The organism is Brachybacterium sp. FME24 (assembly GCF_014897705.1).
GTDB lineage: Bacteria > Actinomycetota > Actinomycetes > Actinomycetales > Dermabacteraceae > Brachybacterium.
Map to the genome: position 1 here is coordinate 170450 of NZ_JABUXV010000009.1, position 57671 is coordinate 228120.

At 69.5% G+C, this 57671-nt stretch carries 48 protein-coding genes (2 of these 48 running past the window's edge); 23 read left to right on the top strand and 25 right to left on the bottom strand.

Translation table 11 applies throughout. The features are described 5' to 3' along the window. Window positions 1–323, top strand: partial view of a DUF664 domain-containing protein gene (locus tag INT51_RS12130; protein ID WP_193105564.1) — the 3' portion only. The gene continues 274 nt to the left of window position 1, outside the view; the window shows 323 of its 597 coding nt (coding positions 275–597); its start codon lies beyond the left edge, outside the window; the stop codon is at window positions 321–323. 52 nt (window positions 324–375) lie between these two features. After that, a complete protein-coding gene (locus tag INT51_RS12135) occupies window positions 376–999 on the top strand; it encodes a DinB family protein (protein WP_193105565.1) in 624 nt (207 codons plus the stop codon). Between the two features lie 12 nt (window positions 1000–1011). On the opposite strand, the gene INT51_RS12140 is transcribed toward INT51_RS12135, so the two are convergent. The 3 genes from INT51_RS12140 to INT51_RS12150 all read right to left on the bottom strand — a co-directional run bounded on the left by INT51_RS12140 (window position 1012) and on the right by INT51_RS12150 (window position 4856). Then, window positions 1012–2313 carry an MFS transporter gene (locus INT51_RS12140; RefSeq protein ID WP_304502172.1) on the bottom strand — a complete coding sequence of 434 codons (1302 nt, stop codon included), beginning with the start codon at window positions 2311–2313 and terminating at the stop codon, window positions 1012–1014. A 339-nt stretch (window positions 2314–2652) separates the two neighbouring features. After that, the gene (locus tag INT51_RS12145; protein WP_193105566.1) at window positions 2653–3669 is read right to left on the bottom strand and encodes a Gfo/Idh/MocA family protein; all 1017 of its coding nucleotides are present in this window, start codon (window positions 3667–3669) and stop codon (window positions 2653–2655) included. Between the two features lie 224 nt (window positions 3670–3893). Further along, window positions 3894–4856, bottom strand: coding sequence for a Gfo/Idh/MocA family protein (locus INT51_RS12150; RefSeq protein WP_193105567.1), 963 nt, complete (start codon window positions 4854–4856; stop codon window positions 3894–3896). A gap of 295 nt (window positions 4857–5151) precedes the next feature. Between INT51_RS12150 and INT51_RS12155 the strand changes: the two genes are divergently transcribed. Next, on the top strand, window positions 5152–5433 hold the full coding sequence (locus tag INT51_RS12155) for an SHOCT domain-containing protein (protein ID WP_226832287.1): 282 nt from the start codon (window positions 5152–5154) through the stop codon (window positions 5431–5433). Between the two features lie 88 nt (window positions 5434–5521). On the opposite strand, the gene INT51_RS12160 is transcribed toward INT51_RS12155, so the two are convergent. Both INT51_RS12160 and INT51_RS22700 read right to left on the bottom strand, forming a co-directional pair. Then, window positions 5522–6172 carry a response regulator transcription factor gene (locus INT51_RS12160; protein WP_193105568.1) on the bottom strand — a complete coding sequence of 217 codons (651 nt, stop codon included), beginning with the start codon at window positions 6170–6172 and terminating at the stop codon, window positions 5522–5524. Beyond that, window positions 6169–7332, bottom strand: a complete 1164-nt coding sequence (locus INT51_RS22700) for a sensor histidine kinase (RefSeq protein ID WP_193105569.1) — start codon at window positions 7330–7332, stop codon at window positions 6169–6171. Before INT51_RS22700 ends, INT51_RS12160 begins: the two co-directional genes overlap by 4 nt. 246 nt (window positions 7333–7578) lie before the next feature. On the opposite strand from INT51_RS22700, the gene INT51_RS12170 reads away from it, so the two are divergent. Next, window positions 7579–8295: a hypothetical protein gene (locus INT51_RS12170; protein WP_193105570.1), complete on the top strand. Its 717-nt coding sequence runs from the start codon at window positions 7579–7581 to the stop codon at window positions 8293–8295. Here the strand turns inward: INT51_RS12170 and INT51_RS12175 are convergent. Further along, on the bottom strand, window positions 8251–9048 hold the full coding sequence (locus INT51_RS12175) for an IclR family transcriptional regulator (RefSeq protein WP_193105571.1): 798 nt from the start codon (window positions 9046–9048) through the stop codon (window positions 8251–8253). The genes INT51_RS12170 and INT51_RS12175 overlap by 45 nt on opposite strands. Window positions 9049–9298: 250 nt before the next feature. On the opposite strand from INT51_RS12175, the gene INT51_RS12180 reads away from it, so the two are divergent. From INT51_RS12180 to mgtE, 8 genes are all read left to right on the top strand, one after another. Next, window positions 9299–10333: a TRAP transporter substrate-binding protein gene (locus tag INT51_RS12180; protein ID WP_193105572.1), complete on the top strand. Its 1035-nt coding sequence runs from the start codon at window positions 9299–9301 to the stop codon at window positions 10331–10333. Between the two features lie 19 nt (window positions 10334–10352). After that, complete coding sequence (locus INT51_RS12185) at window positions 10353–10856, top strand: TRAP transporter small permease (RefSeq protein WP_193105573.1); 504 nt, start codon at window positions 10353–10355, stop codon at window positions 10854–10856. Between the two features lie 8 nt (window positions 10857–10864). Then, window positions 10865–12166, top strand: a complete 1302-nt coding sequence (locus INT51_RS12190) for a TRAP transporter large permease (protein ID WP_193105574.1) — start codon at window positions 10865–10867, stop codon at window positions 12164–12166. A 13-nt stretch (window positions 12167–12179) separates the two neighbouring features. After that, complete coding sequence (gene kduI / locus INT51_RS12195) at window positions 12180–13016, top strand: 5-dehydro-4-deoxy-D-glucuronate isomerase (protein ID WP_193105575.1); 837 nt, start codon at window positions 12180–12182, stop codon at window positions 13014–13016. Between the two features lie 120 nt (window positions 13017–13136). Continuing rightward, the gene (locus INT51_RS12200) at window positions 13137–14120 is read left to right on the top strand and encodes a C-terminal binding protein (protein ID WP_193105576.1); all 984 of its coding nucleotides are present in this window, start codon (window positions 13137–13139) and stop codon (window positions 14118–14120) included. A 333-nt stretch (window positions 14121–14453) separates the two neighbouring features. After that, complete coding sequence (manD, locus tag INT51_RS12205; protein ID WP_193105577.1) at window positions 14454–15692, top strand: D-mannonate dehydratase ManD; 1239 nt, start codon at window positions 14454–14456, stop codon at window positions 15690–15692. A 48-nt stretch (window positions 15693–15740) separates the two neighbouring features. Next, on the top strand, window positions 15741–17534 hold the full coding sequence (locus INT51_RS12210; protein WP_193105578.1) for an aryl-sulfate sulfotransferase: 1794 nt from the start codon (window positions 15741–15743) through the stop codon (window positions 17532–17534). A gap of 54 nt (window positions 17535–17588) precedes the next feature. Then, window positions 17589–18944, top strand: a complete 1356-nt coding sequence (gene mgtE / locus INT51_RS12215; protein ID WP_193105579.1) for a magnesium transporter — start codon at window positions 17589–17591, stop codon at window positions 18942–18944. Window positions 18945–19207: 263 nt separating this feature from the next. On the opposite strand, the gene INT51_RS12220 is transcribed toward mgtE, so the two are convergent. Both INT51_RS12220 and INT51_RS12225 read right to left on the bottom strand, forming a co-directional pair. Beyond that, window positions 19208–20515 (bottom strand): MFS transporter, encoded by a 1308-nt coding sequence (locus tag INT51_RS12220; RefSeq protein WP_193105580.1) that lies wholly within the window; start codon window positions 20513–20515, stop codon window positions 19208–19210. Window positions 20516–20662: 147 nt separating this feature from the next. Next, on the bottom strand, window positions 20663–21112 hold the full coding sequence (locus tag INT51_RS12225) for a MarR family winged helix-turn-helix transcriptional regulator (RefSeq protein WP_304502173.1): 450 nt from the start codon (window positions 21110–21112) through the stop codon (window positions 20663–20665). A 340-nt stretch (window positions 21113–21452) separates the two neighbouring features. Here INT51_RS12225 and INT51_RS12230 point away from each other — a divergent pair, with 340 nt between their 5' ends. After that, on the top strand, window positions 21453–22535 hold the full coding sequence (locus INT51_RS12230; protein WP_193105581.1) for an alkene reductase: 1083 nt from the start codon (window positions 21453–21455) through the stop codon (window positions 22533–22535). 9 nt (window positions 22536–22544) lie between these two features. On the opposite strand, the gene INT51_RS12235 is transcribed toward INT51_RS12230, so the two are convergent. The 4 genes from INT51_RS12235 to INT51_RS12250 form a co-directional block, all read right to left on the bottom strand. Further along, the gene (locus tag INT51_RS12235) at window positions 22545–23570 is read right to left on the bottom strand and encodes a sugar kinase (RefSeq protein WP_193105582.1); all 1026 of its coding nucleotides are present in this window, start codon (window positions 23568–23570) and stop codon (window positions 22545–22547) included. Continuing rightward, on the bottom strand, window positions 23567–24220 hold the full coding sequence (locus tag INT51_RS12240; protein WP_193105583.1) for a bifunctional 4-hydroxy-2-oxoglutarate aldolase/2-dehydro-3-deoxy-phosphogluconate aldolase: 654 nt from the start codon (window positions 24218–24220) through the stop codon (window positions 23567–23569). The genes INT51_RS12235 and INT51_RS12240 overlap by 4 nt, the downstream gene beginning before the upstream one ends. Window positions 24221–24301: 81 nt before the next feature. Then, a complete protein-coding gene (locus INT51_RS12245; protein ID WP_193105584.1) occupies window positions 24302–25306 on the bottom strand; it encodes an L-idonate 5-dehydrogenase in 1005 nt (334 codons plus the stop codon). Further along, the gene (locus INT51_RS12250; RefSeq protein WP_304502174.1) at window positions 25306–26820 is read right to left on the bottom strand and encodes a mannitol dehydrogenase family protein; all 1515 of its coding nucleotides are present in this window, start codon (window positions 26818–26820) and stop codon (window positions 25306–25308) included. The genes INT51_RS12245 and INT51_RS12250 overlap by 1 nt, the downstream gene beginning before the upstream one ends. A 386-nt stretch (window positions 26821–27206) precedes the next feature. Between INT51_RS12250 and INT51_RS12255 the strand changes: the two genes are divergently transcribed. Next, on the top strand, window positions 27207–27713 hold the full coding sequence (locus tag INT51_RS12255; protein WP_193105585.1) for an SRPBCC domain-containing protein: 507 nt from the start codon (window positions 27207–27209) through the stop codon (window positions 27711–27713). A 262-nt stretch (window positions 27714–27975) separates the two neighbouring features. On the opposite strand, the gene INT51_RS12260 is transcribed toward INT51_RS12255, so the two are convergent. The 5 genes from INT51_RS12260 to INT51_RS12280 form a co-directional block, all read right to left on the bottom strand. Continuing rightward, on the bottom strand, window positions 27976–28797 hold the full coding sequence (locus tag INT51_RS12260; RefSeq protein WP_193105586.1) for a carbohydrate ABC transporter permease: 822 nt from the start codon (window positions 28795–28797) through the stop codon (window positions 27976–27978). Window position 28798: 1 nt separating this feature from the next. After that, window positions 28799–29758, bottom strand: a complete 960-nt coding sequence (locus INT51_RS12265; RefSeq protein ID WP_193105587.1) for a carbohydrate ABC transporter permease — start codon at window positions 29756–29758, stop codon at window positions 28799–28801. Continuing rightward, a complete protein-coding gene (locus INT51_RS12270; protein ID WP_193105588.1) occupies window positions 29755–31071 on the bottom strand; it encodes an extracellular solute-binding protein in 1317 nt (438 codons plus the stop codon). The genes INT51_RS12265 and INT51_RS12270 overlap by 4 nt, the downstream gene beginning before the upstream one ends. Window positions 31072–31352: 281 nt before the next feature. Next, window positions 31353–32441 carry a Gfo/Idh/MocA family protein gene (locus INT51_RS12275; RefSeq protein WP_193105589.1) on the bottom strand — a complete coding sequence of 363 codons (1089 nt, stop codon included), beginning with the start codon at window positions 32439–32441 and terminating at the stop codon, window positions 31353–31355. 83 nt (window positions 32442–32524) lie between these two features. Then, window positions 32525–33709 carry a Gfo/Idh/MocA family protein gene (locus INT51_RS12280; RefSeq protein ID WP_193105590.1) on the bottom strand — a complete coding sequence of 395 codons (1185 nt, stop codon included), beginning with the start codon at window positions 33707–33709 and terminating at the stop codon, window positions 32525–32527. A gap of 241 nt (window positions 33710–33950) precedes the next feature. On the opposite strand from INT51_RS12280, the gene INT51_RS12285 reads away from it, so the two are divergent. From INT51_RS12285 to INT51_RS12295, 3 genes are all read left to right on the top strand, one after another. Then, window positions 33951–35765, top strand: coding sequence for a hypothetical protein (locus tag INT51_RS12285; RefSeq protein ID WP_193105591.1), 1815 nt, complete (start codon window positions 33951–33953; stop codon window positions 35763–35765). 44 nt (window positions 35766–35809) lie between these two features. Continuing rightward, window positions 35810–36532, top strand: coding sequence for a maleylpyruvate isomerase N-terminal domain-containing protein (locus tag INT51_RS12290; protein WP_193105592.1), 723 nt, complete (start codon window positions 35810–35812; stop codon window positions 36530–36532). Between the two features lie 166 nt (window positions 36533–36698). Beyond that, window positions 36699–38270 (top strand): aspartate:alanine exchanger family transporter, encoded by a 1572-nt coding sequence (locus INT51_RS12295; protein WP_193105593.1) that lies wholly within the window; start codon window positions 36699–36701, stop codon window positions 38268–38270. Between the two features lie 45 nt (window positions 38271–38315). Here INT51_RS12295 and INT51_RS12300 read toward each other — a convergent pair whose 3' ends face one another. The 3 genes from INT51_RS12300 to INT51_RS12310 are packed head-to-tail and all read right to left on the bottom strand — an operon-like array spanning window position 38316 to window position 41346. Continuing rightward, window positions 38316–39395, bottom strand: a complete 1080-nt coding sequence (locus INT51_RS12300) for a Gfo/Idh/MocA family protein (protein ID WP_193105625.1) — start codon at window positions 39393–39395, stop codon at window positions 38316–38318. Between the two features lie 17 nt (window positions 39396–39412). Next, window positions 39413–40168: a ThuA domain-containing protein gene (locus INT51_RS12305; RefSeq protein WP_193105594.1), complete on the bottom strand. Its 756-nt coding sequence runs from the start codon at window positions 40166–40168 to the stop codon at window positions 39413–39415. After that, the gene (locus tag INT51_RS12310) at window positions 40165–41346 is read right to left on the bottom strand and encodes a Gfo/Idh/MocA family protein (RefSeq protein WP_193105626.1); all 1182 of its coding nucleotides are present in this window, start codon (window positions 41344–41346) and stop codon (window positions 40165–40167) included. Before INT51_RS12310 ends, INT51_RS12305 begins: the two co-directional genes overlap by 4 nt. Window positions 41347–42168: 822 nt before the next feature. Between INT51_RS12310 and INT51_RS12315 the strand changes: the two genes are divergently transcribed. After that, window positions 42169–43560, top strand: a complete 1392-nt coding sequence (locus INT51_RS12315) for a hypothetical protein (RefSeq protein WP_193105595.1) — start codon at window positions 42169–42171, stop codon at window positions 43558–43560. A gap of 198 nt (window positions 43561–43758) precedes the next feature. Continuing rightward, the gene (locus tag INT51_RS12320; RefSeq protein ID WP_193105596.1) at window positions 43759–45270 is read left to right on the top strand and encodes a PepSY domain-containing protein; all 1512 of its coding nucleotides are present in this window, start codon (window positions 43759–43761) and stop codon (window positions 45268–45270) included. Window positions 45271–45346: 76 nt separating this feature from the next. On the opposite strand, the gene INT51_RS12325 is transcribed toward INT51_RS12320, so the two are convergent. The 4 genes from INT51_RS12325 to INT51_RS12340 all read right to left on the bottom strand — a co-directional run bounded on the left by INT51_RS12325 (window position 45347) and on the right by INT51_RS12340 (window position 49979). Then, window positions 45347–46159, bottom strand: coding sequence for a carbohydrate ABC transporter permease (locus INT51_RS12325; RefSeq protein WP_193105597.1), 813 nt, complete (start codon window positions 46157–46159; stop codon window positions 45347–45349). Between the two features lies 1 nt (window position 46160). Then, the gene (locus INT51_RS12330) at window positions 46161–47048 is read right to left on the bottom strand and encodes a carbohydrate ABC transporter permease (protein ID WP_193105627.1); all 888 of its coding nucleotides are present in this window, start codon (window positions 47046–47048) and stop codon (window positions 46161–46163) included. A 92-nt stretch (window positions 47049–47140) separates the two neighbouring features. Next, window positions 47141–48472 (bottom strand): ABC transporter substrate-binding protein, encoded by a 1332-nt coding sequence (locus INT51_RS12335; RefSeq protein WP_193105598.1) that lies wholly within the window; start codon window positions 48470–48472, stop codon window positions 47141–47143. A gap of 331 nt (window positions 48473–48803) precedes the next feature. Next, the gene (locus INT51_RS12340) at window positions 48804–49979 is read right to left on the bottom strand and encodes an ROK family transcriptional regulator (protein ID WP_193105599.1); all 1176 of its coding nucleotides are present in this window, start codon (window positions 49977–49979) and stop codon (window positions 48804–48806) included. A 199-nt stretch (window positions 49980–50178) separates the two neighbouring features. Between INT51_RS12340 and xylA the strand changes: the two genes are divergently transcribed. The 4 genes from xylA to INT51_RS12360 all read left to right on the top strand — a co-directional run bounded on the left by xylA (window position 50179) and on the right by INT51_RS12360 (window position 57131). After that, window positions 50179–51372, top strand: a complete 1194-nt coding sequence (xylA, locus tag INT51_RS12345) for a xylose isomerase (protein ID WP_193105600.1) — start codon at window positions 50179–50181, stop codon at window positions 51370–51372. A gap of 422 nt (window positions 51373–51794) precedes the next feature. Next, on the top strand, window positions 51795–53192 hold the full coding sequence (gene xylB / locus INT51_RS12350) for a xylulokinase (RefSeq protein WP_193105601.1): 1398 nt from the start codon (window positions 51795–51797) through the stop codon (window positions 53190–53192). 301 nt (window positions 53193–53493) lie between these two features. After that, the gene (locus INT51_RS12355; protein ID WP_193105602.1) at window positions 53494–55881 is read left to right on the top strand and encodes a beta-glucosidase; all 2388 of its coding nucleotides are present in this window, start codon (window positions 53494–53496) and stop codon (window positions 55879–55881) included. Further along, window positions 55878–57131 (top strand): endo-1,4-beta-xylanase, encoded by a 1254-nt coding sequence (locus INT51_RS12360; protein WP_193105603.1) that lies wholly within the window; start codon window positions 55878–55880, stop codon window positions 57129–57131. The genes INT51_RS12355 and INT51_RS12360 overlap by 4 nt, the downstream gene beginning before the upstream one ends. Here INT51_RS12360 and INT51_RS12365 read toward each other — a convergent pair. Beyond that, window positions 57097–57671, bottom strand: partial view of a hypothetical protein gene (locus tag INT51_RS12365; protein WP_193105604.1) — the 3' portion only. 121 nt of this gene lie beyond the right edge of the window; 575 of the gene's 696 nt are visible here — the last part of the coding sequence; the start codon falls outside the window, past its right edge; its stop codon occupies window positions 57097–57099. The two genes, INT51_RS12360 and INT51_RS12365, sit on opposite strands and share 35 nt — an antisense overlap.

The window sequence follows — 57671 nt, forward strand, 5'->3', positions numbered from 1 at the left end:
CAGCCCTCCGGGGCGACGACGAGGCCGGCATGCGGGCCTCGGATACCGCCCAGACACTGATCGACGACCTCGAAGCCGCTGGTGCGCGGCTCGCGACCGCCCTCGAGAACGCGGACCTCGACACTCCGGTCCCGACCCCGGCGGCACCGTGGTTCAGCGGCGAGGAACGATGGACCGTGCGCTGGATCGCACTGCACAGCATCGAGGAGGTCGCCCGCCACGCCGGACACGCGGACATCATCCGGGAGAGCGTCGACGCCAAGATCGCGTACGAGCTCAACGCGCTCGCCGACGGGGAGCCGTGGCCGCCGCCCGGCTGGTGAGCACGCTCCGACACTGACCGCAGATCTTTCGACCGCACGACAGGAGAACCCCATGACCAGCGACGATCTCACCCCCGGCGCCGCCGACGCGCCGCAGGGCAAGGACGGCGACCTGAGCACGGTCCTCATCGACCAGATCGAACTCCACGTGCGCGAGTTCCTGCGCCCGCGCCTCGAAGGGCTCACCGACGAGGAGTACTTCTTCGACCCCACGACGGAGGGCGCCAGCTGGACCGTTCACCCTCGCGTGCACGAGGGACAGACCCCGCCCACCTCGATCCAGGGAGGCGCCGGGGACATGGTCATCGACTTCGAGTTCCCCGAACCCGATCCGACCCCGCTGACCACCATCGCCTGGCGACTCGGACACCTCATCGTCGGAGTGCTCGCAGTACGCAGCCACTCCCACCTCGGCGGCCCGCCTGCGGACTACATGTCCTGGTCCTACGCGGCCACGGCGCAGGAGGCGCTGGCCCAGTTCGACGAAGAGTTCGAGCGATGGATCTCCGGTGTCCGCTCCTGGGATGAAGACGATCTGCAGGTAGCAGTGGGCGAGGCGGAGGGGCCCTGGGCCGAGAACTCGCGCGCCACGCTCGTCGCCCATATCAACCGCGAACTGATCCACCATCTCGCCGAGATCGCCCTGCTGCGCGACCTCTGGGCACACCGAGGCTGAGGGCCGAAGGAGTCAGGTCGGCAGTGACGTCGCCGCCGGGGCAGTCCGCTTCCTGTCGGGCCACCGGGCCACGAGCAGATGCAACGGGATGGTGAGGGCCAGGACAGCAGCGGCGATGAACGGGAGATGCCCCGGGGCCAGTCCGGTGGTCAGAGCGAGACCGCCCACACCACCGCCGAGCGCCCCGCCGAGGGAGATGGCGCTCGCGTTCAGCGCCATCAGGACGGCGACGGAGGCCGGCGCCATGGTGGCCAATCGAGCCTGCTGCGGGACAGCATGACCACCGTTGCCGATGCCGGCGAGCACGAACCACACCAGGCTGAGCACCGCGAACGCCGCCGGCGCCGCGAACGAGAAGGCCAACGCCCCGAACAGAGCATCCACCAGCAGGCCGCACAGGATGACGGTGAGGACCCGGACGGGCGAGAAACGGTCCACGAGGCGACCGGTGATGGCGTTGCCGACCATGCTGGCCACGCCGTAGGCGCACATGATCACGATCATCATCCAGCTGGCCGGATGCGTCGGCTCCAGGATCAGCACTGCATAGGTGAAGCAGGTGTAGCTCGCGCACAGCACCCCGGTGGACACCAGCAGCCCGGCCACCAGTCGAGGCTGGGCCAGAGGCCGCAGGCGAGCGGCCAGGGTCGAGGAGGGGTAGCGCAGCGGCGGCAGGCGCAGCCCGATGCCCACCAGCGCGATGAACCCGACCAGGGAGACCAGGACCAGCGGGAGCCGCCAACTGGTCTGTCCCAGGATCAGGCCCACGGGCACGCCGAGCGCGGTGGCGGTCATCCAGCCGCCGAGCACGAACGACAGGGCCCGTCCCCGGTGCCGTTCCGACACCAGGTGGACGACGTACCCGGTCACGGCCGCCCCCAGCAGGCAGGCGCCGAGCGCCGCGAGGACGCGGCCACCGAGAGCGATCGAATAGGTGGGGGCGACGGCGTTGACCAGGTTCCCGGCGATGAAGGTCGTCAGTGCGCCCATGATCACGCGGCGCTGCTCCCAGCCGCTGGTGGTGGCCCCGAGGATGGGGCCGGCCACCGCCGAGGTGAGCGCGAAGACGGAGACCAGCTGACCGGCGAGCGCGGCGGTGACGTCGAGGTCCTCGGCGATGTCCGGCAGCAGCCCGGCCAGCACGTACCCGTCGATGCCGGTGGTGAAGGTGGCGACGGCGAGCCAGATCAACGTGCGATACGGGACCCCGGACGGCGGGTTCGAGGACGACGACGAGGCCGCGCTCGGTCCGTCCCGCGGTCCATCCATCAGTCGGTCCGGGGATGTGTCGCCGGGGCCATCGGCAGTAGTCACGAGGCGAGCGCCTCTCTCTCAGCGAGCTCTGTTCTCTCAGCAGACTCTATGGGGTCGGTGAGCCGACCCCCGGCCGACGCCCGCAACAGGACCCTCAGCCGGGCCCTCAGCCGGGCCCTCAGCCGGGCCCTCAGCCGGAATTGTCCCCGCAGGACCGATGTCTACTTCACCATCGGTCCTGAGGGGACATTACTGGGGTCCGGTCCGGTCCGGTCCGGGCATGCCCGGGACAGGCGGGGCCAGCCCTACCCGAGCCGGGGCCAGCCAGGCCGGTCCGGGCCAGCCAGGCCGGTGACGGCCCGGCCCGGCCCGCCCGGCCCGGCCCGCCCGGCCCGGGTGTCAGAGGCTGATGACGTCGGCGACCTGGCCGGTCTTCGAGGACTCGTAGGCGGCGAGGATGACGCCGAGCACGCTGACGCCCTCGACCTGGTTGTTGATCGGCCGCTCGCCGGTGGTGAGCACGTCCACGAAGTGCGCGATCTCGGCGGCGAAGGTGTCGACCTCCTCGTGCTCGAAGACCTGCTCCTCGTCCTCGCCGCGCAGCTTCACGCGCAGGGTGGAGCCGTCGGAGCTCAGCGAGCCCTTCTCGCCCACGGCGGAGAAGCGGTCGGTGCCGGGTGCGGCCGAGTAGGCCCACGAGGTGACCATCTGACCCACGGCACCATTATCGAAACGCACCAGGACCTGCGCGGAGTCCTCACCCTCCATGAACTTCAGGCGGTGGGTGGAGAGCATCGCGAAGGCGCTGACGGGGGTGGCACCGGCCAGGTGCAGCATCAGGTAGGTGGGGTGGTAGCCGGTATCGATGAGTTCGCCGCCGCCCGAGGTGGCCGCGTTCCCGCGCCAGCCCATCGACTCCGGGTTGAAGTCGTTGAAGAAGGAGTCGGTGGTGCGCACCTCGTAGACCTGGCCGAGGGCACCGGAGTCGATGACCTCCTTGGCCTTGGCCACGGCCGGCATGAACAGCTGGTTGTGAGCGCACATCAGGGTCACGCCGGTCTTCTCGATGACCTGGCTGACGGTCGTGGCCTCTTCGGGGGTCAGGCACAGCGGCTTCTCGCACAGGATGTGCTTGCCGGCCTCGGCGGCCGCGATGATCGCGGGGGTGTGGAGGTGGTGCGGGAGGCAGATGTCGACGGCGTCGATGTTGGGGTCCTTCACCATCTCGGTGAAGTCGCTGTAGCCGGTCGCCCCGGTCTCCTCGACCCGCTTGGCGAGAGTCTCCTCGCTGGCATCGGCGATGGCGGTGATGGTGACGCGGTCGGGGATCTGGGCGTAGCCCTTCAGGTGGGCGTTGGCGATGCCGCCGCCGCCGATCAGGCCGATGCGGACGGGGGACTGGACGGTCTGGGTCATGGGTTTCTCCTCAGGAGGATTGCTGGGGTGCAGGTGGTGCGGATTGTGCAGGTGCTGCAGGTGCTGCAGGTGCTGCGGTGCAGCGGGGTGGTGCGGTGAGGGCGGACGCCGTGCCTGGCACGTGGGAAGTGCCGGGCGGTGCGCCCGGCCGTCATTCCGGGCCGCGCGAGGGAGCCGACGGGTGCGCGATGGCTCGAAGCTCCGCCGAGCGCCGGGGCGGAGGCTCAGGCCGACGCGGCGGCGTTGGCTGCGACGACCAGCTCGGTCAGGGCCCGGGCGCGCTCGAGGTTCTCCGTCGTCTCCTCGCCGCTGCGGATCGCCTGGACCCACTGTGCGAAGGGATTCGGGACATCCTCGGGGACCTCGACGGCGGTGGGCCCGTCGCCGGTGTCCAGGACCATGCCGCCGTCGGCCCCCAGCCCGTAGGTGAGGGTGCCGGTGGTGCCCTGCACCTCGATCGAGAAGGGGCTGAACGGCGTCACGAAGCCGGTCTCGACCACGCCGATGGCGCCATCAGGACTGGTCACGGTGACCACCGCGTTGTCCTCGACGCCACGGCCGGTCATATCGGTGTAGGTGGCCGAGGCGACGGTGACGTCGGTGCCCAGGATCAGCTGGGTCAGGTACGACGGGTGAGCCGCGAGGTCGCTGAACGCCCCGCCGATGGCCTCGGCAGGATCGTAGAAGCGCGGTGGCAGCCAGTCGGCGGTCGAGCCGTTGTGGGCCAGGCGCACGCGGGAGTAGCTGAGGCGACCCAGCGAGCCGCTGTCGAGAACCTCGCGCAGGGCCACGGTGTAGCCGTGGGCGAGGCGCGGCAGGGACACGGTGACCTGCACGCCGGCGGCGCGGGCCGCCTCGAGCAGCTCGTCGCACTCCGCGAGGGTGGGGGCCAGCAGCTTCTCGGTGAAGATGTGCTTGCCGGCGGCGATGACCTTGCCGATCACCTCGCGGTGCACGGTGGTGGCAGTGGTGATGGTGACGCCGTCGAGATCCACGCGGGCGAGGAGGGCGTCGAGATCGGCGACGAACTCGACGCCGACGGTCGTGGCAAGGGCCGTGCCACGTTCGACGTCGTCGTCCCAGACGGCGACCAGTTCGGTCTCAGGATGGTTCTGGGCTTCCCGGGCGTATTCCTCGGCATGGACATGCCAGGCGGACAGGGCAGCGATGCGCAACGGTGCGGACACGAATTCTCACGATCAGAGTCGAAGGAGCGGCGTGCCCGCAGGACTTACAGCCGCGAACGGTGTGAACCAGCCTACAGAGATTCACGGGAAGCGCATCCCCCTGGGCGAGCGATTTTGCCAAGACTTAACCGCTTCGGACTGGAGCGGCAGGGGGCCGCGCCAGGAGTGCGGGGGAGGTGGGGACGTACGTCGGCGGGCGTAGCGGGAGTGTCGTCCCCGGGCCGATGGCAGGCGCACCGAATCCGGGCAGTCTCGGAACGGACGCATCACCCGAGCATCAACCGAGGAGGACACCATGAACACACTGACCACAGGGCTGACCGGACTCATCGTCGCCGGCGGCGGCAACGGACCGTGGATGGACGGCGGGGGACCCTCGTTCCCGTTCTTCCTCTTCCCGCTGTTCTGGCTGCTGGTCGCGATCGGCCTCGTGACCCTCGCGATCCTGGGCCGCCGCCGACGGGAGGCGGCTGCCGGGCGTCGGGCCGGAGAACGGCGACTTGCCGAGCGCTACGCCGAGGGATCGATCGAGGAGGACGAGTTCCGCGCCCGCCGGGCCGTGCTGCGCGAGAAGTGACCCTCGCATCGAGGGGGAGGGCCGGCTGGTCCTCCTCCTCGGTCTCCTCGGCGCCGAGCACTGTGCAGCGGACTCCGGGCACCGAGGCTCAGGCCAACCCGGACTGGTAGGCGAACACGACCAGCTGAGCTCGGTCGCGGGCCCCGAGCTTGATCATCGCGCGGCTGACGTGGGTGCGGGCCGTGGCCGGGCTGACCACGAGCCGCTCGGCGATCTCCTGATTGTTCAATCCTTCAGCGGCCAGGGCCACCACCTCGCGCTCACGCTCGGTGAGCAGCTCGAGGCGGGGGTGCGGGGCCGCTCGACGCGGTGCCTGCCGGGCGAATTCGCGGATCAGGGTCCGGGTGACCGTCGGCGCGAGCAGAGCCCCGCCGTCGGCCACCGTCCTGATCGCTTCGACGAGGTCGGCCGGGGGAGTGTTCTTCAGCAGGAAGCCGCTCGCCCCGTGACGCAGCGCCTCGAACACGTACTCGTCGAGCTCGAACGTCGTCAGCACGATCACCCGGGTGTGCGCCAGATCAGGGTGCGCGACGATCCGGCGGGTCGCTTCGAGCCCGTCGATCCCGGGCATCCGGATGTCCATGAGGACGACGTCCGGACGGGCCCTGATCGCCTCCTGCACCGCAGCGAGCCCGTCCGCGGCCTCCCCGGCGCGGGTGAGGCCGACGGTCTCCTCGAGCAGGACCCGCAGGCCGAGGCGGACGAGCTCCTGGTCATCGACGATCAGGACGGAGGTCATGGCATCTCCTGACGTGGCGGGGCGACGCTGGGAAGGACGGCGTGGAGGCGGAAGGTGTGGGGCTGGGGCCCGGCTCCGAAGGTCACGGTGCCTCCGAGCTGGGCGGCGCGGCGCTGCATCCCGGAGATGCCGAACCCGGCCGTGTGCTCGTCGGGGTGCAGATCCTGATTCGTCACGGTGACCTCGACCTCCTCGGCGCCCCGATGCACCTGCACCTCGGCCCGCGGATGCGCGGAGTGCTTGACGACATTGGTCAGGGATTCCTGCACGATGCGGTACACGGCGAGGTCGAGTGCGGTCGGCAAGGGGTCGCGCGCCCCGGTGACCTCGAGCTCGACGGCGAACCCGGCCGCCCGCACCCGCTCGCACAACGGCCCGAGCCGAGCGAGGCCGGGGGTCGGGGCCACGGTGTCGCCGGGGGCGACGGCCCCCTCGGGGCGGATCGACGACAGGGTCGAGCGCAGTTCCTCCAGCGCCTCGGCGCTCGCCGCGCTGATCGCCCGCAGGGCGTCCTCGGACTGACCGGGGCGGGTCTCGTGCACGTGCAGGGCGATATCCGCCTGCATCTGGATCGCGGCCAGGCCGTGGCCGACGACGTCGTGCACCTCCTGCGCGAGCCGGAGGCGCTCGGCCTGGACCAGGGACTCGTCGGCGTCGGCCCGGGCGCGGGACCGGGCGTCGGCCACGAGGTGGCGTGCCAGGCCGAGGGAGAAGGGCAGCGCCACCCAGGCGGCCGCCGGGACGAACCCCGTGAACCCGGGCGTGCCGTCACCTGGGACGAGGAGATGGATCAGCAGTGCGACGAAGGCGCCGGCAGCCCAGCCGGCGGCCACTCGCGGTGGCCGGTGGCGGGCGACGCAGAACACCGCGACCGCCACCCCGAGGAGCACCGGGCCGTACGGATAGCCGATCACCAGGTAGAGCGTGGTGGCGACGGTGACCGCGATCAGGGTCGTCACCGGCCGACGACGGCGCAGCACGAGCGCCGCGGCCGTGAGGAGGACGAGCGCAGCTGCGACGGCGTCCGGGGTGGCCGTCCCGTCCGGGAGGGGCTGCGTCGGGGAGGGCCCACCTGACCTCGGTCCCCAGTTCCCGGACGCCCGACCGATGACCGGCAGCGTCGCCAGTGCGAACGCCGCGAACAGGAGTGCGGGCGCCACGTCGCGCCACCATCCGCCTCGGAGGCGGAGCGGGCGTGGCGGCAGATCGGGTCGCGGCACAGCAGCTCCCCTCGTCCGTGGTGGACCCTCAGTCTGGCGCGGTCGGGCGGCGGCGTCACCCCGTCGGCGTCGTAGAGGCGACTACGCCCGACGGCGTAGCCCGACCATCCCCGAGTGCGGAGAACACCTGGTCCCGATTCGGTGAACCTGCTGTCGCGGCCACCCCGCCCAGGAGACCATGGAGGCATGTCCTTCGATCTGGATCCGCTCGAGCTGCTGGCCGCTGCGCTGACGGCCGTGATGCTGGCTCTGCCGATCGCCTTCCCGCTGACCGCCGGGGTGCTCGCCGCGCCGCGCCGGGTGTGGAACAGCGCTGGCCTCGGCCTCGGTCTCGGCCTGCTCCTCGGGGTCATGATCACCGTGGCCGCGAGCTTCGTCGGGCTGGACCGGAGCGTCCTGCTCGTCTCCTCGATCGGGCTCCTGCTGGGCCTGCTGGGGGCGATCGTCGCCGCGGTGTTCGTCGTCGTGCGCCCCGAGGGTTCGGCGCTCACGGCTGCGGTCGGCATCGTCGTCTGCGGGCTGATCGGCCTCGGCGAACCCAGTCAGACGCTCCCGGCCATGCTGGGGATCTCGCAGGCGGTCCTGGTGGTGCTGGCCGGGGTGGTGATCCAGGCCGTGGTGGTGGTCGTGGTCGTCGGGGCCCTGGTCGCGGCGTGCGGCCGGGTGCGCGCCCTGCAGATCGGCGTCGCGGCAGCCGGCGCCGTCGCCGCCGTGATGCTGGCCGGTGGCGTGCTCGCGCACCTGATGCACGAGTTCGCCCACATCCGCCTTCCGAGCGTCCCGCTGGGCACTCAGCTGATCGTCGTCGTGGTGTCCCTGGTGATCGGCACCGTGCTCGGAGGAGCCCTGGGGCACATTTCAGCGCAGCGGCGCGACCGCGAATCCCGACGGAGCGAGGCGTGAGAGCTGCTCGCGCAGCAGGGCGCCGATCTCGGCGCGGCGCTGCTGGTCCATCCGCTCGATCGGACCGGTGACGCTGACCGATACGGAGCGGCCGCCGGGCCGGACCAGGGCCACGCCGACGCAGGCGATGCCCGCCTCGTTCTCCTCGATCTCCGTGGACCAGCCGCGCTCGCCGGTCCGATCGACGACGTCTGCGAGGTGCTCGATGGAGATCACCTGACCGGTCTCCGCCGTGTCGGCACCGGTGGCGTGGGCATATGCCTCCAGCGCCGGACCACGGACCCCGTCGGCTGCGAGCAGAGCGCGCCCCATGGCGGTGCGCGCGGCGGGGGCGCGCTTGCCGATGCTGGACCACACCCGCAGCGTGCGCTCGGGCTCGACCTTGTCCAGGTAGAGGACGTGGATGCCGTCCATCTGCCCCAGGTGCACCAGCTCCTGGGTGTGCTGGGAGACGCTCGCCAGGGCCGGGGCGAACAGCGCCGGCAGGTTCTCGCTGTCCCCGAAGGAGTGCCCCAGCTCGAGCGCAGCGGCGCCGAGCCGATACTGCTGATCGGTCGGGGACTGGTCCGCGAAGCCGCGGTGCATGAGCGCCCGCAGCAGGCGATGCACCGAGGCCTTGTTGAAGTCGCCCGCCGCGGCGAGGTCCCGCAGGGTCATCCCCTCGGGTCCGGCCGACGCGAGAATCTCGAGGAGAACCAGGGCTTTGTCGACGCTGCCGACGGGGGAGACGTCGGAGGGTGGCGTGATGGTCATGGATCCATTCTCTCCGGGGTGGGTGGGGTGCGAGGCGGGTGGAGGGCCCCGAGCAGCCGAGGACGTTGCAGGGCACTTCCGAACCGCCTATGCTTGTCCCGCATCACGAAACTACTATTTTGCCATACGGAACACAAGGGGATCGGTTCGACGGAGATCCGTCGAGGATGTGTCACCCCGGGCCGGCCCCCTCCGCGGGGAAGAGCATCACTACGGACCGACGCAGTGGACGGTCCGACGAGGAGACACGATGAAGTGGAAGCCCGTGCTGAGCGGCGTCCTGGCTGTGGCGATGACATCGCTCACCGCCTGCGCCCAGTTCACCCCCATCGATGAGAGCGCGCTCAGAGGCGGAGGCTCCGGCGTCGAAGCCGAGACGGTCTACCGCGTGGCGTTCAATCAGCCCGAGACCCACCCGCAGTACGTGGCTCTCACCAACCTGGGCGAGCGGATGCGCGACGAGACCGACGGCGCGTGCGCTCTCGAGGTGTTCCCGAACGAGTCGCTCGGCCCCCAGGCCGACACGATCGAGCTCGTCCAGGCCGGGAGCGTCGACTTCTCCATGGTCGCGGGCTCGCTGATGGAGAACTTCAACCCGGACTTCGTCGTCTTCAACCTGCCCTATGTGTTCGATTCCAAGGAGCACCAGCGCGAAGTCCTCGACGACCCGGAGTTCACGGGCGAGCTCTTCAGCTCGCTGGAGGACAAGAACATCTCGGTGGTCACCGGCTTCCACGGCGGTATCCGCAACGTCTACAACTCCGTGAAGCCCGTCGAGACCCCCGAGGATCTCGCCGGCATGAAGGTCCGCGTGATCGAGTCCGACACGAACATCGCCATGTTGGGGCAGATGGGCGGATCAGGCGCCCCGATGGGGCAGGGCGAGGTGTACACCGCGATCCAGTCGGGGGTCCTGGAGGGCGGCGAGAACAACGAATCGATCTACGCGAACCTCTCGCACGACGAGGTCGCCCCCTACTACTCCTACACACAGCACCTGATGTTCCCGGATTACCTCATCTCGAACCCCACCACGCTCGATCGGATGGCTCCGGAGTGCCGTGACTTCCTCGAGACGGACATGGCCACCACCACCGCCGAGGAGGGCGAGCTCTGGACCGAGGAGGTCGAGCGCTCCCACGAGATGGCCGAGGAGGCCGGTGCCCAGTTCAACGAGGTCGACATCGACGCCTTCCGCACGGCGGTCCAGCCGCTCATCGAAGACAGCCTCGGCAACGACTTCACCCGGAAGCTGTACGACGACGTGCGCGCAGCCGCCGAGTGAGCCGGAAGGGACTCCACGAATGATCACACTCAAAGCAGGACTGGACAGAGCTCTCGAATGGGTCTGTGTCGGCCTCTTCGTCGCTCTCGTGGCCACCGTCGCCTGGCAGGTCTTCGCGCGCCAGGTCCTCAACAGCCCCAGCGGATGGTCGGAAGAGCTCGCCAAGTACATCTTCGTCTGGCTCGGTCTGTTCGGAGCCGCGCTGGTGTTCGGCGAACGCGGGCACATCGCCGTCGACTTCCTCGTGAGGAAACTGCCGCGGGCGCCCCAGAAGGCCTTCGGCATGCTCACGCATGCCCTTGTCCTCGCCTTCACCGCCCTGGTGCTCGTGTACGGAGGCATCTCCATCTCCCAGCTCGCCTGGGAGCAGACGATCCCCGCCCTGCCGGTCACCGCCGGGCACATGTACCTGGCCATCCCCGTGTCCGGGATCCTGACGCTCTTCTACTGCGTCCACCATCTCATCGCCATCGGCGCCGACCGCATGGCACCCGTCGAGGCCGCCCAGGCAGAAGTTCTCTAGGAGTCACCGTGGACATCACCAGCCTCATCGGGCTCATCCTCCTCGTCGGGATCTTCCTCCTGCTCGCGATCGGTGTGCCGATCGCGGTCGCCGTCGGCATCGCCTCGGGTACCGCCGCGGTCGTCGCCATCGGGTTCGACAATGCGATGCTCACCTCCTCCCAGCAGATGTTCCGGGGGATCGACTCGTTCGCGCTCCTCGCGATCCCATTCTTCGTGCTGGCCGGAGTGATCATGAACAACGGAGGCATCGCGCTGCGCCTCATCAACGCGGCCAAGGTGCTCGTCGGCTGGGCACCCGGCTCGCTGCTGCAGACCAATGTGGCGGCCAACGCGCTGTTCGGCTCCGTCTCCGGATCTGCCGTCGCATCCGTCGCGGCCGTCGGGTCGACGATGGCGCCCCTGCAGGCCAAGGAGGGCTACGACCGGAACTTCTCCGCCGCCACGAGCATCGCCTCGGCGCCCTCGGGCATGATCATCCCACCGAGCAATCTGATGATCGTGTACTCGCTCGTCTCGGCGACATCGATCGCCGGGCTCTTCGTCGGCGGGTACATCCCCGGCATCCTCTGGGCGCTGACGTGCATGCTCATCGTGTACCTGTACGCGCGCAAGCGCCCTGGACTGACCGTGAGCGAGAAGCTGACCTGGTCTCAGCGTGGAAAGATCATCCTCGATGCGGTGCCCTCACTGCTGCTGATCGTCATCGTCGTCGGCGGGATCCTCGTAGGGGTCTTCACCCCGACGGAGGCGTCGTGCATCGCTGTGCTGTACGCCTTGGTCCTCTCGTTCATCTATCGCTCGGTCACGGTCTCGGACCTCAAGCCGATCTTCCTCGACGCCGCGCGCACCACGTCCATCGTGCTCTACCTCATCGCCGTCTCCAGCGTCATGAGCTGGGTCATGTCGTATGCCCGACTCCCGGCACTCGTGGCCGATGGGCTCTTCGCGATCAGCGAGAACCCGTACGTGATCCTCGCGCTCATCATCGCCGGCCTGCTGGTGGTGGGGGCATTCATGGACGCGACTCCGGCCGTGCTGATCATTGCGCCGATCCTCCTGCCGATCGTGACGTCGTTCGGCATGGATCCTCTGCACTTCGGGGTCTTCATGGTCATGGCGCTGTCGATCGGAACGATCACGCCACCCGTGGGACCGGTCCTGTTCGTGGGGGTCCGTGTCGCGAACCGTCGGATCGAAGACGTGATCCGCCACCTGATCCCCTTCTTCATCGCGCTCGTGGTCCTGCTCGCGATCGTGGCCTACACCCCCTCACTCACCACCTGGCTGCCCGGCCTTCTCGGACTCTGATAGGAGCACCACCATGGACAATGTCGAACAGCGCTATGCCACCCACCCCGGTGACATCCCGCGCATGGGAACGACGGAGATGCGCGACCGCTACCTGGTCGACGACCTCTTCGTCCCCGGCCAGGCGCGGGCCGTGTACACCCACCACGACCGCGTGGTGCTGGTCGGGGTCGCCCCTGTCGACCGACCGCTGCCGCTCGAGGGCTTCCCCGAGATCCGATCCGAGGAGTTCTTCGAGCATCGTGAAGCAGGGGTCGTCAACGTCGGCGGCGACGGGAGCGTCGAGGTCGACGGCGAGACCCACACCCTTGCTCATGGCGCATGCCTGTACATCGGCAGGGGAGCGAGGTCCGTGACCTTCTCCTCGCAGGAGGGGGCGGAGGCACGCTTCTATGTCTTCTCGGCGCCGGCGCACACCTCGTACCCGACGACCTCCGTCGCACCGGGCGAAGGCACGGTGCGGGAGCTCGGCGACCCGCTCACCTCGAACCGCCGCACGCTCAACCAGTACATCCATGAGAACGGGATCCAGTCGTGCCAGGTGGTCATGGGCGTCACGACGCTCCACCCCGGATCCATGTGGAACACGATGCCCGCACACACCCACGACCGCCGCACGGAGTGCTACCTGTACTTCGACCTGCCGGCGGACGCACGGGTCATCCATCTCCTCGGGCGCCCGGACGAGACGCGCCACATGACCGTCGCCGATCAGGAGGCCGTCATCTCGCCCAGCTGGTCGGTGCACTCGGGAGTGGGCACGTCCTCCTACTCCTTCGTGTGGGCCATGGCCGGTGAGAACCAGGCGTTCGATGACATGGACACGTTCCCCGTCGCCGACATGCGGTGAATCCTCGTCAGCTCCGTCGTGCAGCCGGCCCCGTGCCGGCAGCACGACCCGCTCGGCCGTGCGGGACCGCCCGGACGGCCACCAGAACCCCCCTGACAGCTCTACGAAAGGCTTCTGACCATGACCGATCACACGGTGGTCATCACTGAGTGCGACCATGACGGCTTCGATCCCGAGACGGCCGAGGCGGCCAAGAACGATCTGACGCTGCGCATCGAGCAGTCGACGCCGAAGGACCTCGTCGCCAACATCCAGGATGCCGACGGCATCCTGGTGCAGTACGCGCAGATCACGGCCGAGGTCATGGACCAGGCGCCACGGCTGCGGGCCATCGGCCGGTACGGTGTGGGGGTCGACACCGTCGACATCGACGCGGCGACGGCCCGGGGCATCGCGGTCACCAACGTCCCCGACTACGGCACGGAGGCGGTCTCCGATCATGCGATCGGCCTCGCGGTGTCCCTCGCTCGGGGGATCCCCCTGCTGGACCGCAGCATCCGCGCCGGTCAGTACGATGTCTCGCTCGCCAAGCCCCTGTTCCAGATGTCCGGTCGTGTCTTCGGCGTCCTCGGCCTCGGGCGGATCGGCGCCGCCACCGCGCGGAAGGCCGCCGGGCTGGGCTACCGCGTGATCGGCCACGACTTCGGCGTCGAGCCCGGCACTCGGCACCACGGGGTCGAGGTGGTCAGCTTCGAGGAGCTGATCGAGCAGTCCCAGGTCCTCTCGGTCCACGTCCCGCTGACCGACCGGACCCGCGGCATGATCGGCACGGACCAGCTCGCCGCCATGCGATCCGACGCCGTGCTCATCAATACCGCGCGGGGCGGGATCATCGACACCGACGCACTCGTCGAGGCCCTGCGCGCGGGCAGCATCGGCGGCGCGGGCATCGACTGCCATGAACAGGAACCCCTGCCGGCGACGCACCCCATCGTCGCACTCGACAACGTGGTGCTGACGCCGCATGCAGCCTGGTACACCGAGCAGTCCTACGTCGAGCTGAAGCGACGCACTCTGGAAGGCGTCGCGGACGTCCTCGCCGGGCGGACTCCGCAGAATCTTCTGAATCCCGAAGCGCTCGACCACCCCCGCGTCGTCGAGTGAGGTCGAGTGAGGTCGAGTGAGACAGGAGGGAGCGATCCACGCGTCGCCGTGGATCGCTCCCTCACCGTCGCCGGCGCTCCTCGCGGTGGCCAGTCGGGGACCGGGGTCGGGCGCGAGCGGTGAGCCCGGCCGGTCGCTGCCCGGCCTGGCTCATCGCCGCGTGCGCAGCGGCCAGGGGCCGAAGTGTTGCCGGAGCTCGAGGCGGCACCCTAAACTGCCTGCACAATGCGGAACTGCGGTTCCGTACTGTGGAACGACACGGGGTGGTGGCGCTGCTAGCACCACTGGAGATCCCGGCGATCCGCACCATCCACCACGCCGGAGGCCCCCGTCATGAGCATCGAACGCATCGACGTCAACGTCACCAGCCCCGGCCGCAACTTCGTGACCGTCAAGGTCACCACCAGCGATGGAGTCGTGGGCCTCGGCGACGGCACGCTGAACGGCCGCGAGCTGGCGGTCGTCTCCTACCTGCGTGACCACGTCGCCCCCACCCTCATCGGCCGCGACGAATCCGCGATCGAACAGACCTGGCAGTACCTCTACCGCAGCCCGTACTGGCGCCGCGGGCCGGTCACCATGGCGGCCGTCTCCGCGATCGACATGGCCCTGTGGGACATCGCCGCGAAGAAGGCGGGGGAGCCGCTGTACAAGCTGCTCGGCGGTGCCTCCCGCACGGGCCTGCTCACCTACGCCCACGCCTCCGGCACCACGATCGAGAAGCTCAACGAGGCCATCCACGGGTACGTCGAGCAAGGGTTCCAGGCGGTACGGATCCAGGCAGGGGTTCCGGGGCTGGACCAGATCTACGGCGTGCACGACTCCGAGCCGGGCGGGAAGTACGAGTACGAGCCCGCGGGGCGCGCGAAGGCCGGCGCCCCGCTGCGGCCGACGGAGGAGACCTGGGATACCCGTGCCTACCTGCGCCACCTGCCCACCGTGTTCGCGGGCGTGCGCGAGGAGTTCGGCCCCGAGCTGCGACTCCTGCACGACGGTCACCACCGCATGAGCCCGATCGAGGCCGCGAGGCTCGCGAAGTCCCTCGAGCCCTACGACCCGTTCTGGCTCGAGGACTGCACGCCCGGCGAGGACCAGGCTGTGCTGCGCCTGGTGCGCCAGCACTCGGTGACACCCCTGGCCATCGGTGAGGTCTTCAACTCGGTGCACGACTACCAGACGCTGATCACCGAGCGCCTGATCGACTACGTGCGCTCCTCGGCCACCCACGCGGGAGGCATCACCGGGCTCCGGCAGATCATGAGCTTCGCGGCGGTCTACGGCATCCGCTCCGGGTTCCACGGACCCACGGACGTCTCCCCGGTGGGCATGGCCGCGAACCTCCACCTGGGCCTGGCGATCCACAACTTCGGGATCCAGGAGTACATGCCGCACTCCGAGACCACCCTGGAGGTGTTCCGCACCAGCTACCGCTTCGCCGACGGGATGCTGCACCCGGGCGAGACCCCGGGCCTGGGCGTCGAGCTCGACGAGGACGCCGCGGCATCACACGAATACGTGCCCGCGTACCTGCCGGTGAACCGCCTGCGGGACGGCTCCGTGCACGACTGGTGAACCCCGCAGATCCCCGCCCCGGTGACGGCGTCGACCTAGACTCGAACGATGCCTCCGGATCACCCAGCCCCCCGCGACCCCGAGTCGGCCACAGGTCCCGCCACGGACCCGGCCGCCGGGCCGGCCACGCTCCCGTCATCCCTGCGCCGTCGGACCCTCATGGCGGGCACCGCCGGCGCGGGACTGGCCCTGCTGGCCCTGGCCGCCTGCACCGACGACGGCGGCCCCGAGGAGCCTGATCCCGACGCCGCGGCCGCGCTGACGGTCACCTACACCGAGAACCCCGCCGCTCGCGGCGACTGGACGGTGTGGACGGTGGCCTACGACCTCGCCGAGGGCCAGGAGGCACCCGCGCTGTTCGACGCGACCACCCAGGCGGCGCGTCACGAGGCACTGCAGGCCAAGAAGGACGAGAAGGCGTGGACCGCAACGGACCCGCTGCTGGTGCTGGACCCGTACGGGACCACCGGAAGCGGGCTGTACGTGCACTTCGAGGACCCCGAGGCGGGACAGCTGGACGTCGTCGCCACGGCGTCCGCGACCGAGGACTTCGCCCGCACCGCCGCGAACCACGCCGAGGGCGCCGGGTTCGAGGGCCTCGTGATCGGCCTCATCCCGGGGGCGCACACCACCCTCGACCTCACCTGGCGGGCCGACGGCGGCGGTGAGAGCGCCGGCACGCTGCGCATCAAGGCGCCGACCACCCAATCCGGCTACGGCACCACCCTGGCCGCCGATATCGCCGACGCCGACGCCCTCACGCCCGGCCTGTTCGCCCTCAACGGGGTGACGGGCCTCGGCAACAACACCTACCTGTTCGACAACTCCGGCGTGATGCGCGCCGAGATGCGCGGTGGCGACACGGCAGCCCACCACTTCGTGGTCGAGGACGGCAGGCTCGTGACCACCACCGGGTCCCGCCAGCTCGGCGTCCTCGACCCGCTCGGCCACGCCGCCACGCTCATCGGCCTGGGAGGCCACAGCGTCCACCATGATCTCGCGGTGGTCGACGACGTCGCCTACGTCCTCACCTCCGACTCGAGCTCCGAACGCGTCGAGGACCGCGTCATCCGGGTGGACCTGGCCTCCGGTGACGTCGAGCAGGTCGTGGACCTGCAGAAGATCTTCCCCGAGTACGAGAAGCTCGCCCACGCCCAGGAGGGCGAGGCCGGCGGCTCCGTCGTCCAGGGCAAGGACTGGATCCACGTCAACTCGATCGACATCACCGACGGCGTCATGATCCTCTCCGCCCGCGAGACCTCCACGGTCATCGCCCTGGACGACGCGCTCGAGGCGGGATCCACGCCGAGCGTGCGGTGGATGATCGGCGTCGAGGCGCTGTGGGAGGGGACCGGGCACGAGGAGCTCTTCCTCGCCGCGGAGGGCGAGGTGATCGGCAACGCCGGTCAGCACACCGTGCACCGGATCGACGACGACGAGCTTCCCGAGGGCCAGTTCTATCTCGAGATGTTCAACAACAACTACTGGTCACTGGACACCCGCGACGAGGCGGACTGGCAGGACCACGCACCTCGCGACGCCGCCACCGACGAGCAGGACGGGATCTCCCACGTGCTGCGCTACCTGGTCGACGAGAACGCCGGCAGCTACCGGCAGGACGAGGCGATCGAGGTGCCCTACTCCTCGGTGGTCTCCAACGTGTACCGGCTGGGCAGCGGCAGGGTCGATCAGCCCATGGTGGTGAACTCCGGGCGCTCCAACGAGTTCTCCGAGCGCACGGCCGACGGGGACCTCATCGCCACCTACCGGTACGACTCCGCGAGCCACGGCTACCGGGTCTACAAGGACACCTTCGACGGGTTCTGGTTCCGCGAGCCCTGATCGGCGTGCCCTCCGGTGGAAGGGCGTGCCCTCCGGCTCGGCCACAATGGGGCGGTGACCCCTTCCTCCGCGACCGTCGACACCGTCCTGGCCCTCCTGCGCGCCCAGGAGGACGAGGCCCACGTGGAGCAGCTCGCCCGCGAGGCGCATCTGCTGCCGGTCGCCGAACTCGTCTACCTCGTCGAGACCCGCCCCGCGACCGAGGGCGCCCTGCTGTTCCGGGTGCTCGCCAAGCCGACGGCGCTCGCGGTGTTCGAGGCTCTGCCCGCCGATCACCAGGCCGAGCTGATCTCCGGCCTGCGCACCCCGCAGGTCGCCGACATCATCGGGGACCTGGACCCCGACGACCGCGCCTCGCTGCTGGACGAGCTGCCGGCGTCGGTCGCCGAACGGCTCATGCACGGGCTGGACGCCGACGAGCGCGCCATGACCACCGCGGTCCTCGGGTACCCCCGTCATGCCATCGGCCGCTACATGTCACCGGAGGTGCTGCCCCTGCGGCCGACGGCGACCGTGAGGGACGCGCTGGCCCATGTGCGCGCCCACGCCGCGGAGCCCGAGACCATCTATCTGCTCCCGGTGGTCGACGACACTCGGCGCCTGCTCGGCGTGGTGGGTCTGCGCCGGCTGCTGCTGGCCGACGAGGACGCCCGCGTCGGCGACCTCGCCCACCCTGCCGTCCAGGCCCTGGCCACCGATGACCGCGAGGACGCGGCCCGACGCTTCTTCGACGCCAAGCTGCTGGCCATGCCGATCGTGGACGGGGAGAACCGCCTGGTCGGGATCCTCACCGTCGACGACGCCGTCGACATCATCGAACGGGAGAACGCGGAGGACTCCGCTCGCACCAGCGGTTCGGAGCCCCTGCCTCGTGCCTACCTCTCCACCCCCATCCTGCGGGTGGTCCGAAGCCGCATCGTGTGGCTGCTGGTGCTGGCGATCTCCGCGATCCTCACCGTGCAGGTGCTGGAGATCTTCGAGGACCGGCTGGACCAGGTGGTGATCCTCGCCCTGTTCATCCCGCTGCTGACCGGTACCGGCGGCAACACCGGCAACCAGGCGGCGACCACCGTGACCAGGGCGCTCGCCGTGGGCGAGGTGAGGGTGCGGGACCTGCCGCGGGTGGTGTGGCGCGAGCTGCGCGTGGGAGTGACCCTCGGCGCCGTCCTGGGGGCACTCGGGTTCCTGGTCTCGGGCCTGGTCTACGGCTGGGCGATCGGGACGGTCATGGGGCTGACGCTGCTGTCGATCTGCACCATGGCCGCGATCGTCGGCGGGCTGATGCCGCTGGTCGCCAAGAAGGTCGGCGCGGACCCGGCCGTGTTCTCCAACCCCTTCATCTCCACCTTCTGCGACGCCACCGGCCTGATCATCTACTTCACGATCGCGACCGCCGTGCTGGGGTTGTGAGCCCGGTAGTCCTGGGGTCGCCCGCTGGCCCCCGCAGCGCAGCGTCCCGCCGCATCCCTCCCGCCGCCCGCAGGCTCCTCCTGAGGACACGTTCTCCGCTCGCCGCACCACCCGTCCTCATCTGATGGGGGCGTTGGGTGATAGGTGCGGTGGGGCATGGATCGCTGCGATGGGCATCCGTTGTGACCATGGGCATGCCTTCCGGCGGGGAAGACATGCCCATGGTCACAACGGTGGAGCGTGAAGGCCCGCGAGCCCAGGATTCACGCCTCGTCGCCGGCCGTGATCGCCTCCGCCTCCTCGACCTCGCTGAGCTGATGGTGCTGGCCGACGGCCGCCAGGTGCCGTCGGCCGATCACCAGCATGAGCAGGGCGACCAGGAGTGTCCCGGCGGCCAGCAGGTACGGGGCGCCCGAGGCGGTCGCGGCGGCGAGCGGACCCGCCACGGCCGGGGCGACGGCGCCGCCGAGGAACCGCACGCCCGAATAGGCGGAGCTGGCCACGCCTCGGGGCAGGCCCGTCGCCTCCATGACGGTCTCGGTGAGGGCGGTGTTCATGACGCCCAGCAGCAGGCCGCCGATCACGATGAGCACGATCAGGCCGGTCATCGACGCCTGGGCCAGGCTCATGCCGATCATCAGCACGGCGAGCAGGCCGAGGACGGTCAGCAGCGTCGGGACCAGTCCGAGTTTCCGGGTGAGGGGTGGGGCGACGAACACCGAGGTGATCGCCAGGGCCAGGCCCCAGCCGAAGAACACCCCGCCGATGCCCAGGGCGCCGAACTCCATGCCGTGCGCGGCAGCGGCTGCCTCGAGGGGGAAGGGCGAGTAGGCCAGCAGGGTGAAGAAGGCGAAGTTGTAGAAGATCGCGGTCAGCGCGAGGGTGCGCAGCGCCGGGTTCGACAGAGCTCTGATGGCTGCCATCGGGGAGACGCGCGGGGGCCTCTCCTCCTTCTTCAGCAGCACCACGATCGCGAGGAAGCCGACGGCCATGAGCACGGCGGTGCCGGCGAAGGGGGCGCGCCAGGAGACGGTGCCGAGCAGGCCACCGAGCAGCGGACCCAGCGCCATGCCGATGCCGAGCGCGGTCTCGTACAGGATGATCGCGCCACCGCTGGGGCCGGCGGTGGCGCCGACGATCGCCGCGAGTGCGGTCGAGATGAACAGGGCGTTGCCGAGGCCCCAGCCGGCCCGCAGGCCGATGATCTCCCAGACGCCCCCCGCGCTCGCCGCGAGTGCCGCGAAGACCACCACCAGGACCAAGCCGACCAGCAGCGTGCGCTTCCCGCCGACCTTTGAGGCGAACCAGCTGGTGAAGAACATGGCGATCGCCGTGACGAACAGGTAGCTGGTGAACAGCAGCATCGCTTGCGAGGGAGAGGCGTCCAACTGCGAGCTGATCGCCGGGAGGATCGGGTCCACCAGGCCGATGCCCATGAAGGAGACGGTCGCGGCGAAGGCGATCGCCCAGACGGACGTGGGCTGCCGAAAGGCATCACGCAAGGTGGGTGCGGTGTTCTGGGTCGCGGCCGACGGCGAGGCGGCCGGTGCCTCGGTGGCGTGTGCGGTCATGCGGGGGACCTTTCGGTGGGGACGGACGCGTCCCGGGGCGGGCTGAGGCAGGTCAGCTGTCCGTGACGAGGGACAGGACCGGGCGCTGACATGCAGGGATGGGGAGAAAGCGAGATGAGGGAGGCCCTGGCGAGTCGCTCCACGAGGTCACCCGTCATGGATGTCGACGAGACCGGCGAGGATCTCGGAGGCGCGGTCGAGGGTGGCGAGGTCCTCGGCGGGGAGCGGCTCGAGAAGTCCGCCGACGCCCACCGCCAGCTGCCTGCGCCAGGCGGCGAGCTGCGCCGAGCCCGGCTCGGTGGTGGTGACCAGGGAGGACCGGGAGTCGGTGGGGTCCGGCCCGCGCTGGACCAGACCTTCCTCCTCGAGGCGCTTGATGACGGCGGTCGCCGTGGGGCGGGAGACCCGCTCGCGGTCAGCGATCTCGCTCAGGCGCAGAGGGCCGTGCCGTTCGATGGTGGCGACGACGCGCCAGGAGACCGCTCCGACGCCGACCTCGGAGCGTCGCGCAGCCAGTCGCGAGAACTGACTGCAGACCAGAGCGAGGTGCTGGGGGAGATCGCCGGAGGCGGAAGAGGTGGGAGCAGTGTCGGTCACGATGCACCAGAGTAGTTAGCAATGCGAACCAATGCAAGGGTGGTAAGGGTGGGGCTGTGACTCAGCAGCCGCTTGGCCGCTTGGCCGCTCGGCAACTAGGCAGCTCGGCCGGCAAGACGGCGGGCACGGCCGCAGGCCGGGCGGCGCAGAGCGGTGGATGCTCCGTGGCCACAACAGGCGTTCTGTGAACTTGGCAGACGCTGCGTGAACTATGACGACGACGGGGAATAGCGCCGCCTCGCGCCCCGTTGGCCGCAGGGTGTGCGCCGGTCGCTCCCGTTCCGGGAGACGAGGGCGCCGATCACGACCAGCGGCCACGCGCCGCGGAGGAGGATCCCCCATGTCCGTTCTGACGACCCCGCTCGACCTCGGTGAGCTCACGATCCCCAACCGGATCGTCATGGCGCCCCTGACCCGTGCCCGCACAGGCGACGAGCGCGTCCCCACCGAGCTGACCGCCGAGTACTACACCCAGCGTGCCGGCGCCGGTCTGATCATCAGCGAGGCCACCAGCGTCAGCCCGCAGGGAGTCGGCTACCACGGCACCCCGGGCATCTGGAACGACGAGCAGGTCGCCGGCTGGCGCCAGGTCACCGACGCCGTCCACGCCGCCGGCGGCCGCATCGTCCTGCAGCTCTGGCACGTGGGACGCATCTCCGACCCCGAGCTCCTGAACGGCGAAGCCCCCGTCGCGCCGAGCGCCATCACGCCCGCCGGCCGGGTGGCGAGGCTGCGTCCCAAGCGCCCCTACGTGCAGCCCCGCGCACTCGACGCCGGCGAGATCCCCGGGATCGTCGAGGACTTCCGGCGCGGCGCGGAGAACGCGAAGCGCGCCGGCTTCGACGGCGTGGAGATCCACGGCGCGAACGGCTACCTGATCGACCAGTTCCTCCAGGACAGCACCAACCACCGCCAGGACCAGTACGGCGGGTCCGTCGAGAATCGGGCGCGATTCCTGCTCGAGATCACCGACGCGGTGACGGGCGTCTGGGGCCCGGGTCGCGTGGGCGTGCACCTGCGGCCGCGCGGCGAGGAGCACGACATGGGCGACAGCGACCCGCGCTCGATCTTCGGCCATGTCGCCGCGGAGCTCGGGAACCGCAAGGTGGCCTTCCTCTTCATTCGCGAGGTCGAAGAGGAAGACAGCCTCATCGGCGAGATCCGGTCGCTGTTCGGCGGCCCGGTCATCGCGAACGACCAGATGACGGCGGTCGCCGGGGAGCGCCTCATCGAGGCCGGCACGGCCGACGCCGTCTCCTTCGGTCGCGACTACATCGCCACCCCGGACCTCGCCGAGCGCATCGCGACCGGCCAGGCCCTGAACCCGCAGAACCCCGCGACGTTCTACCCCGACAGCGGCGAGGACCTGCGCGTGGGCTACACCGACTACCCCGCGATGGCGGAGGTGCTGGTCGGCACCTGAGCCGCCGCGTCAGCGGCTGACGGGGTCCGCTCCGCCTGCCAGCACGGCGTCGAGGTCCTGCAGGCGGGGCGCGCCCTCCCAGTCCCCGGGCGTCGTGCAGGCCAGGGCCCCGCAGGCATTCGCGCGGGCCAGGCGTGCGGGGACGTCGAGCCCGTCGAGCTGCGCACTGAGGTACCCGGCGACGAACGCATCGCCGGCGCCGACGGTGTCGACCACGTCGATCCGGTGGCCCGGTGCCTCGAATATCCCGCCTGCGGCGAGGGCGGCGCCGCCGTCGGCCCCGAGCTTGACGACCACCTGGCGGCCGGAGCCCGCAGCGAGCGCCTGCAGGAGACCGCGGTGGTCACTCTCGTCGACGTGCGGGGCGAGGATCGACAGCTCCTCCGGCCCTCCGAATACGATGTCGACCTGGTCGATGATCTCGCCCAGCAGCTCGGCCAGACGCTCGCGGGAGCCCAGGCGGGAACGGTAGTTCACGTCGAGGCTGACCTGCACGCCGGCCGCGACGGCACGCTGGATGGCGGCGACGTTGGTGGCATGTGCGGTCTCGGACAGCAGCGGGGTGATGCCGCTGACGTGCAGGATCTCGGCCTGTTCGATGAGACCCGGGGGAAGGTCCTCGGGCGTGAGCGCGGAAGCGGCGGACCCGGCCCGGTAGTAGTCCACCCGGGTGGTGGTGCCGGTGGGGCGGGACTTGATCATCAGGCCCGTCGGCCGCGTGGGATCCACGGCGCAGTGCACCTCGACGCCCTCGGCACGGATCTCCCGCGCCACCCGGGTGCCGAGCGGGTCCTCACCGATGCGGCTGATCCAGGCGACAGGGACGTCGAGCCGGCGCAGCCCGATCGCGAGGTTCGACTCCGCGCCGCCGAGGGAGATGTCGACCCCTGGCAGGTGGGCGAGGGAACCGATGGTCCCGCTGCGCATCATCGCCATGGTCTCGCCGACGGTCACCACCCGCGGACCGGCGCTCGTCCGGAGGGTCGCAGCGGAGCCGGAGGGTGCCGTCACCCCGATGTCGCCGGGGATGCTCATGCGCCTGCCTCGCGAGTGGCGACGCCGACGAACTGCGCGGCGCGGTCGGCCAGGGCCTCGAGGTCGCCGCCCTTCAGCGCATCGCCCAGCAGCGGGCCGCCCACGGAGACGGCGTCGGCCCCTGCGCGCAGCCAGGCCGCGGCCACCTCGAGGTCCACGCCGCCGGAGGGGATCACGCGGATGCCGGGGAACGGGCCGCGCAGGTCCTTGAGGTAGCCGGGGCCGACGGCGCTCGCCGGGAACACCTTGACCGCCGCGGCGCCCGCCGCCCAGCCGGCGTGCAGCTCGCTCGGGGTGAGGCCGCCGGGGACGATCGCGATGCCGGCCTCGGTGGCTGCCTCGAGCAGGTCTGCCCGGGTGATCGGGGTGACGATGTAGTGGGCACCGCGCTCAGCCGCGATGCGCAGATCGTCGGGGTCGGTGACGGTGCCGACGCCGATGTCGATCCGGTCGCCGAAGCGCTCCAGCAGAGCCGGCAGCTCGTCGAGGGTGCCGGGAGTGGACAGAGTCAGCTCGACAGAGCGGATGCCGGCGTCGGCGAGCGTGTCCAGCACAGGCGCGTACTGATCGGCGCGCTCGCCGCGGATCACGACGATCAGGCGGGCGGCGGCGGTGCGCTGGGGAAGGGAGGGACGGTCGGTGGTGGTCAAGGCGGGCCTCCTGGGGGATGGCGGTGGCGGGGTGGGGGAGACTTCCGGGTGGCGGTCAGGGGCGGCGGGCGCGCCCGCTGCTCACAGCTCGAGCAGCACCTTGGCGGAGCGAGAGGCATCCTTCGCGGTCGCGAACGCGTCGACGGCATCGGCGGCCGGGATGGTCTGGGTGATGACGGCGTCGAAGCGGTCGTCGGCCGCGAGCAGCTCGATGGCCTCGTCGATCTCCGTGTCGAAGCGCTGGGTCCCGCGCAGCTGGACCTCTTTGGCCACGAGCGCGGCGAGATTCACGGGGATGTCGGCGTTGGGCAGGATCGCCACCTGCACGATGATCCCCGCGGGGCGCACCGCGCGCACGCCGGAGGAGAGTGAGACGGGGGCTGCGGAGCATTCGAGCACGACGTCGTAGGCGTTGTCCTCCGGACTCGCCTCGGTGACCAGGATGGCCTTCGAGGCGCCCAGCGCCGTCGCGCGCTCGAGCGGCTCGGGGCGCACGTCGGTCACGTCGACGCTGGCGGCTCCGCGATGCAGCAGGGCGGCGACGGCCAGCAGCCCGATCGGCCCGGAGCCCAGGACCAGGCACTTCTTCCCGGTCACGTCGCCGGCGATGCTCACGGCGTGCAGTGCGACGGCCAGCGGCTCGGCCAGTGCCCCTCGGCGCAGCGGCAGGGAATCGGGCAGTCGGCGCAGATTCGCGCGGTCGATGACCATGAACTGCGCAGCGGCGCCCTGGCGATGCGGGGTCACGCTCGCGCTGCCCAGGTAATCGCCTCCAGGCCACAGGTGCGGGCGATCCTCGATGCCGAGGGCGGTGGTGCCGTAGCGGGCCGGATGCGCGGTCACCGGAGTGCCGGGCGCGAACTCGCCGCTGGGGTCGAGGTCCACCACGGCAGACAGCTCATGCCCCGGGATCAGCGGCTCGGTGATGACGAACGCGCCGTTCGCGCCGTGGAAGTAGTAGTGCAGGTCGGAGCCGCAGATGCCGACGTAGGAGATGCGCAGGCGCACCTCGCCCTCCCCGGGCTCGACGCCGGGGGCGTCCTCCCAGCGGATGTCCTCGGCGGCATGGATGGTCAGTGCTTTCATCAGCGGGTCTCCTTCAAGGATGCGGACAGGGCGGCGGCGGTCGCGGCGCGCGGTCCCGACGCGACGATCGTGGTCAGCAGCTCGCCGACGGCGGAGATGAACTCCTCCGACTCGGCGAGTTCGCCCGACAGGCAGCCGCTCTCGAGCAGCACGCGCGCGTGCTCGGCAGGGGTGGTGGCGCGCTCCGCGATCGCGACCAGGTCGTCCTGGGCCGGATCGCTCATCGCGCGGGCCTGCTCACCGGGCTCGAATCCGCGCGGCGGGACCACGCAGGCGAACCAGGCGGCGACGGTGAGCGCGAGCAGCGCGGGCATCCGCCCCTGGCCGAGGTGGAACAGAGCCGGGGTGGGGATCCTCTGCGGGAGCCGCATCGAGCCGTCGGACCCCACCTGCCGAGTGCGGTGACCGAGGTCGTGGTTGTGCCAGCGATGCGTGAGGTCCGCGATGTACCCGTCGACGTCGAAGCCCGAGGGGAGGTCGATCGTGGGCAGATTCTCGCTACGGATGAGGCCGAGGGTCGCCTCCGCGATCCAGTCCTGCTCGAAGGACTCGGGAATCGTGCGGCGCCCGTCGAGCGCCCCGAGGTAGGCGATCAGCGAGTGCGGTCCGTTGAGGATCCTCAGCTTGACCTGCTCGTACTTTCCCACCTCGTCGGACATGATCGCGCCGCCCAGGTCCCAGGCGGGCCGGCCGGCCGGGAAGTCGTCCTCGATCACCCACATGGAGAACTTCTCGGCGCGCACCGGGGCGTCATCACGCACGCCCAGCAGCTCGGCGACCTGATCGGTGGTCCCCGCAGTGGTGGCCGGGACGATGCGGTCCACCATCGCGTCGGGGAAGGCGACCTGATCGCGCACATAGGCCAGGATGTCGTCACGGGCACCGGAGTGCTCGAGGAACTCGGTGACCATGCGGCGGGCGGTCTGCCCGGCTGAGGAGACGTTGTCGCAGGGCAGCACGGTGAAGGGTTCGCCGCTGCTCGCCCGCTCGGTGAGGCCGCGGGCGAGCAGGCCGATCACGGTGCGCGGATTCGCGGGGTCCTGGAGATCCTGCCGCAGAGCGGGGGAGTCGACGTCGAGGCCGCCGGTGCGGGCCGAGACCGAATAGCCGCCCTCGGAGACGGTCAGGGTGAGGATGCGGCGCTGAGGGGTCGCGATCTCGCGCACCACGGAGTGCGGGTCCTCGGCCATGAGGCCGAATCCGCGGTGCACGTCGACCACGTCGGCACGGGTGCCGGCGTCCGACAGTTCGAGCACGCTGTACAGGCCGTCCTGCCTGCGCATCGGATCCACCACGGAGCGGGAGCGGTTCGCGAAGCCGAGGATCCCCCAGTCACCCTCCTCGGCCGCCAGGGCGCGAGCGGTGTGCACGGCGGCGTGGGCGCGGTGGAAGGCGCCCAGGCCCAGATGGATGATGCCGGCCCGGGCGGGGTCCCGGGGTGCGGAGGCGCCGAGGAGAGGGAGGCCCTCGACGGTCGCGCGGCCGAGGGCGGGGATGTTGCCGGAAGACGGCACGTGAACCTCCTGGTGATGACCCGATAGCGCCGCCACGTCGGCGCCGGTTGCCGGTCGGGGACGATGCGATCCCGAGATGGTCGTTCCATGATGTGGAACGGATGTTTCATGACTCGCAACAGCTTAGCAAGTCGGTGCGAGATGCCTGCGGTGGTTCTGATGCATCCGGTGTCTTGGTGTCTTGGGTGTCTTGGGTGTCTGGGTGCGCTGGGTGCCCTGGGTGTGCTGCGAGCCCTGGGCGCCCTGGGTGTGCTGGGTGTGCTGCGAGCCCTGGGTGCCCGGAGTGCTAAAAGTGCCTCGAATTCTCCAAGGGTCAGATGTGGCGTTCCCGTCTACCGTAGGCGGCATCCGCGGAACCGTCCGCGCCTGACCATGCAGGAGTCCAGATGCCGATCACCGGAAAATTCGATGCCGACCGGGGCGATCTCGTCCTCACTCGCACGGTCCTGGCGCCCCGCGATCGGATCTGGGAGCACCTGAGCTCCTCCGATCGTCTCGAGACGTGGTTCGGGACCTTCTCCGGCGACCCGACGTCGGGACGGGTCATGGTCACGATGCTGGCCGAACCCGGCGAAGCCGCCCCGACCGAGTACGTGATCCACGCCTGCGAGAAGGGACTGCTGCTCACCGTGAGCTCGGGGATGGGGGAGGACACCTGGCGCCTGTCGCTCACGCTCGCTGATGCTGATGCTGATTCGGGGGATGGCGGCGCCGTCGTCAGCCTGCGCCACCATGACCTGCCGGCGGACATGCTCGAGCACGTCGGCCCAGGCTGGGAGTGGTATCTCGACCGCCTCACGGGCGCCGTGACCGGGGGAGTGATCCCAGGAATGGACGTCTGGAACAGCGAGTACATGTCGCTGAGCGCGGAGTACGCCGCCCTGGCCCGCTGAGGGGGTGCTCCAGCGGGCTCCCGCGGCGGAGGATCGGGCTCCCGGGCCGGATGCAGCCAGAGCCACGCCCGCACCCGCCCCGCCCGATCGGTGCCCAGGCGCGGGGCCGGACAGACTTTTGCCAGGTTTCCTGCCAGAATCGGCGATTTCGGGCAGGAAACCTGGCAATAATCGTCCGGGTGCCGGGTGCCGGGTGCCGGGTGCCGGGTGCCGGGTGCCGGGTGCCGGGTGCCGGGTGCCGGGTGCCGGGTGCCGGGTGGGCTTACTTGCTGAAGCCGGCGGTGAGGCCGCTGATCAGCTGGCGTCGGCCCGCGATGTAGAGGACCAGGATGGGCAGTGCCGAGAGCATCACCGCGGCCAGGACGGCCGGGATGTTCACGGTGAACTCGCCCTGGTAGGCCCACAGCGACAGGGGCAGTACCCGGACCTCGGAGCTCTGCGTCAGGACGAGGGGGAACAGGAAGCCGTTCCATACCTGCAGGGCGTCGTAGATGCCGACGGTGACGACTGCCGGCTTCGCCAAGGGCAGCACGAGCGAGCGGAACATCCGCCAGTCCGAGGCGCCGTCCACGGTCATCGACTCGTAGAGCTCCTTGGGGACATCACGCAGGAAGTTCGTCAGGATCAGCACCGTGACGGGGATGGCGAACGCGACGCTCGGCAGGATCAGTGCCCACAGGGTGTCGTACAGCCCCAGCTGCACGATCAGGTAGTAGATCGGGATGATCGTCGCCTGCAGCGGGATGGCGATGCCCATCAGGAACAGCTTCTGGCTGAAGCGCGCCAGGCGCGTGCGGCTGCGCACGATGACATAGCTGGCCAGCAGTGAGGAGATCACGACCGCCAGGACAGTCACCACGGTCACGATGACGCTGTTGGTGAAGTACCGCAGGAAGTCGTTCTGCAGCACGAACCAGAACGGCTCGAGGGTGAACTCGGAGGGCAGTGACAGGGGGTTGGAGCTGAAGTAGTCCTCGCGCGGGCGCACGCTGGTGATCACGATGTAGTAGATCGGCACCAGGATGACCAGCAGCCACGCGAAGCCCAGTGCGCCGCCGAGAATGTTCGGATTGCGGGTTCTCATCTCAGGCGCCCTCCATCTGGCTTTCCATCGCGTCGGAGCCCGAGACCTTGTTCAGCCCGAGCGACATCAGCACCCCCACGAGGATCAGGATCACGGCGAGCACGCTGGCCGGACCCATCTGGTAGGACCGGAATCCGGTGAGGTACATGTCCAGCGGCAGGACCCGGGTGGCATTGCCGGGCCCGCCGCCGGTGAGGATGAAGATCAGATCGAAGTAGGTCAGCGATCCCACCAGCATCAGGGTGGAGCTCGTGACGATGGTGTACTTCAGCTGCGGCAGCGTGACGCTGAAGAACTGGCGCACGCGGCCTGCTCCGTCCAGCGTGGCCGCCTCGTACATCGAGGCCGGGATCTGCCGGATGCCGGCCTGGTAGAGCAGCGAGTGGAACGGCACGAACGACCACGAGATCACCATGATCAGCGTGTAGAAGGCCAGGTTCGACGAGCCCAGCCAGTCCTGCTTCAGGATGTCGAGCCCGAAGGCGCGGGAGATCCCGAAGTTCGGATCCAGCAGGGCCTTGAAGGCGATGCCGACCGCGGCGGCCGAGAACAGCAGCGGCAGGAAGTACAGCACCGAGAAGACCTCGCGGTACCGCTGATGGCCTGCCATGAAGGCGCCCAGGAGCAGGCTGAGCGGGAACTGCACGGCGTAGCACAGCAGCGTCATGAGCAGCGTCAGCTTCATCGCGTTCAGGGTCACCGGGTCCTGGAAGACGGTGAACCAGGCGTCCAGCCCGGCGAACGTCGGGGTGCCCAGACCGTCCCAGGCGAAGAAGGACAGCACGACGACGCCCAGCAGGGGCAGCACGGCGAAGACTCCGAAGAAGCTCAGCGCGGGCGCGAGCAGCCAGTTGCTCGGAGCGGTGCGCAGGCCCCCGCGCCGACGGGTGGGGCGGGCGGCCCGGGGGGGCTCCTGGTTCTCCTGGGGCGCGGATGCTGCGGGGGCCTGCGGCGCCGTCATGAGCCGAGCGTCGCGTTCATCGCGGCCACGAAGTCCGCGGGCTCCTTCTCTCCGAGGAAGACCTGCGAGAGGTTGGTGAGCAGCTCCTGGGCCGGTGCGGCCTCCAGCGCCTGGTCCCAGGACAGCTGGAAGTGGGGAGCGTTGATCACCATGTCGTAGGCGAAGGACAGGAAGTCGCCGTCGTCGAGATCGGGCAGCTTGTCCTCCAGGCCCTCGACGGCAGGGATCGCGCCCATGGCCAGGAAGTTGTCCACCATCGCCTCGTCGAGGTTGAACTCGTTGAGGAACTGGATCGCGAGCTCCTGGACCTCGTCCGAGGCGTCGGCGGAGACCGCCCAGAAGTTGGCCGGGTTGCCGACGACGTTGGCCGGGTCCCCGGTGCCGCCGTCGGCTGCCGGGAAGTTGAGGAAGCCGAGCTTCCCCTCGGCGACGAAATCGGGGGCATCCTGCTTGAACGTCCCGTACACCCAGCTGCCCTGCAGGAGCATCGCCGCCTGGCCGGTGTGGACCAGAGCGGCGTCGGCGCCGGCGTCCGCGGAGACGGATCCGAAGCCCGAGCCGAAGGCGCCGGCCTCCTTGAGCTGCACGATGGACTCCAGGGCGGAGGTGATCGCCGGGTCGGACCAGGCGTCGGCCTCGCCGGTCAGGATGTTCTCGAAGACGCCCTCGCCGCCGATGCGATCGGTCAGGTACTGGATGTACATCAGCTCGGGCCAGACGCTCTGGCCGGCCAGGGCGATCGGGGTGATGTCTGCGGCGGCGAAGGTCTCCACCGCGGTCATCAGCTCGGCCCAGGTGGTGGGCGGAGTCAGGTCGTGCTGCTCGAAGAGCTCGACGCTGTAGTAGAGGACCACCGGCTGGGTGTCGTTGTTCGGGACGGCGTACTGCTGGCCGTCGACCTGGCCGACCTGGGCGATGGAGTCGATCGTGCGGGAGAGTCCCTCATCGACCTTCCCGGACAGGTCCACCACGGATTCGTTGGCCACGTAGTCGGCGAGGGTGCCGCCGGCCCAGTTGAAGACCAGCGTCGGGGAGTTGCCGGAGCCGACCGCGGTGCGGATCTTCTCCTTGTAGGAGTCGTTCGCGAAGAACTCCACGGCGAAGGGGTTGTCGGGGTTCGCCTCGTCCCAGGCATCGAAGGAGGCCTGGTAGGTGTCCTGCTTGGCTCCGGTCAGCGCCCAGACGGACAGGCTCGACGGGGAGCCGCCGCTGCCGGTGGGCTGCGTGCCGCCGCCGCAGGCGCTGAGGGTGACGAGGGCGGGGACGGAGATCCCGAGGCCGGCGAGGGTCGCGCGGCGAGTGACAGGCTTCATTGCTGCTCCAGTTCGCAAGTTCGGCGCCAACGCCGAAAAGATTTCGGAAACTTCTGTCGATCACGTCACCGTAAGCCCCGGAACGGGGTTCGGTCAAGCGGTGGCCAGACGTGAATGTCCGCCCGAAACTGACTGAAAATACACCGATAAATCGACTGTGTGCGAGGTCACTCTGCTGGGCTCCCGGTGCGAACCATCCGGGGAAACGAGAACCGGCGACCGCTGTCCACGTGGACAGCGGTCGCCGGCTGGAGATCGTCGGCCCGAGGGCCGCAGGAGGGTCAGGCCGCAGGGGCCCCCAGGACGCGGGCCTGCTGCTGGGCCTTCAGCGCCAGTTCGACGGCCTTGAAGGCGTGGTCCTGGGCCATCGCGTTGTCGGTGCGGTGCAGGACGTCGAGGATGAGCTCCCCGAAGAAGGGGTAGCCGACCTTGCCGGTGGCGTCGATGCGGTGCTCCCCCTCGCTGTCGACGAGGATCACCTGGCCGCCGCCGTTGTCGGTGGTGACGTCGACGTACTTGCGCAGCTCCATGTAGCCCTCGGTGCCGACGATGAAGGTGCGTCCGTCGCCCCAGGTGCGCAGCCCGGACGGGGTGAACCAGTCGACCCGCACGTAACCGGAGGCCCCGCTGGACAGCGCGATGTGGGCATCGCCGAAGTCGTCGAGCCCAGGGTGGTCGGGGTGACCGAAGTTGCCGATGGCGCTGGAGAGGATCTCGGCGTCGTCGGAGCCCGTGAAGGTGAGCATCTGCTCGAAGTTGTGGCTGCCGATATCGGTGAGGATGCCGCCGTACCGTGCCTTGTCGTAGAACCAGTCGGGGCGGGAGGCGGGGTCGCCCAGCCGGTGCGGGCCCATGCCCATGACCTGGATGACCTCACCGATCGCGCCGCGCTCGATGTACTGCCCGGCGAGCACCGCGGCCTCGACGTGGATCCGCTCCGAGTAGTACACGGCGTACTTCTTCCCGGTGCGCTCGACGGCCGCGCGGGCCTCGGCCAGCTGCTCGAGGCTGGTCAACGGGGTCTTGTCGGTGAAATAGTCCTTGCCGGCCTCCATCACGCGGATGCCCAGCGGGGCGCGGTCGGCGGGAACCGCCGCGGCGGCGACCAGCAGCACCTCGTCGTCGGCGAAGATCTCCTCCTCGCTGGCGGCGATCTTCACCTCGGGGAACTTCTCGACGAAGGCGGCCGCGCGCTCGGGCTGGGTGTCGTAGACCCACTTCGGGGTGCCGCCGGCGTCGACGAGGCCCTGCGTCATGCCGCCGATGTGGCCGTGATCCAGATGCATGACGGCGAAGACGAACTCTCCGGGCTCGACGACCGGCTGTGGCATCGGGGCGGGGGCGTAGTTGGCTCCTTCGGAGGCGGCCATGGGGGTCCTTTCAACGGGGTGATCAGGCGTGGTCGTGGTGCGGTCAAGCGGGTGCGGGGCAGGTGGACTCGGGGCAGATGCGTTCAGGCGCCTGCGGGCCCCACGCCGGCGGGTGCGTCCGTGCCGCCCACCGAGATGTCGCCGTCCAGGGCGCCCACCGAGGCAGTCTTCTCGAAGAAGTGGGGCGCGCGCTGAACGAGGGTTCCCGCACGGTAGTACGGATCATCGGGCGGGAGGGGAAGGTCGATCGTGCGCCGTTCGATGGTGGCCTGATAGATCGCGGTGACCAGCTCGATCGCCCGTCGGCCGTCGTTCCCGTCGATCAGGGGCGGCCGGCCCTCGCCGATCGCGGCGATCACATCGCGCAGCTGCGCGGCGTGCCCGGTGTGAGTCAGCGGTGCGAGGCCCGCGGCGACCTCCTCGAGGTCCGCGACCACGTCGGGATCACCGCCCTGAGCGGGGAAGCCGTTGGGCAGCGCAGTCTCGGCAGTCACGTCCCACGGCTGGGACACGCGCGCTCTCTCGCCCTGGATCACGATCTCCTGGCGCTGCCCGTGGTGGACGACGGAGCTGGTCAGCTCGGCCAGGCCCCGCTCGTACTGCAGGATCGCGACCGACAGGTCCTCGACCTCGGCATTGTCGTGCTGGGCGTTGGTCATCATCGCCGCGACCGCACTCGGCGCACCGAGCAGCCACAGCGCCAGGTCGATGTGGTGGATGGCGTGGTTCAGCGTGCAGCCACCGCCCTCGGAGGCCCAGGTGCCGCGCCACCACAGGTCGTAGTAGGACCGGCCGCGCCACCACTCGGAGGCGATGCGGGTGTGGGAGATCGATCCGAGCTTCCCCGAGTCCAGCACGGCCTTCAGCTGCATCATCTCGTCGCGGAAGCGGTTCTGGGCGATCACGGACAGGAGCTTCCTGCTGCGGCGCTGCGCCTCGAGCATCGCGTCGCAGTCCTCGAGCGAGGGCGCCATCGGCTTCTCGACGATGACGTGCACGCCGGCCTCGAGAGCCTGCACCGCGACGGGGCGATGGGCCGAAGGCGGCGTCGTGACGGAGACCAGGTCGAGGTCCTCCGCCGCGAGCAGTTCGCCGACGTCGGCGTAGGTGCGGGCCTCGCGGAGACCGAACTCCTCGCGCTTGGCGTTCGCCTTCTCGACGGTGACGTCGGCCAGCGCCACCACGCGGACCTCGTCCGCAGCGTCCAGATAGGCACGCAGGTGGACATCGGAGATGGAACCGGTGCCGATGACGGCGACGTGGAGCATAGGGGATGCCTTTCCGGCGGGTCGAGGGCGGACTGCAGATTGCCCTGGCGGACCGGGTGCGGCACTGCGACGGAGGACCGCGTCGTCGCGGAGTGGCGCACACGATCAGATCGGGTACTGCCCTTAAGTGTCCTGCACCACGCTTATGGTGACGGGGGAGTGCCGTGAGTTGCCAGGGGCTTGGGTCAGTCGAGGTGAGGCGCGGCAGGGAGCTCGACATCAGAATGCAAAGGGGAGTGAGATGAGCATCCTGAGAACGCCCGCCACGGACAATGAGCCAGCGACGAGCGATGAGGCGTTCAATGAGGAGTTGCGAGCCGCGAGGAGGTCGTGGTGGTCCGGGCTCGTGTCCATCGAAGTTGGGGTGGTGTTCGCAATGCTACCCATCCCGCTGTTGCTGGGGCCGAGGGACGCCGGGGGCGGTACCGAGCAGTACATCAGCGGGGGTAGTCGCCTCGTCGACGCACTACGGTCTATCGGGGCACCGACCGGCCCCGGATACACCCCGTTCGATCCGCTTGCCGTTCTTGCCACGATAGGCATCGCGGCGACTGTTGCTTTGAACGCGGCACATTCGCGTTTCGAGAAGGCGCGCGAGCGGATCCAGGTGAAAGAGCCTCCAAGTAGACGTCAAGTCTACGACGCGCAACATGCGATGAGCGGTTCGGTCGGCGTCTTCCTTGTGACTTTTGCGGCGCTGTTATGTGCACATCTTCTGCTGGTCGGCTCGGTGATTGTAGCGCTCGAGCCAATGCCGGAGGAGCAATCCGGGCCTCTTGCAGTGTCGGTTCTTTCGGGGTTGATGAGCGGATTTCTCCTCGTCGAGTGTGCGCGACTGTTGGCTCCTTGGAGGTCGCCGCATCAGATTCGACCGAAGGGTCATGACCGCAAAGTGCAGAACCGTCTCGGTTTTGCTTTGCGCAAGGCAGAGAGTAGGCCGTTACGTATCCGGCGGTATCGCTTGTTGGTGGCGGCTATTCTCGGCGCCATCATAGTGTCTTCATGTTTCGCGGGTGGCGGAAATCTGGTTTGGCGCATCGGTTTCGTCGTAACGGTGTTTGTCGTGCTGACTGCCTTGATCTCGGGGATTGCGTCGTCCGCGACCATCGAAGTGGGCTTCATGCGATTCTTGACGGTGGGGTATTCGGTGGGGTTGAGTGCCAGTCTGGCGCTCAGCTTCACCGCCGTACTTCTCGAGGCGCTCTTGGGTGCCTGGCCGCAGAGCTTCGCGCAATGGGTGTCGTGGGGTGTGGTGGGGCTCCTATGGCTCGCTCTTCTAGCATTGGCCGTGCTCCGGATCCTCGGCGCAGCTGCGATCGGCCCATTTCGACTGTACGGGATCAGGTTTATAGCCCTGGTCGGTGTTGCAGCACCCGGACTGGTGCGGAGTACACGGAGTATGGCGAAATACGTCGGGAAGGTATTGGTTGCAGAACTCGTTATCGCACTACCCTGGTTGATTCTCGCATTTCTGGATGTGCCGACGAAGAGAGTTCTGATTGGCTTTGGGTTGTTGGTCGTTTTGGGGATCGTCGCTGTAATTCTTTCCGCTTTGCTCCTCATGGGGAAGTCGCGTGGCGTCGAGAAGCGCGGATTGGTGGGTGCGGGCCGCGGCTCTGTTTTCGTCTCTAGTGCCGTAACTGCGATATTTCTAGTTCTCTGCATGGGGCTGGTCGTGACCGTCAAATGGAGCTTGGAGTTGGGGGTGGGAGGCGTCGCCGTGCTTGTTGTGTGGGTTGCTTCTCACGGTTCTCAGATCGTCCTTACTGCAATGGGGACGCTTCGCAGTAGGTCTTCACTGCACAAGAGCAGACGGGGCACTGTGGTCCGGTGGTGGTTGACTGTTCCTCGAAACATCGGTACCCAGGGTTTGAGCGTGACGATCCATCGGCGGCGGCACCTGGTCAGCCGGTCCATAGCCGCTGATGGGTCGTGGTCCGACGTGGATGTTCTCCGCTGGTGGTGCGCGGCTCGGAACGCCGTAGCGGTAAGCAACCCCACCACTCGTGGTGACTCGACGGCTGCGTCCACGAGTCCGGGCGCTGTTCGGCCCTAAGTCGCATAGGTCGGTGGGAGGGGGCTGCTTGCTACCGTTGTGACATGGACATGTTCGCCCTGACCTGGTCGGCTCTGTGCGGCACGGTCGCCGCCCTCCCGGACGAGGCCTTCGGCGAGCCCTCCGGCTGTCGCGGATGGCGGGTGCAGGATCTCGTCTCCCACCTGATCATCGATGCGCAGGATTTGCTGATCACGCTCTCCACTCCGGCGGACACCGCCCCCACCCACGACGTCCTCAGCTACTGGACGCCCTCGCAGATCCCGCCGGACGGCACGGACCCCGGCGATGCGCTCACCGTGCGCCTGGCAGCGGCCTACAAGGGCCCGGCTCTGTTGCGTGCGCACCTCGAGGATCTCGGCGGCGCCGCCGGCCGGGCCGCGCTGCTCGCCCATCCCGAGCTGCCGGTGGTGACCCAGGGGATGACCCTCACCGTGCGGGACTACCTCGGCGCGTACGTCCTGGAGGGGGCGCTGCACCACCTGGACCTGATCGCGCACCTCCCCGCGATGGAATCCGGCCCTGCGGCCGTCGGGAGAACTCCGGTGGGCAAGGACGATCCACCCGGCGGTGCGCCGCACCCGGAGAGCCTGGCGGTGGCTCGTGTGATGGTCGAGCGCCGCCTGCGGGTCGAGCTGCCCGCGAGCTGGACGGATGCCGATGCGCTCCGCGTCGCGACCGGACGACGGCGCGCCACCCCCGACGAGCGGGCCCAGCTCGATGCCCTCGGGGTGCGCGGCCAGATGCTGCCGCTGTCTTTCGGCTGAGCCAGTCGGCTCGTCCATTCTTTCGTCCATTCGCGTCGTGACCTCGGACATCTCCCTTTCCCGGGGGTGCCCGGGGTGACTATCGTGGGAGCCCACTCCACACTGCGGTGCTCGCGATCGACGCGCACCGGCCCGGTGCGCCCGGCGGGCTCCGGAAAGGTCCATCGTGATCGACGTCCTCGCGGGGAGCCCTCTGCTCACGCTGTTCCTGGTCGTCACCTCCGGTGCGGTCCTGGGGGCCATCCCCTTCGGTCGCGTCCGCTTCGGTGCCGCGGGCGCATTGTTCACGGGGCTGGCCCTCTCCGCGGCCGCGCCGCATCTGGGCGCCGGCATGGACATCGTGCAATCACTGGGTCTGGCCCTGTTCGTGTACACGGTCGGCATCGCGGCCGGGGCCGCATTCTTCGGGTCGCTGAATCGACAGCTGCCCCTGTTGGCCGCAGCCACGGTCAGCACCGTCCTCGCAGCGGCCGCGACGATCCTGCTGGGGCACCTGCTGGGCATCTCCCAGGATCTCTCCCTGGGCCTGTTCAGCGGAGCCCTGACCGCTGCACCAGCTCTCGACGCGGCCGGCCGGCTGACGGGAACCTCGGCACCCTCGGTGGGCTACGCCTTCGGCTATCCGATCGGAGTGATCGTCGGGATCGTGCTCGTCTCGACCATCGTCACCCGCAACTGGCCGGGCCGGAAGGACACGCCTGCCCTGGCCGGCACGAGCCTGTCGTCGACCACGGTGCGGGTGCTGCATCCCGTGAACCTGCGCGACGTCCCGCAGTGGCGCGACCAGCTGGTGCGCTTCTCCTACCTGCGTCGCGAGGAGCGCGTGCGGGTCATCGTGCCCGGGGAGGACCTGCTGGCCGGGGACGAGGTCGTCGCCGTCGGCATGCCGGACGCAGTGGCGGCCGTGACGGAGGTGCTCGGGCAGCGCAGCGACCGGCATATCGCGCACGACCGCTCGCTGGTGGAGTTCACGCGCCTCACGGTCTCCAATCCCGATCTGGCGTCGCGATCCATCGCCGAGCTGAACCTCCCGGTGCGCTTCGGGGCGGTCGTCACCCGGGTGCGGCGCGGCGACCTGGAACTGCTCGCCCGGGACGATCTCGTGCTGGAGCCGGGCGACCGTCTCGCCGTGGTCGTGGACCGCTCCCGCCTGGACGCCGTCCACGCTCTGCTCGGGGATTCCGATCGCAAGGCCAGCGAGCTCGACGTGCTGTCGCTGGGCCTCGGTCTCGTGCTCGGCTTCGCGCTGGGCCTGGTGACGGTGCCGATGCCGGGCGGAGGCAGCTTCTCCCTGGGCCCGGCCGCAGGGCCGCTGCTGGTGGGCATGGTGCTGGGCGCCCTGCGTCGTACGGGACCCGTGGTGTGGGCCCTGCCGGGCAGTGCGAACATCACGCTGCGCCAGCTGGGCCTGCTGCTCTTCCTCGCCGGACTGGGCCTGACCGCAGGGCCGGACGTCGCCGCGGTGCTCGCCTCGCCGACGGCCTGGCGCGCGGCCGTGCTGTCCGTGGTCGTCGCCGTGCTCAGCTGCGCCGCGATGCTGCTGGCGGGGCGGTGGGTGCTGGACCTGTCGGCTCCGCGGGCCGCGGGCGCTGTAGCGGGCTTCCTGGGGCAGCCCGCCGTGCTCGACGCCGCGAACTCCAAGCGCGCCGACGAGCGCATCGAGGGCGCCTACGCGACCCTCTTCGCCTTCTCCATCGTCGTGAAGATCGCGCTGATCCCGGTGATCTGGAACCTGTGAGCGGGCGCGCCGGCACGGACCGTGACCGACGCGCCTGCCCGCTGCTCAGGCGGGGACGCGAACGTCCTGCGACGCGACGGCTTCGGGGCGGGGCACCGTGCTGGAGACCTCGACACGGGCTCCGCCGCGGGCGGATTCGAGCACTGCGTTCATCACCTCGAGCACGTGCTGGCCGAGGTCACCGCTGGCACGCAGCTCCGCACCGCGCAGGGCCATGTCCTGCAGGCCGATGCCGCGCGAGGCCTCGACGTAGCCGCCGGCGACGGGAAGAGTCTCCCAGCCCTCGCCGCCCAGACGCCTGACCTCGACGTCGCCGTCGAACCGGTTGGGGTCCGGCACGGCGAGGGTGCCGGCGGTGCCATGGACCTCGATCGGATGGGCCGCGGTGGCGACGCCGTCGAAGCTCATGACCAGCGTGGTGAGCGCCCCGCTCTCATGGACGAGCACCCCCGTGACGTGCGTTTCCGTGGTGACCGGGATGATCTCGCCCTCGCGGGGGCCGGAGCCGATGGTGCGCTCGGTGCGCAGGCGGCTGCCGGCGCCGATCACCTCGGCGACCGGCCCCAGCAGGGTGACCAGCGAGTGGATGTAGTACGGACCCATGTCCAGCAGGGGGCCGCCGCCGGGCAGGTAGTAGAAGTCCGGCTGCGGGTGCCACCGCTCATGACCCGGGGTGACCATGGTGGCCACCGCAGCGATCGGGGTGCCGATCTCACCGGCGTCGATAGCAACCCGGGCGGTCTGCGTGCCGGTACCCAGCACGGTGTCCGGGGCGCTGCCCACGAGCACCCCGGCCTCCCGCGCCGCGGCGAGCACCTGCTGGCCCTCCTCGGTGGTGACCGCGAACGGCTTCTCCGAGTACACGTTCTTGCCGGCCGCGATCGCGCGCAGGTCGACCTCGGCGTGCGCTGCCGGGATCGTGAGGTTCAGGACCGTGTCCACCTCGGGGTCGGCGAGGAGCTCGTCGACCGTGAGCACCCGCACGCCGTCACGCCCCTCGGCGGCGGCCTGCGCCCGGGCGGGGTCGAGGTCGGCGATCGCGACGAGCTGCACGTCGGGCAGCTCGTCGAAGCTCGCCAGGTACTGCCGGGAGATGACGCCGGCGCCGATCATGCCGATCTTCATCGGGGAGCCTTCGGTGCTCATCGGATGGCCTCCTTCGCGCTGCGCCCGCCGTGCTCGCCGTAGGGCTGCTCGCTGCCGCGTGCCGCCCACAGCAGGCCCCGCTCGATCACGGTGCGGACGTTCGGGTCCTCGAGCACCTCGACGCGGTGGCCAGGGGTGGAGACGAAGAGCCTGCCCTCGCCCCACTGGCGGGTCCAGAGCGCCGGCGACGTGATGGGCCGGTTCCACGGATCCCATTCGCGCACCTTCTGGGTGGTGGTCGCGAGCACGTCGATGTAGTCGTCCGAGAGCACCCAGTACTGCTCGGTGACCAGGTCGAAGTCGCCGATGCCCTGGGTGATCGGGTGATCTGCGGCCGCCGGCAGCATGTTCACGGTGTACGGCACGTAGTTGTCGGACTGCTCGCCCGTGCGCTCGTCGGGGTGCTTGCCGGGGTGGCAGCCGAACTGGCCGCCGATGAGGGTGAGGTAATCGGAGTTGTTGCGGTAGGAGTCGGCGATGCCGCCGTGCCAGCCGGCCAGGCCGGTGCCTGCCTCGACGGCCGCGCGCAGGCCCTCGAACTCCTCCTTCTCGATGGTGTTCATGGTGTTGCACTGGAGGATCAGGTCCACCGTGGCCATGTACTCGGCGTCGGCGTAGATCGCGGGGGAGTCCTCGATCCGCACCGTGAAGCCGCTCTCCTCGAGGAAGGGGATGAAGAGGTCGGTCGCCTCGATCGGCTGGTGTCCGTCCCAGCCTCCGCGGACGACGAGGGCTGTGCGGGGGGTGGTCATCGGGTGCTCTCCTGGGAAGTGGGGGATGGCGGATCGATCTTCTGCCAGCTGGATCCGTCTGCCGAACTGGCTTCGACGGCGGCGAGGACGTGCTGGACCTGCAGCGCCTCCTCGAACGAGGGGGAGGGGTCGGTGCCCTCCCCGATCGCCCGCACGAGATCGGCGATCTCGTGGGTGAAGGTGTGCTCGTAGCCCAGGCCGTGCCCGGTGGGCCACCAGGCCGCGGCGTAGGGGTGCTCGGGCTCGGTGGTCAGCACACGGGTGAAGCCCTGGCGGCCTGCGGGTGCCGTCGCATCGTAGATCTCCAGCTCGTTCATCCGCTCGAAGTCGAAAGCGATCGAGCCCGCCGAGCCGTTGATCTCCACGCGCATCGCGTTCTTGCGGCCCTGCGCCATCCTGGTGGCCTCGAAGGAACCGAGGGCCCCGCTCGCGAAGCGCGCGGTGAACAGGGCGACGTCGTCGACCGTGACCTGGTGGCGCTCGCCGGAGGTGTCACCCGTGCCGCCGAGGCCCTGGGCCGTGCCTGCGGCAGGGCGGGTGGGGACCACGGTCTCCAGGGTGCCGGAGACCGTCGTGATCTCCTGCCCGGAGATCCACTGGGCGAGGTCGATGATGTGGGCGCCGATGTCGCCGAGCGCCCCCGACCCGGCCTTGTCCTTGTCCAGCCGCCAGGTCATCGGGGCATCGGCATCCGAGAGCCAGTCCTGCAGGTACTGGGCCCGCACCTGGCGGATCTCGCCGACGGCGCCCTCGGCGACGAGCTGGCGCGCATAGGCCAGAGCCGGAGTGCGACGGTAGGAGAAGCCGCAGATGCTGCGCACGCCGCGGCTGCTCGCCTCGGTGGCAGCGGCGGCCATCTCCACCGACTCCTCGACCGAGTTCGCCAGCGGCTTCTCGCAGAGCACGTGCTTGCCCGCGGCGAGAGCCGCCATCGCGATCTCGAAGTGGGTGTCACCGGGGGTGCAGATGTCGATGACGTCGATCTCGGGATCCTCGACGAGGTCCTGCCAGCGCGTGGTGGTCCGCTCGAACCCATAGCGCTCGGCGGCCGCGACCAGCGAGCTCTCGGTGCGCCCGGCGAGGGTGCGCAGCACGGGGGTCTGCGGCAGGTCGAAGAAGCGGTGGGCGGTGCGCCAGGCATGGGAATGGGCGGCGCCCATGAAGCCGTAGCCGACCATGCCGATGCGCAGCGGTCGGGAGGGGGTGTGCGGGGTGGTCACTGCTGGTGTCACGACTCCTCGAAGAGCGGGTGGGGATCGGGGCCGGGGCCTCCCAGGAGCGGGAGGTGCCGGACTCCCAGGGCGGCTGACGGGGCAGGGCCCCGTGCGGTTCTGCGCTCGATATCGACGGTGACGGGGCGATGCCTCGGAGCGACAGGATCCGACCCTGGTAAGGGTCTCTAACTTATAAAGCGAAAGTCTGCGGGTCAAGGGCGCACTCGGGGTGCCGTGGCGCGATCCTGTCGGCCCTGGCGATCAGTGCGACGCCCTGTGAGCGTGCCGCGGGCGGAGGGATGCCCCGCAAGGGTTGACGAGAGTCGATCACGAATGTATTACGCGAGGGCCCGCGCGCGGGTTTCGCGCGCGTTCTTCGCGCGTTCTCCGACTGTTTATCGCGCGATGACTTCCGGGGCCAGACGGTTCGGACCGAGCGCTCCGGGGCTGCCTGGTCGCTCCACGAGCCGATCGCACCCCCTTACTCGGGGGCCGCAACCTCCCGCGCGGACCGACGAGACGCTTGATTCGTGCTACCACCAGGCAGTATCCCTCCGGGGGTCGACGTTCCGGCGTGGCGGGACCGGCGTCGGCCGGGTGCGCAGAAATACGGCGGAAAGCACCTTCCTGGACATCTCGGACCCCCCTTGACCCCTGTGCCGCGGGTCACGTAGCGTTCATTGGACCGCCAGGATTCATGCAGGTTCCTCACAGCTGTCGTAAAACACTTCTGGCATGCCTGAATTCTCCATGGCGCAACCTGATCCCCATTGAAAGGTATGTCTGATGTCGATCAAGCTAGGTCGGAAATGGTGGCCGAAGGCGGCGATCGCGGTGGCCGCCTCGGCCCTCGCTCTCAGCAGCGCACCCCTTGCCTATGCCGACGGCGAGGAAGGCGGCGGACACGGCGGGCATGAGGGCGGCGGTGACGCCTGCACGTTCTTCCTGGACCACATGTGGGCCAACGAGGACGGAATCCCCTTGGTGGGGTCGCCCGCCCACTTCAACGAGCACCACACCGACCCGGCATACGACAACCTGGTCCTCTCACTGGCGAGCGGTGCCATCGGCAACTCCAACATGCCGGTCATCGATGTCTACGGCGGGCCCCTGGGATGGATCCCGGTCTTCAACCCCTCGCACGTCAAGGGCCATGGGACGGACTACGTCACGCTGCTCACCTCCTGCGGCGGAGTGGGCATCCCCCTCGACAGCAACGACCTGACGTCCCTGGACGTCGGTTCCGTCGAAGAGCTCGCGAACCTGTCGGACCTGATCATGCCGGGCCTGCCGTCCCCGGACATGCTGACGGACCCGACCTACCTCTGGAAGACGACCGACGCGTCCGACATCCTGGATCGGGTCACCCCGGAGACTCTGCTCGACGTGGACCAGTACGTCGGCTTCGCCGGGGATCACGTCGACACCTGGCGCCTGCTGTGGGAGACGGCTCTGAACGACGTCTCCACCGGCAACCCCTCGGGGATCCTGGACGTCCTGGAGATCACGAACAACATCAACACCCTCGAGTCGCTCACCGGGCCGCTCGGCGGGGACACCTCGTCCGATCTCCTCGGCGAGGGCGGAGTCTCCGATCTGCTCGGCGGCAGCGGTGCCCCTGATCTGCTCGGCGGCGGCGACCCCACTGAGCTGCTCGGTGACGAGGGCGTCGGCGGACTCCTCGGTGAGGACGCCACCTCCGGCCTTCTCAGCGGGGACTCCATCACCGGCCTGCTCGGTGACGACGCCGACTCCGGCCTGCTCGGCGGCGGGGACCCGGTCTCGGGCCTGCTCGGCGGCGGGGACCCGCTCTCGGGCCTCCTCGGCGGCGGAGCCGACGGCGGCACCGTCGATGCGGAGAAGTTCTCCTCCGTGATGTCCGGGGCTGCAGACTCGGCGGCGGGCGTGGGGCAGTGCCAGAGCTCGCTCAACGGCAACGTGCTGGCGCTCACCTGCGTGTACGCCGATATGCCCGCCGAGGTGACCGAGGTGTCCGTGGACACCGGCGACGGCATCGAGCAGCTGGAGACCACCGGTGGCACGAGCGGCGGCGCCGTGGGCTCCCTCGAGCTGACCGATGGTCAGGTCGCGGCGCTCAAGGAGGGGACGTTCGAGCTCACCGTGAGCACCTCCGGTTCCGACTCCGAGGCGATCAGCGGCGTCATCGAACCCTGCTGACGCAGCCGGCAGGGCCATCGTCATGATGGCCTGAACGCTCGGCGAGGGGTGGGGTTGCGCGTCGCGACCCCACCCCTTCTCACGCGCGTACTCGCTCGGGCGGTCGGCGCCGGCATGCTCCTGATCTCGCCGCACCCCGAGGCAGCAACCCGAGGGGGCTACCCCCGTTTCCCGCGACGACCACAGGGATGGCCCCGCATGACCCGCACAGCTGAGATCCGTCCTCGCGAGATCCGCCCGCGACGGCGACGCGGACAGAGGGGCTGGCTCGGCGCTCTCCTCCTCCGGCTGCACTTCTATGCGGGGGTCCTCGTCGGCCCCTTCATCCTCGTCGCGGCGACGAGCGGCGCGCTCTACGTGATGTCCCCGCAGATCGAGCAGGTCATCTACGCGGACGAGCTGCACGCCGCCTCCGCCGAGGCGACGCTGACCCTCGGCGAGCAGGTCGCGGTCGCCGAGGAGCACGTCGGTGACACCGATCCCCTGACCGCGGTCCGCCCAGCCCCCGAACCGGGCGAGACGACGCGCGTCATGTTCGCCCAGGAAGGGCTCGGCGAGAGCGAGTCCCGATCGATCTTCGTCGATCCCGGGTCCGGGGAAGTCCGGGGGGACCTCACCGTCTACGGCACGAGCGGCTCCCTCCCGCTGCGCACCTGGATCGACCAGCTGCACCGGGGACTCCACCTGGGAGACGCGGGACGGCTCTACAGCGAGCTGGCTGCGTCGTGGCTCTGGATCGTCGCGTCGGCCGGACTCCTGCTCTGGATCCTCCGCGCGAGGTCGTCCCGCGCCTCGCGAGTTCGAGAGGCGCATGATCAGCCTCGAGCGGCGACGAAGGGCACCGGTCGGCGGCGTCTTCTGCGATGGCACACGACGATCGGCCTGGGGGTGGTCCTCGCCGCGCTCTTCCTCTCCGCCACCGGGATGACCTGGTCGCAGCACGCCGGAGCCAACATCACCAGCCTGCGCGCCGCTCTCGGCTGGGGCACGCCTGTCATCAGCACCTCGCTCGACGACTCGCAGCCGATGCCGGACGAGCATGCTGCGCATCACGGGGACATGACGGATCCGTCCGGAGACGCGCTTCCCGAGCACTTCGACCACATCATGGAGGTCGCGCGAGGCGTCAACATCGACTCGGATGCCGTCGAGATCCTCCCTCCTGCGGGGCCCGACGGCGCGTGGGTGGTCCAGGAGATCCATCGCAGCTATCCGACCCAGGTGGATGCAGTCTCGATCGACGGAAGCACCCTGGAGGTCGTCGATCGGATCGACTTCGAGGACTTCGGCCTCATGGCGAAGCTCGCCCGATGGGGGATCGATCTCCACATGGGCACGATGTTCGGGCTGGCGAACCAGATCGTCCTTGCCCTCGTCGCTCTCGGGATCGGGTCGATGGTCGTCCTCGGCTATGTGATGTGGTGGAAGCGTCGTCCACCCCGGGCCGGACGGCTCGCACTCGGGCGTCCTCCCCGGCGAGGCGCGATCCATCGCGCGCCGTGGTGGGGCGTCGCTGCCCTCGGCGCAGCCGCTGCCGGGATCGGCGTCTTCCTCCCTCTGGTCGGATGGACGCTCCTCGGGTTCCTCGCCCTCGACGTCCTCCTCGGATTCCTCAGCGGCCGACGCGCCGAGCCGCCCGAGCCGGCCTCCCCGTCATCGCCGCCTGCCGATCCGGACAGGACAGCCTCGACTGGTCCGCGAACGCCGTAGCCGGTCCGGCCTCGGACGCCCGCGCGGCGCGAGGTCGACCTCGGGCCGCCCGAGCCCTCCGCGACGCAGGGTCAGATCACTTGCTGGAGCCGGCGGTCATGCCGCTGACCAGGTACCGGCGTCCGAAGGCGTACAGCACGATGATCGGTATGGACGAGAGGATGACAGCCGCCATGACGACCGGCACGTTGGTGGCGTATTCGCCCTGGAAGCTCCACAGCGCCAGGGGCAGGGTGCGCTTGTCCGGGCTCTGGGTCAGGATCAGGGGGAACAGGAAGCCGTTCCAGGACATGAGCGCCTGGTAGACGGCCACGGTGACGATCGCCGGCTGGCAGATGGGCAGCGCGAGGCGCCACATCTTCTGCCATTCGGTGCAGCCGTCGATGTCCATCGCCTCGAACAGCTCCTTGGGGACGTCCCGCAGCGCGTTCGCAATGATCAGGACGCTCAGCGGGAGCCCGAAGGCGATGCCCGGCAGCATCAGGGCGACCAGCGAGTCGTACATGTGCATCCGGATGATGAGCAGGTAGATCGGCACGATCGTCGCCTGCACCGGGATCGCCAGACCCAGCAGGAACAGGCTGCGCACGGGGCCGAAGAACCGGTGCCCGCTGCGCACGATGGAGAAGGAGGCCATGAACGCCATGGCCACGAGCGGGATCACCGTGCCCAGCGCTACCAGGACGCTGTTGAGCAGGTACATCGTGAAGTCCGCTTCGAGCACCGCGACGAAGTTCTCGACCGCGACGACCGGAGAGGGCAGCGCCGGGTTCGAGCCGAAGTAGGTGTTGATCGACTTCAGGCTGGTGATCGCCACGAAGTAGATCGGCAGCAGGGCGATCACCAGCCAGATCCATCCGAAGGCGCCTCCGATCCAGTTGCGCTTCATATCAGGCTCCTTCCAACTGGCTGGCCGAGGAACTCTTGCCCCCGAGGCGCTGTACGCCGAGGGCCAACCCGAGGCCGATGACCACGAGGATCACGGCCAGGCTGCTCGCGACGCCCATCTCGTTGCCCCGGAATCCGGTGAGGTACATGTCCAGGGGCAGGATGCGAGTGGACTTTCCCGGTCCCCCTTGGGTGAGCACGAAGATGATGTCGAAGTAGGTCAGTGCGCCCACCACCATCAACGTCGAACTGGTGATCAACGTGTACTTCAGCTGCGGCAGGGTGATGGAGAAGAACTGACGCACCCGGCCGGCGCCGTCGATCTGCGCGGCCTCGTACATCGTCTGCGGGATCTGCCGTACCGCGCCCTGGTAGATCAGGGTGTGGAACGGAATGAACTGCCAGGCGATGATCACGAGCAGCGCGACCCACACGAGGGTGGAATCACCGAGCCAGTTCTGCTGGAGGAACTCCAGCTCCAGGCCTGCGGGGACTCCGAAGTTGGGATCCAGGAGCGACTTGAAGGTGATCGCGATGGCCGCCGAGGACAGCAGCATCGGAAGGAAGTACATCACCGCCAGGACGTTGCGGTACCTCTGCTGCCCGGCCAGGAAGGTTCCCAGCAGGATGCTCAGCGGAGTCTGCAGCAGCCACGTCGCGACGATCATGAACAGGACGAGCAGGAGGCCTCTCCAGGTGGTCTCCCGTGTGAGCGCATCCGTCCAGCTCGTCAATCCCGTGAACTCGATCGCCCCGATCCCGTTCCACGAGGTGAAGGAGAGGGCCAGGACGCCGATGAGCGGCAGGATCGCGAAGACCAGGAAGAAGAGCAGCGCGGGCAGCGCGAAGAGCACGTGCGAGAGGTGGAGCCGTTGCTTGTGCACGCGCACCGAGGTCGCGGAAGCGGGGCCACCGCCGTGCCCGGGTGCTCGATGGCGCTCAGGCACGGCGGGAATCGCCGCGGGGCCAGCGGAAGTCACGATCAGCCCTCCAGCGTGGCGTTCATGTTCTCGGCGAACTGCTCGGGGGTCAGCTTCCCGAGGAACAGCTGCTCGGTGTTCACGAGCAGCTCCTCGGCGGCCGTCGGCTGCAGCGCCTGATCCCAGGACTGGGTGAAAGCGGGGGTTTCCTGGAGGGAGGAGTAGATCCACTGCAGGTATTCGGCATCGTCACTCGCCGCGAGAGCGTCGTCCTGTCCCTGGACCACAGGGACGGAGCCCGATTCCACGAGCGCATTCGAGACGGCATCGGTCATCAGTCCGTCGGCGAAGAAGGTCTTCGCGACCTCCTTCTCCGCGTCGGATGCGGCGGCGGACAGGGAGACGTACCCTGCCGGGTTGCCGACCAGGTTCGTCAGCTCCCCCTTGCCGCCCTCGATCGTGGGGAAGGGCCCGAACCCGAGGCGACCGTCCTGGACGAAGGTGCCGCCGCCGGACTTCATGCCGCCGAACGTCCAGCCGCCGTGGAGCATGAGCGCGGCCTTGTCGGACCACATCAGAGCCTGATCGGTGTTGGAATCGGCGGCCATGGACTCGAAGCCGTCGGCGAAGGCCTTCGCCGCCAGCAGCTCCTCGACCTTCGTGCCCATCTCGACCACAGCAGGATCGAGCCAGGAATCGGGTTCCCCGGCAGCGATCCTCGCGAAGACCTCCGCGCCTCCGACGCGATCCAGCAGGTATTCGAGCCACATCATGGATGTCCACCGGGACTGGCCGGCCAGGGCGATCGGTGCGACTCCGGCGGAGTTCGCCTTCTCGATGGCATCCAGCAGATCCTCCCAGCTCTCCGGCGCCTCGACGCCGATGTCCTCGAGCACGGTCTTGTTGTGGAACATGACGATCGGCTGGGCCGCGCCGGTCGGCATGGCGTAGATCTTGTCGTCGACCGTCGCCGCTTCCCAGACCGACTCGATGAATCGTTCCTTCACCTCGGAGTTCTCGTCGAGCCAGCCGGTGAGATCCTCGACCTGCTCCTCCTCGGCGTAGGTGCGCAGACCGCCGCCGCCCCATCCGGTGATGACGGTCGGAGCCTCGCCGGCCCCGATCGCGGTTCGGATCTTCTGCTTGTAGGCGTCGTTCTGGAAGAACGTCAGGTCGATGGTGCCTGTGCCGAGCTCGTTGAACGCCGTGACGGTGTCTTCGGTGATGGTCTCGTTCGGCTGACCGCTCAGGGCCCAGTAGCTGGCGCTGTCGCCTCCGCCTCCGCTGCCGCCGGAGCCTCCCGGTCCGGAGGTGCCGCAGGCGGCGAGGGTGAGAGCCGAGGCGCCGAGGGTGGCACCTACCATGGATCTGCGTGTGAGCTGGATGTTCTTCATGACCTACTCCTGATGTCGACGGTGACGGGGTGCAGCGGCCAGGTGGGTGTGAAGGAACTCACCCTGGTAAGTGTCGCTAACTTACCAAAGGCGAAAGACGTACGGTCAAGTGCTCTGAAGTTTCGGCGCGACAACGATTCCTGCGTCGACTGCTCGGGGCGAGGGAGGCTCGTCGAGGAGCTGGGGGTGTCCGCACGCCGCCGCGTCCGGGGCTGGGGAGGCGGGGCCGCGGCCCGGGACTCGTGATCCCGGGGACGGGACGTCGAAGGTGGAGCGTCGGGGGTCTCGCCTCGGTTCGACGGCGGGTCGCCGGCAGCCCGGCGCGGCGATGTCAGTCCGTCAGGGCCGTCGAGCGGGCGATCCAATGCCCGGGGGAGTCGAGGATCGGCCAGATGGCCGCGCGGGCGGCGCCCCAGAGCGCGGGCGCCGCGAGGTCGTCGGAGCGCTCGATGACGATCTCCCCGACCTCCGCCGCCAGTGCATGGCGGTCCACGGTCTCGCGGATGAACGGGGCGATCTCCTCCGCGATGGGGCCGAGATAGCCCGAGAGCACCACCGTGGACAGATCCAGGATGTTCAGCGCGTTGGCGACGGCGAGGCCGAGCGAGCGGCCGATGGTTCCGATGACCTCGGCCCGGTCCGTGCTCCGCGAGAGCTCTTCGACCAGCTCCTCGATCAGCACATCTCGGCGCAGGCCGGCCCGTTCGCGCAGCGCATGATAGGAGACGTAGGCCTCGAGGCAGCCGTGCCGGCCGCAGCGGCAGAGCGCTCCGCCTGGTTCCACGACGGTATGGCCGAACTCGCCGGCCCAGCCGTGGACGCCCTCGAGCACCTTCCCCTCGAGCACGATGGCGCCGCCCACGCCGGTGCTGCCGCGCACATACATGAACGATTCGTCGGGGCGCTTGGCGAGCTCGGTGAGCACCGACAGGCGGATGTCGTTGCGCGCCAGCACCGGGAGGTGGTCCAGGTTCAGGACCTGTCGGAGCTCGCGCGCCAGCGGCACATCGACCCAGTCGAGGTTCGGGGCGGCCAGCACGCTCTCGCCGTCCGGGGACATGCGCCCGGGCACGGCGACGCAGACGCCGACGGGGGCTGCGTCGCCGGCGTCGGCGCGGACCTTCTCGACCAGTCGCGCGCAGGTCGCGACGGTCTCGGCGACATTCGAGGCCGTGACCTCGAGGTACTCGGTGCGGGTGCTGAGCGGTTCGCCGGCCAGATCGATGCCGAGGCACGAGATGTGCTCGGCGGCGATCTCCAGGCCGATGCCGAGCACGGTGTGCTTCGCGGGCTGCAGGGGCACCATCGGGCGTCCGCTGCCCTGGGAGACGGGGGAGTGCTCCTCCACGAGCCCGGCCGCGACCAGCTCCTCGACGAGCTTGGAGACGGTGGGTTTGGTCAGCTTCGTGGAGCGGGCGAGCGTTGCTCGAGAGACCGGATCCGTCGCCGCGACCACCGCGCGCATGACGAGCGAGAGGTTGTGCTCGCGCAGGTGCGTCGACTGCATGGTGGGCCTTCCCGTCGTGTGATCCAGCTGTGCCGTCTTGTGATCGGGCGCCCGATCATCGTATGTTAGTAACCGAAACATACTAAGCGGCTCGTCGCTGCCCGTTCCACGGAACTGCTGGTCCCGTACCGGGCATCGTATGACGACATCCCGAGCCGCGAGGGATCAGAAGATGCCGCCCGCACAGAGGAGCACCACCATGACTGCACCCACCCCCACCCGCGACGACAAGTTCTCCTTCGGTCTGTGGACCACCGGCTGGCAGGCGCAGGACCAGTTCGGCGCGGCCACCCGCCCGCCGCTGGAGCTGTCCGCGCACATCCGTAAGCTCGCCGACCTCGGCGCCTGGGGCTTCACCTTCCACGACAACGACGTGGTGCCCTTCGACGCGACCCCTGCAGAGCGCGCGAAGATCATCGATCAGCTGAAGTCCGTCACCGACGAGACCGGCCTGGTGATCGAGATGGTCACCACCGATACCTTCGCCCACCCCGTCTTCAAGGACGGCGCGTTCACCAGCAACGACCGCGACGTGCGCCGCTTCGGCCTGCGCAAGGTGCTGGCCAACGTCGACCTGGCCGCCGAGCTGGGCGCGACCACCTTCGTCATGTGGGGCGGCCGCGAGGGCTCGGAGTACGACGGCTCCAAGGACCTCTTCGCCGCGCTGGAGCGCTACCGCGAGGGCCTGGACACCGTCGCCGGCTACATCAAGGACAAGGGCTACGACATGCGCATCGGCCTCGAGCCGAAGCCCAACGAGCCCCGCGGCAACATCTTCCTGCCCACCGTGGGCCACGCCCTGGCCTTCATCGAGCAGCTCGAGCACGGCGACATCGTGGGCATCAACCCCGAGACCGGCCACGAGCAGATGGCGACCTTGAACTACACCCACGGCCTCGCCCAGGCTCTGTGGTCCGAGAAGCTGTTCCACATCGACCTCAACGGCCAGCACGGCCCGATGTACGACCAGGACCTCGTGTTCGGCCACGGCGACCTGATCAGCGCCTTCTTCACCGTCGACCTGCTCGAGAACGGCTTCCCGTCCAAGCCCGGCGCCTACGTCGGAGCCCGTCACTTCGACTTCAAGCCCTCGCGCACCGAGCACGAGACGGGCCAGTACGACTCCGCCGCGGCGAACATGGAGATGTACCTGATGCTCAAGGAGCGCGCCCTCGCGTTCCGCCAGGACTCCGAGGTCCAGGAGGCGCTGACGTACTCCGGCATCGACGAGCTCGCCCAGCCGACCCTCGCCGAGGGCGAGTCCCTCACGGACCTGCTCGCGGACCGCTCCACCTTCGAGGAGTTCGACGCGGACAAGGCCGGGGAGCGCAACTTCGGCTTCGTGCGCCTGCAGCAGCTCGCCATGCAGCACCTGCTCGGCTTCCGCGCCTGAGCCACTGATCGAGGCGGATGCCGTGCGGTGCTCGCCGCGCGGTGCGGCATTCGCCCCGCCCCCGCGGCTCCGCCCGCGCAATCGAGAAATGTCCGCTGGGGACCGATGTGGACGATCGCATCGGTCCCCGGGGTGCATTACTCTTCGGCGCTCGGCGCTCGGCGCTCGGCGCTCGGCGCTCGGCGCGGGCCAGGCGGCCCAGTGCGGCCCGGCGCGGCCCGTGTCGGCGCGTGCCGCCCTGAGCCGCCCCGGGGCGTTCGGCGCGTGCCGCCCCGTGACGGCCCGGGGCGGTCTGCGCCGCCCGTGCCGGCGCCGGGTGGTCGCCGTGGCGCCGCGGTTCTGCGCCTCGATCCCCGCCGCGCCGCCCCGTACTCTGGAAACGGCGACATCCCCGCACCCTGCTTCTCGCAAAGGACCTCTCGATGGCACCCACGGTTCTCGGAATCGACTCCTCCACCCAGGCGACCAAGGCACTGCTCGTCGACGCCGAGACCGGGGACGTCCTCGAGGAACGCCGCGCAGCGCACCCCGACGGCACCGAGGTCGATCCTCGGGCGTGGCTGACCGCGGTCGACGAGGCCGCCGGGCCCCTGCTCGAGCGGGCCGACGCGGTGTCCGTCGGCGGCCAGCAGCACGGCATGGTGCTGCTGGATGCCCGCGGCGACGTCGTGCGCGACGCGCTGCTGTGGAACGACACGCGTTCCGCTCCGCAGGCCGAGGCGCTGATCGAGGAGATGGGCGGCGCCGAAGCGTCGGTCGAGGAGATCGGCAGCCTGATGGTCGCCTCCTTCACGGCCTCCAAGCTGCGCTGGGTGCGCGACGAGGAGCCCGACAATGCGCAGCGTGCGGCGAGCGTGCTGCTGCCGCACGATTACGTCTCCCGGCACCTGGCCGGTGGGGGAGAGGCCTTCACCGATCGTGGTGACGCCTCCGGCACCGCCTATTACTCCACGCGCACCGAGAAGTGGAAGCCCGAGCTGGTCGAGCTGGCCCTGGGTCGCTCCCTCGAACTGCCCCGGCTGCCCGGGACCCCGCAGGAGGTCATGGCCCGCACCCCCTCCGGGGCGGCGATCGCCGCCGGCACCGGGGACAACATGGGTGCGGCCCTCGGTCTCTCTCAGAGCGAGGGCGACGTCTCGGTCTCGATCGGCACCTCCGGGGTGTGCGCGATGGTCAGCCCGACCCGCCCGAACGACGCCTCCGGCGCGGTCACCGGATTCGCCGACGCCACCGGGCGGTTCCTGCCCATGGCCACGACGATCAATGCCGCACGCATCCTCGAGGCTGGTCGCGCCCTGCTCGGCGTGAGCCACGAGGAGATGGCAGAGCTGGCGCTGGCCAGCGTGCCGGGCGCGCACGGCGTGACGCTGCTGCCCTACTTCGATGGGGAGCGCACTCCGAACCGACCCGATGCCCGGGCCACCCTGACCGGCCTGAGCACCGCCACCACCCGGCAGGACGTGGCGCGCGCCTACGTCGAGGGTCTGCTCTGCTCCCTGGCCGACGGCATCGCCGCGCTCAAAGGCCGTACCGGTACCGCCGCCGCTCGCATCACCCTGATCGGTGGCGCTGCGCGCAACCAGGCCGTGCAGCGGCTCGCCCCCGCCGTGTTCGGCCGCGAGGTCACGATCGCGCCGGCCGCGGAGTACGTGGCGCTCGGCGCCGCCCGGCAGGCCGCCTGGGCGCTCGCCGAGACGCCGGAGCCCCCGGCCTGGGAGGTCACCGGCAGCCGCATCGTCGAAGCGGAGCCGACGCCTGAGGTGCTCGGGGCCTACCGCGAGCTCAAGGAGCGCACCGAGGGGTGGGCCCGAACCGACTGATCCCGCTCCGACTCGCGAGCCGCACTGCACCCCATCTGAAACTTTCGGATGGGGTGCTTTGCTGTGCTGGCTATAACGTCCTGGTGGCGGGGCATTGACCGCCACGCCCTGCCTGGCCTAGCCTGAGCGTCATCGAAAGTGCACTGAAAGATTTCACTCAGTGATAGTGGCCGACGTGCCGGATATCCCGGTGCCGGACACGTCAGCGCCTGTCACGTCAGAGCCGGACACACCAGAGCCAGGACCAGTCGAGCCGAGCGGACCCCACCGCACGCTCGAGAGCCGTGCGAAGGAGCACCCCATGACCGTTGCCCCGTGGAGAGACCCCTCGGTGGGCGTCGAACAGCGCGTTCAGTCGCTGCTGGCAGACCTCAGCCCCGAAGAGAAGATCGCCCAGCTCGGAAGCTACTGGAAGCGCCCGGAGATCGGGGACGCCGAAGGGTTCGCCCCGATGCAGTCCACCTTCGACGAGGGCCGTGACCCCTTCGAGGACGCGGTCCAGCACGGGCTCGGGCATATCACCCGCCCTTACGGCAGTGCCCCCCTGACCTCCGAGGAGGGGGTGGCGAACCTGCGCCGCCTGCAGGTCGCGGTCACCAACGGCTCGCCCCACGGCATTCCCGCGATCGCGCACGAGGAATGCCTGACCGGGATCATGGCCCACGAGGCCACCACCTATCCCGCCGCCATCGCCTGGGGAGCCTCCTTCGATCCCGAGCTGATCGGCGAGATGGCCGGCCGGATCGGCCAGGACATGCGGGCGCTGGGCGCTCACGTCGGCCTCTCGCCGGTGCTCGACATCGTGCGCGACTACCGCTGGGGCCGCATCGAGGAGACCATGGGGGAGGACCCCTATCTCACCGGCGTCCTGGCCACCGAGTACGTCAAGGGCCTGCAGTCCTCCGGCGTCATCGCCACGCTCAAGCACTTCGCCGGCCACGCCGCCTCCCGCGCCGGTCGCAACCACGCGCCCGTCTCCATCGGGATGCGCGAACTGCACGAGATCGACCTCGTCCCCTTCGAGATGGCCGTGCGGCTGGGCAAGGTCGGTGCGGTGATGAACTCCTACGCCGACATCGACGGCGTCGCCCCCGCCGCCAGCCGCTGGTTGATGACCGAGCTGCTGCGCGACACCTGGGGATTCGACGGCACCGTGGTCTCGGACTACTGGGCCGTGAACTTCCTGCAGTCCATGCATCGCGTCGTGGAGACCACGAGAGAGGCCGCCGTGACCACACTGCGTGCCGGCATGGATGTCGAACTGCCCGAGACCAACACGTTCCCGGAGCTCCTGGACGCAATCCGCGAGGGCGAGCTCGAGGTCGAGGTGCTCGATACTGCGGTGCGCCGGGTGCTGCGCCAGAAGGTCGAACTGGGTCTGCTCGATCCCGATTTCGACCCGGCCACCACCGGTGAGGCGATCGACCTCGACCCCGCCGAGAACCGCGATCTCGCGCGGCGGGTCGCCGAGGAGTCGATCGTGCTCCTGCGCAACGAGGCGGCGGCTCTGCCGCTCGCCGCGACCGGTCGCATCGCGCTCGTCGGCCCTAGTGCCGTGCAGCCTCGCAGCTTCCTGGGCTGCTACAGCTTCACCAATCATGTGCTGTCCCGCCTGGAGGACAACGGCACCTCGGTCGAGGTGCCCTCGCTCGCCGACGCCCTGGCCATCGAGTTTCCGGCCGCGACCCTCACCACCGTCGCCGGAACGGACTTCACCGGGACCGACACCTCCGGCATCGCCGAGGCAGTCACCGCCGCCGAAGCGGCCGACGTCGCAGTCCTCGCCGTCGGCGACATCGCGGGCCTGTTCGGCGCCGGCACCTCCGGGGAAGGCTGCGACGTGGCCGACCTCCAGCTGCCCGGTGCCCAGCACGAGCTCGTCGAGGCAGTCCTGGGCACCGGGACCCCGGTGGTCCTGGTGCTGGTCACCGGTCGCCCCTATGCCCTGGGCGCGTACGTGGACCGATGCGCCGGGATCGTGCAGGCCTTCATGCCGGGCGAGGAGGGCGGCAGCGCCCTCGCCGGAGTGCTCTCGGGCCGCGTGAACCCGTCCGGCCGCCTGCCGATCGGGATCCCCCGGGGCATGGGCGGTCAGCCCGGCACCTACCTCGCCCCCGTGCTCGCCTGGGTCAGCGACGGCATCTCCAACATCGACCCCAAGCCGCTGTACCCCTTCGGCTTCGGTCTCGGATACTCGCGCTTCGAGTACTCCGACCTGCAGCTCTCGGCCGACGAGATCGCGCCCGACGGCACTGTCGAGATCTCCGGGACGCTCACCAACACCGGGGACACAGAGGGCAAGGAGGTCGCTCAGCTCTACCTCGGCGATCCCGTCGCGAGCGTGGTTCGCCCGCTCAAGCGCCTGGTCGGATTCACCAAGATCGCCCTGGCCGCGGGCGACAGCGCCCGGGTCACGTTCCGCCTGCACGCGGATCGCACCTCGTTCCTGGGCGAGGACCACCGGCGCATCGTCGAGCCCGGCGAGTTCCGCGTACGCATCGCCGCTTCGAGCGAGGACATGACCCTGGAGGGGTCCTTCCGCGTCGCCGGCGAGGTGCGCGTGGTGGGGGACGGTGAGCGGGTGCTGGAGACCCCGGCGGAGGTCGTGGTCGGCGGCGACCGGCCCGCTCCGATCGTCACGGCCGGCGCTGGCGCTGATGTGACCACGCCGAGCGCCGGCCAGCGATGATCACCGGCTCCGCTCCGCAGGGGCGGATCGAGACCCTCGAGGTCCACGTCGTCGATCAGGACGGTGGCCCGCTCGCCGATGCCGCGGTGGTCGTCGAGCAGACCCGCCACGCCTTCGGATTCGGCTGCACAGCCTTCCAGATGCCGGTGACCGAGGCCGAACTGGACGCGGATCGGGACTCGGGGGACGGTGCTGCGCTGGCTGCGCTGTGGCTGGACCTGTTCAACATGGCGACCCTGCCGTTCTATTGGCGCTGGTTCGAGCCCGTGCCCGGAGGAAGCACGGACGCCGCGCGGCTGCGCGCCCTGGCCGAGCACCTGCGTGCACGCGGCGTACGGCTCAAGGGCCATCCGCTGCTCTGGCACACGCTCGCACCGACCTGGCTCGCAGAGCGCGATGACCAGGGCGTCGAGGAGGCCATCCGGGCCCGCATCACGCGCGAGACCGGCGAGTTCGCCGGGCTCATCGATCAGTGGGATGCGATCAACGAGACGGTCATCCTGCCGGTGTTCGAGGCCGAGGAGAACGCAGTGACGCGCCTGGCGCAGGCCCGCGGGCGGATGCACGTGATCCGCCTGGCCTTCGAGACGGCACGGGCGGCGGACCCCGCCACCCGCCTGGTGCTCAACGACTTCGACCTCACCCCCGCCTACGAAGACGTGATCGAGGAGTGCCTGGAGGCAGGTGTGCAGATCGACGCGATCGGTCTGCAGACGCACATGCACAAAGGCTACCGGGGCCAGGAGCAGATCGCCGAGGTGCTCGAACGGTTCTCGAGATTCGGCCTGCCCCTGCAGATGACGGAGACGACGCTCGTCTCCGGGGATCTCATGCCGTCGCACATCGTGGACCTCAACGACTACCTGGTCGACTCGTGGCCCTCGACGCCGGAGGGGGAGCAGCGGCAGGCGGAGGAGCTGGTGGAGCACTACCGGACCGTGCTCTCCCATCCCGCGACCGAGTCGCTGACCTACTGGGGCCTGGACGATGCGACGGCGTGGCTGGGAGCGCCCGCCGGGATGGTGCGGGCCGACGGCACGGCGAAACCGAGCTACCACGCGTTGAAGCAGCTCATCACCGAGGACTGGTGGGTGCGTCGCCAGGAGCATCGCAGCGACGCCGCGGGCGTCGTGCGCGTGCGGGGGTTCGCCGGCGACTATCGCATCGAAGTGGCCGGACAGGTCCAGGAGGTGGCGGTGCCGCGCGGCGGTGGCGTCATCCGGCTGGCTGCGGCTCCGGCGCGGGCCTGACGAACTGCTCGGTGAGCAGCCGGGACACCGGCCGCTCCGAGTTCCACAGCGCGAAGGTCAGCAGTGAGCCCGTCAGCAGCAGGGCGAATCCCCCGACGACGAACGTCAGTCCCACCGTGAGTACGCCGAGGGACAGCAGTGCGAGCGTGGACAGGGGCCGCGCGAACAGGGTGAAGACTGCCAGTCGCAGTACGTCGACGAATCGGAAGGTGAACTGCGAGGAGATGGTCAGCGCCCGGACCAGCACCAGCAGCACCAGCACCCCCAGGACGAGGAAGGCGCTGCTGAGACTCGCCGTCCCGAGCACCTTTCCGTAGGAGATGTTCGCGCTGAGAACCGCGAGGATGACCGTCGCGGGCAGCGCGAGCTTGAGGGAGTCCACCACGGTGGCCCGGTAGCCGCGGAGGAACCGCGATGCCGGCACCAGGTCGCTGTCCGTGCTGCGGGCGCGCCAGGCGTGCAGTGCAGCGGTCACCGCGGGGGCGACCGGGAGCGTGGCCAGGACCAGCACCATGACGTGGGAGGCATCCGGGGTGAGGA

Bases quoted from the DNA above. Each gene is read 5' to 3' on its own strand.
- INT51_RS12135 (WP_193105565.1), top strand. From the start codon at position 376: ATGACCAGCGACGATCTCACCCCCGGCGCCGCCGACGCGCCGCAGGGC.
- INT51_RS12145 (WP_193105566.1), bottom strand. From the start codon at position 3,669: ATGACCCAGACCGTCCAGTCCCCCGTCCGCATCGGCCTGATCGGCGGC.
- INT51_RS12155 (WP_226832287.1), top strand. From the start codon at position 5,152: ATGAACACACTGACCACAGGGCTGACCGGACTCATCGTCGCCGGCGGC.
- INT51_RS12160 (WP_193105568.1), bottom strand. From the start codon at position 6,172: ATGACCTCCGTCCTGATCGTCGATGACCAGGAGCTCGTCCGCCTCGGC.
- INT51_RS12170 (WP_193105570.1), top strand. From the start codon at position 7,579: ATGTCCTTCGATCTGGATCCGCTCGAGCTGCTGGCCGCTGCGCTGACG.
- INT51_RS12175 (WP_193105571.1), bottom strand. From the start codon at position 9,048: ATGACCATCACGCCACCCTCCGACGTCTCCCCCGTCGGCAGCGTCGAC.
- INT51_RS12180 (WP_193105572.1), top strand. From the start codon at position 9,299: ATGAAGTGGAAGCCCGTGCTGAGCGGCGTCCTGGCTGTGGCGATGACA.
- INT51_RS12185 (WP_193105573.1), top strand. From the start codon at position 10,353: ATGATCACACTCAAAGCAGGACTGGACAGAGCTCTCGAATGGGTCTGT.
- kduI (WP_193105575.1), top strand. From the start codon at position 12,180: ATGGACAATGTCGAACAGCGCTATGCCACCCACCCCGGTGACATCCCG.
- INT51_RS12200 (WP_193105576.1), top strand. From the start codon at position 13,137: ATGACCGATCACACGGTGGTCATCACTGAGTGCGACCATGACGGCTTC.
- manD (WP_193105577.1), top strand. From the start codon at position 14,454: ATGAGCATCGAACGCATCGACGTCAACGTCACCAGCCCCGGCCGCAAC.
- INT51_RS12210 (WP_193105578.1), top strand. From the start codon at position 15,741: ATGCCTCCGGATCACCCAGCCCCCCGCGACCCCGAGTCGGCCACAGGT.
- INT51_RS12220 (WP_193105580.1), bottom strand. From the start codon at position 20,515: ATGACCGCACACGCCACCGAGGCACCGGCCGCCTCGCCGTCGGCCGCG.
- INT51_RS12230 (WP_193105581.1), top strand. From the start codon at position 21,453: ATGTCCGTTCTGACGACCCCGCTCGACCTCGGTGAGCTCACGATCCCC.
- INT51_RS12235 (WP_193105582.1), bottom strand. From the start codon at position 23,570: ATGAGCATCCCCGGCGACATCGGGGTGACGGCACCCTCCGGCTCCGCT.
- INT51_RS12245 (WP_193105584.1), bottom strand. From the start codon at position 25,306: ATGAAAGCACTGACCATCCATGCCGCCGAGGACATCCGCTGGGAGGAC.
- INT51_RS12255 (WP_193105585.1), top strand. From the start codon at position 27,207: ATGCCGATCACCGGAAAATTCGATGCCGACCGGGGCGATCTCGTCCTC.
- INT51_RS12260 (WP_193105586.1), bottom strand. From the start codon at position 28,797: ATGAGAACCCGCAATCCGAACATTCTCGGCGGCGCACTGGGCTTCGCG.
- INT51_RS12265 (WP_193105587.1), bottom strand. From the start codon at position 29,758: ATGACGGCGCCGCAGGCCCCCGCAGCATCCGCGCCCCAGGAGAACCAG.
- INT51_RS12270 (WP_193105588.1), bottom strand. From the start codon at position 31,071: ATGAAGCCTGTCACTCGCCGCGCGACCCTCGCCGGCCTCGGGATCTCC.
- INT51_RS12275 (WP_193105589.1), bottom strand. From the start codon at position 32,441: ATGGCCGCCTCCGAAGGAGCCAACTACGCCCCCGCCCCGATGCCACAG.
- INT51_RS12280 (WP_193105590.1), bottom strand. From the start codon at position 33,709: ATGCTCCACGTCGCCGTCATCGGCACCGGTTCCATCTCCGATGTCCAC.
- INT51_RS12285 (WP_193105591.1), top strand. From the start codon at position 33,951: ATGAGCATCCTGAGAACGCCCGCCACGGACAATGAGCCAGCGACGAGC.
- INT51_RS12290 (WP_193105592.1), top strand. From the start codon at position 35,810: ATGGACATGTTCGCCCTGACCTGGTCGGCTCTGTGCGGCACGGTCGCC.
- INT51_RS12300 (WP_193105625.1), bottom strand. From the start codon at position 39,395: ATGAAGATCGGCATGATCGGCGCCGGCGTCATCTCCCGGCAGTACCTG.
- INT51_RS12305 (WP_193105594.1), bottom strand. From the start codon at position 40,168: ATGACCACCCCCCGCACAGCCCTCGTCGTCCGCGGAGGCTGGGACGGA.
- INT51_RS12310 (WP_193105626.1), bottom strand. From the start codon at position 41,346: ATGGTCGGCTACGGCTTCATGGGCGCCGCCCATTCCCATGCCTGGCGC.
- INT51_RS12315 (WP_193105595.1), top strand. From the start codon at position 42,169: ATGTCGATCAAGCTAGGTCGGAAATGGTGGCCGAAGGCGGCGATCGCG.
- INT51_RS12320 (WP_193105596.1), top strand. From the start codon at position 43,759: ATGACCCGCACAGCTGAGATCCGTCCTCGCGAGATCCGCCCGCGACGG.
- INT51_RS12325 (WP_193105597.1), bottom strand. From the start codon at position 46,159: ATGAAGCGCAACTGGATCGGAGGCGCCTTCGGATGGATCTGGCTGGTG.
- INT51_RS12335 (WP_193105598.1), bottom strand. From the start codon at position 48,472: ATGAAGAACATCCAGCTCACACGCAGATCCATGGTAGGTGCCACCCTC.
- INT51_RS12340 (WP_193105599.1), bottom strand. From the start codon at position 49,979: ATGCAGTCGACGCACCTGCGCGAGCACAACCTCTCGCTCGTCATGCGC.
- xylA (WP_193105600.1), top strand. From the start codon at position 50,179: ATGACTGCACCCACCCCCACCCGCGACGACAAGTTCTCCTTCGGTCTG.
- xylB (WP_193105601.1), top strand. From the start codon at position 51,795: ATGGCACCCACGGTTCTCGGAATCGACTCCTCCACCCAGGCGACCAAG.
- INT51_RS12355 (WP_193105602.1), top strand. From the start codon at position 53,494: ATGACCGTTGCCCCGTGGAGAGACCCCTCGGTGGGCGTCGAACAGCGC.
- INT51_RS12360 (WP_193105603.1), top strand. From the start codon at position 55,878: ATGATCACCGGCTCCGCTCCGCAGGGGCGGATCGAGACCCTCGAGGTC.